The organism is Enterobacter sp. (assembly GCF_977039595.1).
The window spans coordinates 1-57671 of the sequence record NZ_CDRQYH010000021.1; the positions used below are offsets into that span (position 1 = coordinate 1).

Sequence of the window (57671 nt, forward strand, 5' to 3'; positions counted from 1 at the left end):
AACGAACCGCACATTCTGGCCATTGCTCAGGCCATTGCGGAAGAGCGCGCTAAAAACGGCGTTACCGGTCCGTGCTACGTGGGGAAAGATACCCATGCCCTGTCTGAACCGGCGTTCATCTCTGTTGTGGAAGTGCTGGCGGCAAACGGCGTTGATGTGATTGTTCAGGAGAACAACGGCTTCACCCCAACGCCTGCGGTCTCTAACGCCATCCTGGTGCACAACAAAAAAGGTGGTGCGCTGGCTGACGGTATCGTCATCACGCCATCCCACAACCCGCCGGAAGACGGTGGTATCAAATATAACCCGCCTAACGGTGGCCCGGCAGATACCAACGTCACCAAAGTGGTGGAGGATCGCGCGAACGCGCTGCTGGCTGATGACCTGAAAGGCGTGAAGCGTATCTCTCTGGATGCGGCCATGGCGTCCGGTCACGTGAAAGAGCTGGATCTGGTTCAGCCGTTCGTGGAAGGCCTGGCGGATATCGTCGATATGGCGGCCATCCAGAAAGCCGGCCTCAAGCTGGGCGTGGATCCGCTGGGCGGCTCCGGTATCGAATACTGGAAACGTATCGCCGAGCACTACAAGCTGGATCTGACCATCGTGAACGATCACGTCGATCAGACCTTCCGCTTTATGCACCTGGACAAAGACGGCGCGATCCGCATGGACTGCTCCTCCGAGTGCGCGATGGCGGGCCTGCTGGCGCTGCGTGATAAATTTGATCTGGCGTTTGCTAACGACCCGGATTACGACCGCCACGGTATCGTCACCCCTGCCGGGCTGATGAACCCGAACCACTATCTGGCAGTCGCGATTAACTACCTGTTCCAGCACCGTCCGCAGTGGGGCAAAGAGGTGGCCGTCGGTAAAACGCTGGTTTCCTCCGCGATGATCGACCGCGTGGTTGAGGCGCTGGGCCGCAAGCTGGTGGAAGTGCCGGTGGGCTTCAAATGGTTTGTTGACGGTCTGCACGACGGCAGCTTCGGCTTCGGCGGTGAAGAGAGTGCGGGCGCATCTTTCCTGCGTTTCGACGGCACGCCATGGTCAACCGATAAAGACGGCATCATCATGTGCCTGCTGGCGGCGGAAATCACCGCGGTCACCGGTAAGAACCCGCAGGAACATTACAACGAGCTGGCGGCACGCTTTGGTGCACCAAGCTATAACCGTATTCAGGCCAGCGCGACGTCAGCCCAGAAAGCGGCCCTCTCCAAACTCTCACCGGAGATGGTCAGCGCAAGCACCCTGGCGGGCGACCCGATCACCGCACGTCTGACGGCGGCACCGGGTAACGGCGCCTCCATTGGTGGACTGAAAGTGATGACTGAAAACGGCTGGTTCGCCGCTCGCCCATCCGGCACGGAAGATGCGTATAAAATCTATTGCGAAAGCTTCCTCGGCGCTGAGCATCGTCAGCAGATTGAGAAAGAAGCGGTAGAGATTGTCAGCGAAGTGCTGAAAAACGCGTAAGTGCGGTTTGGGTGCGGACTGATGCCCTCATCCTGACCCTCTCCCTTCGGGAGAGGGAGAAAACAATAAAACGGCAACCCTTGGGTTGCCGTTTTGCTTTGACCTAACTGTGCTTGTTCTTCAATTCAAACCGTGGTGATACCAGACCGTACAGCGTCCAGCCCATAAAGGTTACCATTGCCCCGTAGAGCATCGCTTCCTGGCCGGATGAGTAAAGCGCATAGAAGCTGTAAATCGCGCCAATCAGCGCCACGATATTGGCCGCGCGCGCTTTGCGCGGATCCACCTTCGCCACCTTCTGAATGATCACCAGCGCCGCCATCGACAGAATATACGGAATGATGTTCGTCACGACCGCCAGGTTGACCAGCACGTTGAACTGGCTGTTCAGCGACGGGCTAATGGTCATCAGCGACAATCCGCTCTGGAAGATGACAATCGCCAGCATGCCCTGCACCGGCGCATCCGCTTTGGTCACGCGAGAGAAGATTTTTGGGAAATAACCTTCATCAGCCGAAGATTTAAACACCTGTGCGATGGTGAACTGCCAGCCAAGGAGTGAACCGCAGCACGACATGACCATCAAACCCATAATCACTTTCCCGACTTCCGGCGTGAACATCTGCGCGAAGGCCAGTCCGAACGGCGCCGTAGAGTTAGCAAGATCCATGTTTGGCACAATCCCGGCAATCACGTTAGTCGAGACGATATAGATCACCGCCGCGCCCAGCGTACCGCCGAGGACCGCAATCGGCACGTTCTTTTCAGGGTTATCAACCACTTCTGCGTTGGCGCAGGCGGATTCCAGACCGAGGAAGGCCCAGAGCGTCATGGCGATAGAAGAGCCGACTGCGCTGAAGAACGGCACATGGTGCGGGTTCCAGGAGTTGGCGTACAGGGTCGGGCTGAACCAGAACCAGCCGATGATGCACAGGCCGACAACGGGAATAATTACCCCCCAGACGGTGATGCTGGAGAGCTGTCCGGTGATACGCGCCCCGCCAAAGTTAGCCACGGTGCAGATCCACAGCACGCCGATGGTGGCCAGGCCAATCTGTACCGGGCTGAGCGTCGCGCCAAACAGCTCCGTACCGTAGCCCACGGCGGAGATGGCAATCGCCACGTTGGCGATCAGCAGCGACACCCCGTAGGTATAGTTGGCCATAAAGTTGCCAGACTTACCAAAGGCATACTCGGCGTAGCCCCCCATGCCGCCTGACTTGCGGCTGAACATCCCGCACTTGGCAAACGCCCACGCCAGCGCCATTGAGCCTACGGCGGTCACCAGCCAGGAGATAATTGAAATGGTTCCTACTTCGGCAAGCTTGGTGGGCAGCATAATGATCCCGGAGCCCATCATGTTCACCATGGTGAGGATAGTTAGCTGCACCACGCCCATCTTATTGGACTTACTCATAATTTCTCTCCTTTCAGCAGCGCGGGCTGAGCGGCGGGTTGTTTGATGACGTTACAGCGAACCTGTTTGCGGCCCTCGCACTCTTCGACGTACACACCCTGCAGCTCCGGCGCGAAGCCCGGCAGCAGGTTGATGCCTTCTTCCAGCGCGGCGAAGTAGCGCAGCACGGAGCCGCCCCAGACCTCCCCTGGAACCACGCACAATACCCCCGGTGGATAAGGTAGGGCGCCTTCCGCGGCGATGCGGCCTTCCGCGTCGCGCAGGGAGACCAGTTCTACTTCTCCGCGCAGATAGGCGTAGTTCGCGTCCTGCGGGTTCATCATCACGCGCGGGAAGTGAGACTTGCGGAACATCTCTTTCTGCAGCTGCTTCACGTTGTGACGGGCGTACAGGTCATGCATTTCCTGGCAGATCTGGCGCAGGGTGTAATCCGCGTAACGTTCCGGATGCTGTTTGTAGAGAGAAGGCAGGACGTCTTTCAGCGGAACATCGCTCTCGAGCAGTTTTTCGAAACGCACCAGCTGCGCCACCAGCTGCTGCAGTTTGCCCATATCTTCCGCAGGCGTGAGCAGGAACAGGATCGAGTTGAGATCGCATTTTTCCGGCACGATGCCGTTTTCACGCAGGAAGTTAGCGAGGATAGTGGCGGGCACGCCGAAGTCGTCATACTCCCCGGTGCGGGCGTTAATGCCCGGCGTGGTTAGCAGGAGCTTGCACGGGTCGATAAAATACTGATGCTCGGCGTAGCCTTCAAAGGCGTGCCAGTTTTCACCCGGTACGAAGTGGAAGAAGCGCAGATCGGTCGCAATTTCCGCCGTGTCCCAGCTTTCCCACGGACGGCCATCCACCGTCTCCGGCACGAAGGGGCGCAGATACCGGCAGTTCTCCAGGATTAGCTTACGCGCTTCAATACCGTTCACCACGCAGTCCATCCACATGTTGCGGCCGCTCTGGCCTTCATGCATACGGGCGTTGATGTCCAGCGCGGCAAACAGCGGATAAAACGGGCTGGTGGAGGCGTGCATCATAAAGGCATTATTCAGCCGCTTGTGCGGGACATAGCGCTGCTGTCCTTTGATGTGGCTGTCTTTTTTATGGATTTGCGAGGTCTGGGAGAAGCCTGCCTGCTGTTTATGCACGGACTGGGTAACCAAAATCCCCGGGTCGTTTTCGTTCAGCTCCAGCAGCAGCGGAGAGCAGTCGGCCATCATCGGGATAAACTGCTCGTAACCCACCCAGGCGGAGTCAAACAGGATGTAATCACACAGATGCCCAATCTTATCCACCACCTGACGGGCGTTGTAGATGGTGCCATCGTAAGTACCGAGCTGGATCACCGCCAGACGGAACGGACGCGCATCGCGCGCACGGCCCGGTGCAACTTCGGCCACCAGCTCGCGCAGGTACTGTTCTTCAAAACAGTGGGCGTCAATGCCGCCGATAAAGCCGTACGGGTTGCGCGCGGTTTCCAGATAGACTGGCGTTGCGCCTGCCTGGAGTAGGGCACCGTGATGGTTGGATTTGTGGTTGTTGCGGTCGAACAGCACCAGGTCGCCCGGCGTGAGCAGGGCGTTAAGTACCACTTTGTTGGATGACGAGGTGCCGTTCAGCACGAAGTAGGTCTTATCGGCATTAAAGACCTTCGCCGCATGTTGCTGCGCAATGCACGGCGCGCCTTCGTGAATCAGCAGATCGCCCATCGCCACGTCGGCGTTACACAGGTCGGAGCGGAAAAGCGTCTCGCCAAAGAAATCCACAAACTGATTGCCGGCAGGATGGCGGCGGAAGAACTGGCCGCCCTGATGGCCCGGGCAGTCGAACGCACTGTTGCCCTGCTTCACGTAGTCGACCAGGGCGCGGAAAAACGGCGGGCGCAGCTGGGTTTCATACTTTTGGGCTGCCGCTTCCAGCTGGCGTCCATAAAAGTCGTTGCTGGTGTCTGAATACTCAAATACGCCATGAATGCGCGATAAATAGTCTGCCGGAATGAACTCTTCTTTCTGCGTCGCGACAAATACGGGAATGCCAAAACCGGTGGCTTCTATTTCGTCCAGTATCCCGCCGGTAATATCACTGACCGCCAGAACAATAGCGGCGACATCGATATAATCAGAGGCTCTGACATCCACCAGTTCACGCTGGGTGGTAAAGCAATCAGGACAAGCGCGGCTGGCTGCGATTTTTAAACTTTTCATCTTTCTCTCTTTATTTTAGGTAATAAGCGTCCCTCGATTTCTTGCAAGAAAGAAATCGATAATTTTCCGGAAAAAAAGCAAAGGGTGGCCGCTGATTAAAATCAGTACATTGCTTTTTTGAAGATTGAAATTCAGTCCGCCCGGTGCGGATGAGTCTGAATCAAGATGAATGAGCGCACGAGTTCACAGGCAAAGACCTGTAAAATAAGATGTTTCAGGATAACCTGTAAGCGAGTGCGCCAGAAGTCGAAGGACTACCGGGCATTAAAGAGATGAAAGTCAAAGCAGTTTCGGTGGGCAAACATCATGATATGCGTTGTCCGCCTTATATGGGGCATTAAGCGATTGTTGTTTTCCATGTTTCATTTTCCTTTCAGTAATTGAAAGCATGGTCATTTTATCCAGGAAAAAGCGATTAACTGTGAACAAGATCACCGTTAACCGATCAAATCAGAAATAAATATTCGTTTTGGATGAATATCGCAGATCAAAATTCTGATTTGTTGGTGTTGCGTTAACAGGTTGTATTATCAATGTTTTAAATGAGCAAAAATAGCCCGTAAAAATAACGTATGGGTTATTTATGAAATATTGCCTGAGGTATTTCGGTTTTATTTAAAAATAAAATGAATAGTTATTCAAAGCATAAACCGATAACCGATACCGGTTTCAGTTAATAAATGGCGAGGGCGAGCGGGGTCGACTTCGAGTTTCTGACGAAGATGTCCCATATATATGCGTAAATAGTGACTATGCTCCACGGCGTTGGGTCCCCACACCTGACTTAACAGCTGGCGCTGGGTGAGAACCTTGCCGTGGTTGTTGAGCAGCACGGCGAGCAGGCGAAACTCAATGGGCGTAAGATGAATTTCCTCTTCGCCGCGCAAAATGCGCCGCGCGGCCAGGTCAACCCGGATATCCCCAAACGCGTAGGTTGGATCGGCAGGCGTGGTGGCGCTGTGGCGACGCAGCGCCACGCGAAGGCGAGCCTGAAGCTCGCCGATACCAAACGGTTTAATCAGATAGTCATCCGCCCCGGCATCCAGCGCGGCGATTTTATCCGTCTCTTCAGTACGGGCGGAGAGCACGAGGATCGGCATCTGGCTCCACTGGCGGACTTCACGAATAAAATCGATGCCGTCGCCGTCCGGGAGTCCAAGATCGAGGATCACCAGGTCCGGCTTGCGGGTGGCGGCCTCAATTAAACCCCGCTGAAGCGTACCCGCATCATGAACGCGCAGACCGTCTCCTTCCAGCGCAGCGCGCAGAAAACGGTTAATGGCGATCTCATCTTCAACAATCAGAACGTTAATCACAAATCCTCTGGTAATTCATTAAGTTCTGGCGGGGTTTCCAGAGGAAGTGTAACACAAAAACGCGCACCGCCTTCCGGACGATTCTCCGCGGAAATGGAGCCGCCATGCACGTCAATGATCGCCTGGCAAATCGCCAGCCCCAGCCCCACGCCCGGAATGGCCGACTCCTTATTGCCGCGTGCAAATTTCTCGAAAATAGCCAACTCCTGCCCGGCTGGAATGCCGGGGCCGGTATCCCAGACGTTAAGGCGAAGGGTGTTATCTTCCACTGTCGCATCCACCCCAATCTGAGCACTGGCGCCCGCATATTTGGCGGCATTTTCCAGCAGGTTGATCAGCACCCGCTCGAACAAGGGCCCATCAACGTGAATTAACGTCAGGGGCTCGGGCATGTTCAGCGCGATATGTCGCCCGCCCAGACCGGGTTCGAGCATTTTCAGCGCGCTGCCCACCACCTCTTCAAGCGTGAGCCACTCTTTTTTGAGGTTAAAACCGCCCGACTGGATACGCGCCATGTCGAGCAGGTTATTCACCAGACGCGTGGTATTCAGCACGTGCTGGCGGATCTCGCTGGCCTGAAGGGCATGTTTAGAGCCTTCCGCCGCCAGGTCCAGCGTCAGAATTTCTGACTGACCGAACAGGACGGTGAGCGGGGTACGCAGATCGTGAGACAGCGCTGCCAGCAGCGAGTTACGAATGCTTTCACGCTCGCTCGCCAGACGGGCCTGTTCCTCGCTGGCGGTGAGGGCCAGTCGTTCCAGCGCGCTGGCAACCAGCAGCGTAAACGTCTCCAGTAAACGCTGCTGTTCGGGGATCATCAGCTGGCGCAGGTTGGAAGGCTCCACGATGACCAGCCCCTGATTTTTATCGGCACTGCGCAGGGGCAGAATTTGATATGGCACGCCGGGCAGGGTATCTGTCCCTGCGCCCGCCGGTAAGCCTTTGTCAAAGCTCCAGCGCGCGATGGCTTCGTCCCAGGGCGTCATGCCTGAGGCCGACGTCAGCGGGCGCAGCTTGCCGTGTTCGTCCGGAAGTAAAATCAGGTTGCTGGCATGAAACGTCGAGCGGATAAACTGCTCGCTGGTCTGTACGATATCCAGCGGCGTGCGGCCCACCGCCAGCGATTTCGACATCTCATAGAGATGGCGCGTGCGCTGTTCGCGATAGCGGGCGATACGCGCCTGATAGCGCACGCCCGCCGTCAGATTGCCGATCACCAGCCCGACGGTGAGCATCACGGCAAAGGTGAGGATGTACTGCACGTCCGAGACGGCGAGCGTCCCGCGGGGAGCAATAAAGAACAGATCGAAGCTGATGACGTTAATTACCGTCGCCAGGACCGACGGCCAGCGCCCGTAAAAGAGCGCCACCACCACCACGCCGAGAAGGTAGATCATCACCAGGTTGGCGGCATCAAACGCAATCAGCCACTGGCTGGCAATCACGGTAATCAGGGCACAGAGCACGACGGCGACAAGACAGCCGCGAAGCTGAATGCGCCATTTATCGCTGAAGGTGCGGCTGTCTGGCGCACGATTGGGTAAGGGGGTAGGTTTGTCGTCCAGCGCCACGATCACCAGATCCAGATCCGGCGCGCGACGGGCCAGCTTGTCGGCAAAGGATTCGCGGCTAAACCAGCGGCGATGCTGACGACGGCCAATGACGATTTTCCCCAGGTTGTGCTCGCGCGCGTAGCGCAGAATGGCTTTATCTTCCTGAGGATCGGAAAGGGTGGCGGTTTCCGCACCCAGTTCCTGCGCCAGGCGCAGCGAACTCAGGATCGCGCGGCGCTGGTTTTCGGGCAGCGCGTGCAGCTGCGGCGTTTCGACAGACACCGCATGCCAGACGCTGCCAAATTTGGCCGCCAGGCGCGCGGCGGTGCGGACAAGCTTTTCATTGCCGCTGCCGTGACCCACGCACAGCAGGATGGCGTCCCGCGTGTGCCAGACGCGTTCCTGGCCCTGCAGGTCGCGCCAGGCGCGCATCTGATCGTCCACCCGGTCGGCGGTTCGGCGCAGGGCCAGCTCGCGCAGGGCTATCAGGTTGCCTTTACGGAAGAAATGTTCGATGGCGCGCTCGGCCTGGCCGGCGATATAGACTTTGCCTTCGTGCAGGCGCTGGCGCAAATCATCGGGCGGCAGGTCGACCAGCACCACCTCATCTGCGGAATCGAAGAAGGGATCGGGCACCGTTTCGCGCACCTGAATGCCGGTCACGCCGCTGACCACGTCGTTCAGGCTTTCGAGATGCTGAACGTTAACCGTCGTGAACACATCGATACCGGCTTCAAGTAACTCTTCAACATCCTGCCAGCGTTTGGGGTGGCGCGAGCCTGGCGCATTGCTGTGCGCCAGCTCGTCCATCAGGATAAGCGCGGGGCGGCGGGCGAGGGCGGCATCGAGATCGAATTCGGTGACTAACCGACCGCGATGGCTGATGCGGCGGGGCGGCTGAGTTGCCAGCCCCTTCAGCAGTGATGCCGTCTCTTTACGTCCGTGGGTTTCAACCACTCCGATCAGAATATCGAGCCCCTGCGCCCGAAGCCGCTGGGCTTCCGTCAGCATGGCGAAGGTTTTCCCGACGCCCGCGCAGGCGCCGAAGAAAATTTTCAGTTTGCCGCGATGGGCTTCAGCTGTTTGTTCGAGCAGCCTGTCCGGATCCGGGCGCATGGGCTCGTCGGTCATTTAGTTTTTCCTTAGCGCGTCCAGCGCCAGATTCAGCTCAACAATATTTACCACGGGCATGCCGATGAAGCTGACCAGCGGCTTTTGCGTGTGCTCGGCAACCAGCTGGCTCACCTGTTCGACGGTCAGCTGACGGGCGGCGGCGACGCGCGGGATCTGCCATGCCACGGCTGCCGGCGTCAGGCTGTAGTCCAGCCCGCTGGCCGAGGCGGTCACCAGCTCCACGGGAACGTCACGGCTGGCCTGTGGATTCGCGGCACGCAGGGCAGCCACGCGCTCAGTAACGGCTTTATCCAGCTCGGGGTTGCTGCCCGCCAGGTTACTGCCGCCGGATGCCATCGGATTATACGGGCTTTCGGCAGTGGCGGAAGGGCGTCCCTGGAAGTAGCGGGCATCCGTAAAGTTCTGACCAATCAGGCGAGACCCGCGGTTTTCACCGTTTTGCATAATCAGCGAGCCGTTAGCCTGATCCTTAAACCACCACTGGCCCAGCGCGGTGGTCACCAGCGGGTACAGCCCGCCGGTAATGAGAGACAGCAGAATAAACAGAAGTATAGCGAGGCGTAACATCGTCATTTGATTCACCTTTTAAACCAGGCCGAACAGCGTCAACAGCAGGTCGATAACCTTGATACCGACGAAGGGCACCACCAGCCCGCCCAGGCCGTAAATCCACAGGTTGCGGCGCAGCATGGCCGCCGCCGTGAGCGGCTTATAGCTCACGCCCTTCAGCGCCAGCGGGATCAGGAAGACAATAATCAGGGCGTTAAAGATCACTGCGCTCAGAATGGCCGAGGCCGGAGAATGCAGGTGCATTACGTTCAGGGCGTTTAATTGCGGATAGGTCGCAGCAAACGCGGCCGGAATGATGGCGAAATACTTCGCCACGTCGTTAGCGATACTGAACGTGGTCAGCGAGCCGCGCGTCATCAGCATCTGCTTGCCGATGTGCACCACTTCAATCAGCTTGGTCGGGTTAGAGTCGAGGTCGACCATGTTGCCCGCCTCTTTGGCTGCCTGCGTACCGGAGTTCATCGCCACCGCCACGTCGGCCTGCGCGAGGGCAGGGGCATCGTTGGTTCCGTCGCCCGTCATCGCCACCAGACGGCCTTCCGCCTGATACTGACGAATCAGTGCCAGCTTGGCTTCCGGTGTGGCTTCGGAAAGGAAATCATCCACGCCCGCTTCGGCGGCAATCGCCGCGGCGGTAAGACGGTTATCCCCGGTGATCATCACCGTTTTGATCCCCATCTTACGCAGCTGGGCAAAGCGCTCCTTGATGCCGCCTTTGACGATATCCTTCAGCGCAATCACCCCGAGTACGCGCGCGCCTTCGGCCACCACCAGCGGCGTTGCCCCCTGACGGGCCACGCTTTCAACCAGGCTGTCCACTTCCGGTGGGAAGTGACCGTTGTTGGCCTCGATGTGGCGGCGGATCGCGTCAACCGAGCCTTTACGGATCATGCGATCCTGGATGTTGATGCCGCTCATGCGGGTTTGCGCCGTGAAGGGTACGAACGTGGCGTGCAGGCTCTGAACGTCGCGCTGGCGCAGGTTAAAGCGCTGCTTGGCGAGGATCACAATGCTGCGGCCTTCCGGGGTTTCATCAGCAAGCGAGGAGAGCTGCGCGGCATCCGCCAGCGTTTTTTCATCCACGCCCGGGGCGGGTAGGAAATCTGACGCCTGACGGTTACCGAGGGTAATGGTCCCGGTTTTATCCAGCAGCAACACATCCACGTCACCGGCGGCTTCTACAGCACGCCCGCTGGTGGCGATGACGTTGGCACCGAGCATGCGGCTCATGCCGGCCACACCGATGGCCGACAGCAGGCCGCCGATGGTGGTGGGGATCAGACAAACCAGCAGCGCCACCAGCACCGTGACGGTGACCGCGGTACCGCCATAGGCGGAGAACGGCCACAGCGTCGCGGTTGCCAGCAGGAAGACAATGGTCAAGGCCACCAGCAGGATGGTCAGGGCAATTTCGTTTGGCGTTTTACGGCGCTGTGCGCCTTCCACCATGGCGATCATCCTGTCGAGGAAGGTTTCACCCGGGTTAACGCTGCACTGGATCACCAGCCAGTCGGAGAGAATGCGCGTCCCGCCCGTCACGGAGGCGAAATCGCCGCCGGACTCACGGATCACCGGCGCGGATTCCCCGGTGATGGCGCTTTCATCCACCGATGCGCCCCCTTCAATGACTTCGCCGTCGCAAGGGATGATGTCACCGGCTTCAACCAGCACCACATCGCCTTTACGCAGTTCATCTGCCGGAACGTGGTCCATCTGAGCGCCGTATTTCGGTTCCCGTAGCTTGCGCGCGAAGGCGGTTTTTTTCACCCCTTTCAGGCTGTTGGCCTGGGCTTTACTCCGGCCTTCCGCCAGCGCTTCCGCAAAGTTGGCGAACAGCACGGTAAACCACAGCCACAGGCTGATGGCGCCGGTAAACATCGCATTTCCCGGCATATGGCCCGTTCCCATGGCAATCGCCAGGGCGGTGGTCAGGACGCTTCCCGCCCAGACGATAAACATCACCGGGTTGTGCCACTGCACGCGCGGGCTCAGCTTTTTCACCGCATCCATGAGCGCCTGGCGAACTAATGACGGTTCGAACAGGGCCAGTTGTTTACGACTCATGACAATTTCTCCGCAAAATCAGCGTAAAGAGAGGTATTCCGCGACCGGGCCTAACGCGAGGGCGGGGATAAAGGTCAGGGCGCCGACCAGCAACACGGTGCCCGTCAGCAGGCCGATAAACAGCGCGCCGTGGGTCGGTAACGTTCCGGTGGTGGTCGGTTGGATTTTTTTATTCACCAGCGATCCGGCAATCGCCATGACCGGCACAATGATCCCGAAGCGGCCCACAAACATGCAGAACGCCAGCAGGCAGTTCCAGAACGGTGAGTTGGCGCTTAGGCCCGCAAAGGCGCTGCCGTTGTTGTTGGCGGCCGAGGAGACGGCATACAGCACTTCACTAAAACCGTGAATGCCGGGGTTAAAGATGCCGCTGCGTCCGGCCTCGGTCATCAGCGCCAACGCGGTGCCGAGCAGCACGAGAGCCGGGGTGACCAGAATCGCCAGCGCGGTTAATTTCATCTCGCGAACGTCGATTTTTTTACCCAGATATTCCGGCGTGCGGCCAATCATCAGACCGGCAATAAACACCGCCAGCAGCACGAACAGCAGCATGCCGTAAAGACCGGAGCCCACGCCGCCAAACACGACCTCGCCAATCTGCATCAGCCACATCGGGATCATGCCACCCAGCGCCGTAAAGGAATCATGCATGGCATTGACGGCCCCGCACGAAGCTGCCGTGGTGACCACCGCATACAGGCTGCTGGCGAGAATGCCAAAGCGGCTCTCTTTACCTTCCATGTTGATCGCGCTATCGGCACCGAGTGAGAGGAAGTGCGGGTTACCCTGCCATTCGGCCCACATCACCAGCGCAACACAGACCACAAAGATCAGCGACATGGTCCAGAGCACGGTGCGGCCCTGACGGCGATCGTTAACCACGTCACCAAAAGCAAAGCAGAGCGCGGCGGGGATCAGGAAAATCGCCAGCATCTGCACAAAATTAGTCAGGGCGGTCGGGTTTTCAAACGGGTGCGAGGAGTTGGCGTTGAAGAAGCCCCCGCCGTTCGTCCCGAGCATTTTGATGGCTTCCTGCGACGCCACTGGCCCCATAGGCAGGAGCTGTTTTGCGCCTTCCAGCGAGGTATATGGCGCGTAAGGCAGCAGGTTTTGCAGGCTGCCCTGCTGAATGAAGAACAGCGCGATCAGCAGCGCAATCGGCAGCAGGATCCACAGCGTAATGCGCGTCAGGTCTACCCACGCGTTACCCAGCGTACTCACTTTCTGACGCGCAAACGCACGCGTCAGCGCGAAGATCACCGCAATACCGCTGGCGGCAGAGAGGAAGTTCTGCACGGTTAGCCCGACCATCTGGCTGAAGTAGCTGAGTGTGGTTTCACCAGCATAGGACTGCCAGTTGGTGTTAGTGACAAAACTGACTGCCGTGTTAAGCGCGAGATGCCAGGACAAGCCCGGTAACTGTTGCGGATTCAAAGGCAGGATACCTTGCAACATCAGCATGGCAAAAAGCGCAATGAGCCCGACGATGTTCAGCAGCAGAATGGCGATCAAATATTCACGCCAGTTCATCTCCCGATCGTCTATACCCAGTACGCGCCAGATCCCTTTTTCAACGCTTCCCGTTCCGGGCAGGGGAACGTTATTGATTAGCCGTGCCAGCCCAGAGCCCAGTGGCCTTGCCAGAACGAACAACACCACTAAGAAACTGGCAATAAGCAAAAACGCCTGAGCAGCCATCAGAATGCCTCCGCGTTAATCAGGGCATAAACCAGATAACCCAATAACAGGAACACCAGCACGATGCCGGCAATAAGACCTGCACTCACAATCCACCTCCGGGTGACTTTTGTTGTTGTGCTAACGGTAGGATTTATGGCGCAAAGATTTCGCAAAAATGAGAAGGGCGGGTGTAAAAAAAGTATAAAAATGGCAAAGCCCACAATTTAACTATTGATAAGTAAATCGTTAACTTTTTTGTAACTTAATTACGGCGTGAATGTAAATTTTGGCTAAACGGACAAAAATAAGTGGTCGGATGAGTAGTAAAATTACAAACAAAGCGATATTATTTTAGCCAGGTCACAGATTTTGAATTTTCCGGATGACGTTTCCGGCCAACTATAGGGGAGAAAAATATGGACCTTTATAAAGAGTTTCCGGCTCATATCGTGTTCATGCGCCGCGCTTTCGCCGTAGTGGCTGGCGTGCTGGCTCTGCCGGTGATGCTGTTCTGGAAAGATCGTGCACGTTTTTATAGCTATCTGCACCGCGTCTGGGCGAAAACCAGCGAGAAGCCGGTGTGGATGGATCAGGCCGAGAAAGCGACCTGCGACTTTTACTAAGACTACACACAGCAATAAAAAAACCGCCAACAGCAATGTGGCGGTTTTTTTGTCCCTCCGGATTCGCGGTCCGTTGGGTGGTTTTCAAGCCCTCGTCAGAGACTTAAAAGAATATCTCGGGTCCTTGAGTAATCAAACTGCAACTCCCTAAATATATTCTTAAAAACCTTTTCAGTGGATTACGTTTTACGCCAGGGCCAACTACTATGCAGCGTCCCTTTCCGCCATCTCGCACATGGGCACCGGTCCCGGGAAAGGTGTGACCACAACCGTAAGTCAGGCTCTCGTCAGAGCTTGTGTCCACCGACTTATCACCGGTGGTGAACGGTGGAGCGGTTAGCAGCAGGGACCGCATAATGAAACGCTATTTTTGCATCGCGTTCATTGTCGCCAGCGTACTCGTTGTTAAAAGTGATGAACCGATCGGGTTTGTTGCATTTACCACGATAGCGCAGGACAAGTAGCGTTAAGGCCGCCTTGGGCGGCCTTTTTTATTTCATCCGGTCTACACTTCATGGCAAAGTACAGTAAAAGCGCGCCGCTTTTTCCTTTGGTGGCGTGCCCTTACGGACATAATGGATATTTGCCTGGAGTTTTATGCCCACCCATCTGGTTTGGTTTCGCGCGGACCTGCGCGTACATGACAACTTCGCACTCGCGGCAGCCTGCCGTTCCGATGACGCCAGCGTGCTGGCGCTATTTATCGCTACGCCTGAACAGTGGCAGCAGCATGATATGGCCCCGCGTCAGGCCGCTTACCTCAAATCGCATCTGAACGATCTGCAACACTCACTTGCTGAAAAAGGTATCCCCCTGATCTACAAAGAGGTCAGTGACTTTGCCGCGCAGCTTAAGATGTTGCGGGAGGTATGTCAGCAGAACGGCGTCACGCATCTTTTTTATAACTACCAGTACGAGCTGAACGAACGGCTGCGGGATCGCCAACTGGAGAACATTCTGGGCGAGGTGGTTTGTGAAGGATTTGATGACAGCGTAATGCTGGCACCGGGTAGCGTCATGACCGGCGGCCATGAAATGTATAAAGTGTTCACGCCGTTTAAAAATGCTTTTGTTAAACGTCTGAAAGAGGCGCTGCCGGAGTGCGTACCCGCACCCGCAGCCAGAGAGGAAGCCATAACCACGCTGCCTGAATTAACGTTTAACTATCCCCAACAGACATTCGATGAGCTTCTGTTCCCCGCAAACGAGAAGGCAGCAATTGCGAAGCTGCGCCAGTTTTGCAAACAGGGCGCGGGAGAGTACGAGGCGCGCAGGGATTTCCCGGCGATTGAAGGGACAAGCCGCTTATCGGCAAGCCTGGCGCTGGGCGTGCTCTCTCCTCGTCAGTGTCTACACCGTCTTCTGGCCGAGCAGCCGCAGGCGATGGACGGTGGGGCGGGTTCGGTGTGGCTGAACGAACTCATCTGGCGTGAATTTTATCGGCATCTGATGACGTATCATCCCGCTCTCTGTAAGCATCGTCCGTTCATTCCCTGGACCGACAACGTAAAATGGCAGCACGATGAGGCACTTTTACAGGCCTGGCAAAAAGGGGAGACGGGCTATCCGATTGTTGATGCCGCCATGCGCCAACTGAATGAGACGGGGTGGATGCACAACCGCCTGCGAATGATTACCGCCAGCTTTCTGGTGAAGGATCTGCTTATCGACTGGCGTATCGGAGAGCGCTATTTTATCTCTCAGCTGATCGACGGCGATCTCGCTGCGAATAACGGCGGCTGGCAGTGGGCGGCCTCTACCGGCACCGATGCGGCTCCCTATTTCAGGATTTTTAATCCGACCACTCAGGGACAAAAATTTGATGCCAACGGCGACTTTATCCGCCGCTGGTTGCCCGCGCTCAGGAACGTTCCTGCAAAAGCGATCCACGACCCGTGGGCATGGGCGGATAAACAGGGCGTAAAGCTCGATTATCCCCGCCCGATTGTTGACCATAAACAGGCGCGTGCCGCCACGCTGGCGGCGTACGAAGCCGCCAGAAAAGTTTGAGAGCATAAAGATGAAAAACAGCGAACTGGAACGCCTGATTAACGAAAAACTCAATACCGCCTCCTTTAGCGACTACGGTCCTAATGGCCTGCAGGTAGAAGGGCGCGAAACGGTGCAGAAAATTATCACCGGCGTCACGGCAAGCCAGGCGCTGCTGGATGAGGCTGTCCGTCAGGAGGCCGATGCGGTGATTGTCCATCACGGTTACTTCTGGAAAAACGAATCACCGATTATTCGCGGCATGAAGCGCAACCGCCTGAAAACGTTGCTGGCAAATGACATCAACCTGTACGGTTACCACCTGCCGCTGGACGCGCACCCGGAACTGGGCAACAACGTTCAGCTTGCCCGACTGTTGGGGATTACCGTAATGGGCGAAATCGAGCCGCTGGTGCCGTGGGGCGAGCTGGCGATGCCGGTTCCGGGGCTGGAACTGGCTTCCTGGATTGAAGCGCGCCTGGGGCGTCGTCCGCTGTGGAGCGGCGATACCGGTCCGGATACGGTGAAGCGTGTTGCCTGGTGCACCGGAGGCGGGCAGGGCTTTATCGACAGCGCCGCGCGCTTCGGTGTCGATGCCTTTATCACCGGCGAGGTTTCCGAGCAGACCATTCATTCGGCGCGTGAACAGGGGCTGCATTTTTACGCGGCAGGCCATCATGCCACCGAGCGCGGCGGCATTCGCGCCCTCAGCGAGTGGCTGACGGAAAATACCGATCTGGATGTGACCTTTATTGATATTCCTAACCCGGCCTGATGAGAGGTGCCTGAGTGCAGCGAGCGCGTTGTTATCTTCTGGGAGAAACGGCAGTGGTTCTGGAGCTCGAGCCGCCGGTGACCCTTGCCACGCAAAAGCGTATCTGGCGGCTAACCCAGCGTCTGGTCGATCTGCCGGATGTGGTTGAAGCCATTCCGGGGATGAATAACATCACGGTGGTGCTGCGTAGTCCGCATACGCTGGCGCTGGATGCCATCGAACGTTTGCAGCGCTGGTGGGAAGAGAGCGAGGCGCTGGAGCCGGAATCGCGTGCCATTGAGATCCCGGTCGTTTATGGCGGTACGGGGGGACCGGATCTTGGTGTGGTCGCAGACCACTGCGGACTCACAGAAAAGCAGGTTGTTGAGTTGCACAGTTCGGTTGACTACGTCGTCTGGTTCCTGGGATTCCAGCCCGGATTCCCGTATCTGGGGGGATTATCTCCCCGTTTGCATACGCCGCGCCGCGCTGAGCCGCGCCTGAGCGTACCGGCGGGGACGGTGGCTATCGGCGGCGAGCAGACCGGCGTCTATCCGCTAACATCGCCCGGTGGATGGCAGCTTATCGGACATACCGCTATGCCTTTATTTGACCCTGGGCTGGAGACGCCAATACTCCTGCGTCCTGGCGATACCCTTCGCTTTATCCCGCAGAAGGAGGGGGTATGTTAACGCTTATTCGCGCCGGGCTTTATACCTCCGTACAGGATGCCGGCCGCTTTGGTATGCGCCAGTCCGGCGTGAGCTATTGTGGCGCTCTGGACCGTCCAGCGCTGGAGATCGCTAACGTGCTGGTGGGCAACCCCGGCAGCACGGCGGCGCTCGAAATTACGCTCGGCCAGTGTGTCATTGAGTTTGGTCAGGAGACCTGGTTCGCGCTCACCGGCGCAGGCTGTGATGCCACGCTGGACGGCAAAGCGGTGTGGACCGGCTGGCGTCTGCGGGCTAAAGCCGGACAGCGTCTGACCTTAAAGCGCCCTTTACACGGCGTGCGTAGCTATCTTGCGGTGGCTGGCGGCATTGATGTGCCTGACGTGCTGGGCTCATCCAGTACCGATCAGAAAGCCGGGATTGGCGGTCACGAAGGACGTTTGTTGCGCGACGGCGATCGCCTGGCGATTAAGCCCTCTTCGCGTCACTTCTCGACGGCTCAGGGGGTAAAACAACTCCTCTGGGGAAACCAGATCCGCGCCTTACCGGGGCCGGAATATCATGAGTTCGACGAGGCCTCAAAAGAGTCCTTTTGGCGCTCGCCGTGGAAGCTCAGTCCGCAGAGTAACCGTATGGGTTATCGTCTGCAGGGGCAGCCGCTGATCCGGACGACCGACAGAGAACTGCTCTCCCACGGTTTACTGCCAGGGGTTATTCAGGTTCCGGGCAACGGGCAACCGATCGTGTTAATGAACGACGCGCAGACGACGGGGGGCTATCCGCGAATTGCCTGCATCATTGAAGCCGATCGCTACCATCTGGCGCAAATTCCCCTCGGACAGCCGATTCACTTCGTTCAATGTTCGCTGGAGGAGGCGCTAAAGGCGCGGCAGGATCAGCAGCGCTATCTCGAACAGCTGGCGTGGAGGCTCGATGGTAAAGATTGATTTGAATGCCGATCTGGGCGAGGGCGGCAGCGCCGATGCGGCGCTGATGACGCTGGTCTCCTCGGTCAATATCGCCTGCGGCTTTCACGCGGGCGATGCGCAAACCATGCTGGAGAGCGTGCGTAACGCCATCAAAAACGGCGTCGCGATAGGCGCACATCCGAGCTTCCCTGACCGGGAAAACTTTGGCCGCACCGCGATGGACCTGCCGCCTGAAACGGTCTACGCACAGGTGCTCTACCAGATCGGCGCGCTGGAGGCGATGGTGCGCGCTGAGAACGGTGTGCTGCGCCACGTGAAGCCGCACGGCATGCTCTATAACCAGGCGGCAAAAGATCCGGCGCTGGCGGACGCTATAGCCCGTGCGGTGCGGGACTCTAATCCGCAGCTGATTCTGATCGGCCTGGCGGGCAGCGAGCTTATTCGTGCCGGAGAACGGCTGGGGCTGACCACGCGGCAGGAAGTGTTTGCCGATCGGGGATACATGCCTGATGGCAGCCTTGTACCGCGTACGCAGGCCGGTGCGCTGATTACCGACGAAGCTAAAGCGCTGGCCCAGACGCTGGATATGGTGCGCGCCGGGCGGGTGACCGCCGTGGACGGCACGTCGGCAAACGTTCAGGCTGATACCGTATGTTTACACGGCGACGGCGAGCATGCGCTCCAGTTCGCGCGCCGCCTGCGGGCTGCGTTCTCTGAAGAGGGTATTCTTGTCAGCGCAGATTAATCATGAAAGGACAGAAAAATGCCAGAAGGCCCGGAGATCCGCCGCGCGGCGGATAGCCTCGAGGCGGCGATAAAGGGCAAACCGCTGACGGAGGTCTGGTTTGCTTTTCCTCAACTGAAACCGTTTGAATCACAGCTGGTGGGGCAGTCGGTAACGCATATTGAAACGCGCGGCAAAGCGCTTCTCACGCATTTTTCCCATAACCTGACGTTATACAGCCATAACCAGCTTTACGGCGTCTGGCACGTGGTGGAGGCAGGTGAACAGCCGCAAACGACACGCGTGCTGCGCGTCAGGCTGCAAACGGCGGATAAGGCGATCCTGCTCTATAGCGCCTCTGATATCGAAATGTTAACGCCTGAGCAGGTGCTCACGCACCCGTTCTTACAGCGGGTTGGGCCGGACGTGCTGGATATGCGCCTGACGGCGAGCGATGTGAAGGCCCGGCTGTTATCGCCTGCATTCCGCAACCGGCAGTTTTCCGGCCTGTTTCTTGACCAGGCCTTTCTGGCCGGGCTTGGCAACTACCTGCGGGTGGAAATCCTCTGGGACGTCGGGCTGGCGCCGCAGCATAAAGCCTCTCAGCTGAGCGATGAACAGCTAGAGGCGCTGTCCCACGCGCTGCTGGACATCCCGCGGCTGTCGTACAACACGCGTGGCTTAGTGGATGAAAACAAGCATCACGGGGCGCTGTTCCGCTTTAAGGTGTTTCATCGGGCGGGGAAAAAGTGCGAGCGGTGCGGAGGGATTATCGACAGGATTATGCTCTCTTCAAGACCCTTTTACTGGTGCCCGCACTGCCAAAAATAAAAGTAAAACGGTAACCCTTGGGTTACCGTTTTTAATGTTTTCACCCTCTCCCTGTGGGAGAGGGCCGGGGTGAGGGCATCAGGCCGCACCCAACGTCTTTTAGCGCTTCAGGTCAGACTTAAAATCACGCTGCTCGTAGCCGGTATACAGCTGACGAGGACGCGCGATCTTCATGCCTTCGCTGTGCATTTCGTTCCAGTGCGCAATCCAGCCTACGGTACGCGCCATAGCGAAGATCACGGTGAACATGGAAGACGGAATGCCCATCGCTTTCAGAATAATGCCAGAGTAGAAATCGACGTTCGGGTAGAGTTTCTTCTCGATGAAGTACGGGTCGTTCAGCGCGATGTGTTCCAGCTCCATCGCCACTTCCAGCAGATCATCTTTGGTACCCAGCTCTTTCAGCACTTCGTGGCAGGTCTCACGCATCACGGTGGCGCGCGGGTCGTAGTTTTTGTAAACACGGTGACCGAAGCCCATCAGGCGGAAGGAGTCATTCTTGTCTTTCGCGCGACGCACGAACTCAGGAATGTGCTCAACGGTGCTGATCTCTTCCAGCATCTTCAATGCCGCTTCGTTCGCGCCGCCGTGCGCCGGTCCCCACAGGGAGGCGATGCCCGCAGCGATACAGGCGAACGGGTTCGCGCCGGAAGAGCCTGCGGTACGGACGGTTGAGGTAGAGGCGTTCTGTTCGTGGTCAGCGTGCAGGATCAGAATACGGTCCATCGCGCGTTCCAGAACCGGGTTCACTTCGTACTCTTCGCACGGCGTGGAGAACATCATGCGCAGGAAGTTACCCGCGTAGGAGAGGTCGTTGCGCGGATACACAAACGGCTGGCCGATGGAGTATTTGTAGCACATCGCCGCCATGGTAGGCATTTTGGACAGCAGACGGTAAGCGGCGATTTCACGGTGACGCGGGTTATTCACGTCAAGGGAGTCGTGGTAGAACGCTGCAAGCGCACCGGTAATACCGCACATCACCGCCATTGGGTGAGAGTCACGACGGAACGCATGGAACAGACGGGTAATCTGCTCATGGATCATGGTGTGACGGGTCACGGTGGTTTTAAATTCATCGAACTGGGCCTGCGTCGGTTTTTCGCCGTTCAGCAGGATGTAGCACACTTCCAGGTAGTTGGATTCGGTGGCTAACTGATCGATAGGGAAGCCGCGATGGAGCAGGATACCTTCGTCACCGTCAATGAAGGTGATTTTGGATTCGCAAGATGCGGTAGAGGTAAATCCAGGGTCAAAGGTGAACATCCCTTTGGAACCCAGCGTACGGATATCAATAACATCCTGACCGAGCGTGCCTTTTAGCACATCCAGTTCAATAGCAGTGTCACCATTTAGGGTGAGCGTTGCCTTTGTATCAGCCATTTACGGTCTCCTTAGCGCCTTATGCTTAAGACTGCGCTTTACCGGATTTGCTTTCAGCTGTTAATCACCGTTACCAGATTGTTATTTGGCTTACCGCTCAGCTCACGAGGACAAACCAGGGTACAGAGCTATGGCGCCTTGCAGGTAAACGAATGAAATATCAGTGAAACAACAGCAAATCAGCGTTTTTGCAGTCCGAATTATTCAAACCTGTATATCACTAATAACTGTCCTGATAACTTCGGTCAATACCATCACACTGTTACATAACTATTTGTCAGGTGAAAGAGAGACCTCATAACTTTTGCGCATTATATGCCTTTTCTGATGACGTTTGTAACAATATTGTTTAACATTTGTCAAATCAGATGATTAAAAATTAAAAAGATGTTGTTATCGTGACCCTGATCACTGTTCCAGAGAAAACCCGACAAACTGTATGTAGGTTAATTGTAATGATTTTGTGAACGGCCTATACTGCCGCCAGGTCTCCGGAACACCCTGCAATCCCGAGCCACCCAGCGTTGTAACGTGTCGTTTAAGCATCTGGAAGCAGTGTTTTGCATGACGCGCAGTTATAGAAAAGGAACGCTGCTTGACCCGCATCGCAGTCCGGAGGAAGGAAACAATAAGAACAGCATGTGGGCGTTATTCATGATAAGAAATGTGAAAAAACAAAGACCTGTCAATCTGGATCTCAAAACGATCCGGTTCCCCGTAACAGCAATAGCGTCCATTCTGCACCGTGTTTCTGGTGTGATTACGTTTGTGGCGGTCGGTATTCTGCTGTGGTTACTGGGCACCAGCCTCTCTTCCCCTGAAGGATTCCTCCAGGCCTCTGCCATCATGAACAGCTTCTTCGTGAAATTCATCATGTGGGGCATTCTGACCGCGCTGGCGTACCACGTCGTCGTGGGTGTTCGCCATATGCTGATGGACTTTGGCTACCTGGAAGAGACTTTCGAAGCCGGGAAACGCTCCGCTAACATTTCATTTGTGATTACTGTCGTGCTTTCACTTCTCGCAGGAGTTCTCGTATGGTAAGCAACGCCTCCGCATTAGGACGCAACGGCGTACATGACTTCATTCTGGTCCGTGCTACCGCCATCGTTCTCACTCTTTACATCATCTATATGATCGGTTTCTTCGCGACCAGCGGCACGCTGACGTGGGAAATCTGGAGTGGGTTCTTCGGATCCGCCTTCACCAAAGTGTTCACCCTGCTGGCCCTGTTCTCTATCCTTATTCATGCATGGATTGGCATGTGGCAGGTGTTGACCGATTACGTTAAACCGCTGGCGATTCGCCTCCCACTGCAGCTGGCCATTGTGGTTGCACTGGTGGTTTACGTTATTTATGGATTCGTTGTGGTGTGGGGTGTGTAATGAAACTGCCAGTCAGAGAATTTGATGCTGTTGTAATTGGTGCCGGTGGCGCAGGTATGCGTGCCGCACTGCAAATTTCCCAGAGCGGCCAAACCTGTGCGCTGCTCTCTAAAGTCTTCCCGACCCGTTCCCATACTGTGTCCGCGCAGGGCGGTATTACCGTTGCGCTGGGTAACTCCCATGAAGATAACTGGGAATGGCACATGTATGACACGGTAAAAGGTTCCGATTACATCGGCGACCAGGATGCCATCGAATATATGTGTAAAACCGGCCCGGAAGCGATTCTGGAGCTGGACCACATGGGTCTGCCGTTCTCCCGTCTGGAAAATGGCACTATCTATCAGCGTCCGTTTGGCGGCCAGTCGAAAAACTTCGGCGGCGAGCAGGCGGCACGCACCGCGGCGGCGGCTGACCGTACCGGTCACGCGCTGCTGCACACCCTTTATCAGCAGAACCTGAAAAACCACACCACCATCTTCTCCGAATGGTATGCGCTGGATCTGGTGAAAAACGCCGATGGCGCAATTGTTGGCTGTACCGCGCTGTGCATCGAAACCGGTGAAGTGGTTTACTTCAAAGCGCGCGCTACAGTGCTGGCGACCGGCGGTGCAGGCCGTATCTATCAGTCCACCACCAACGCCCACATCAACACCGGTGACGGTGTCGGTATGGCTATCCGCGCGGGCGTGCCGGTGCAGGATATGGAGATGTGGCAGTTCCACCCAACCGGTATCGCCGGTGCAGGCGTTCTGGTAACAGAAGGCTGCCGCGGTGAAGGTGGCTACCTGCTGAACAAACACGGTGAGCGCTTCATGGAGCGTTATGCCCCGAATGCGAAAGACCTGGCGGGTCGTGACGTGGTGGCGCGTTCCATCATGATCGAAATCCGTGAAGGCCGCGGCTGCGACGGCCCATGGGGTCCGCACGCGAAGCTGAAACTCGACCATCTGGGTAAAGAAGTTCTGGAGTCCCGTCTGCCGGGTATCCTGGAACTGTCCCGCACCTTCGCACACGTCGACCCGGTGAAAGAGCCGATTCCGGTTATCCCAACCTGCCACTACATGATGGGCGGTATTCCGACCAAAGTAACCGGTCAGGCGCTGACCGTGAACGAGCAGGGCGAAGACGTGGTCATTCCTGGCCTGTTCGCGGTGGGCGAAATCGCCTGCGTATCCGTACACGGTGCAAACCGTCTGGGCGGCAACTCCCTGCTGGACCTGGTGGTGTTTGGTCGCGCAGTGGGTCTGCATCTGCAGGAATCCATTGCCGAGCAGGGTGCGCTGCGTGACGCAACCGACGACGAAATTGATGCTTCTCTGGAGCGCCTCAACCGCTGGAACGGCAACCGTAACGGCGAAGATCCGGTGGAAATCCGTAAAGCGCTGCAGGAATGTATGCAGCACAACTTCTCGGTATTCCGTGAAGGCGACGCGATGGCCAAAGGTCTTGAGCAGCTGAAAGCGATCCGCGAGCGTCTGAAAAATGCCCGTCTGGACGACACCTCCAGCGAGTTCAACACCCAGCGCGTTGAGTGCCTGGAGCTGGATAACCTGATGGAAACCGCGTTCGCGACCGCGATGTCGGCAAACTTCCGTACCGAAAGCCGTGGCGCCCATAGCCGCTTCGACTTCCCGGAGCGTGATGACGAAAACTGGCTGTGTCATTCCCTGTATCTGCCAGAGTCGGAAACCATGACGCGTCGTAGCGTCAACATGGAACCGAAACTGCGTCCGGCGTTCCCGCCGAAGATTCGTACTTACTAATGCGGAGACAGGATAATGAAACTCGAATTCTCAGTTTATCGTTATAACCCGGATGTTGATGACGCTCCGCGCATGCAGGACTACACCCTGGAAGCGGAAGAAGGTCGCGACATGATGCTGCTGGATGCCTTAATCCAGCTGAAAGAAAAAGATCCAACGCTGTCGTTCCGCCGCTCCTGCCGTGAAGGGGTCTGCGGTTCTGACGGTGTGAACATGAACGGCAAAAATGGCCTGGCCTGCATCACGCCAATATCAGCGTTGCAGCGTCCTGGTCAGAAAATTGTTATCCGTCCTCTGCCAGGCCTGCCGGTCGTGCGTGATTTGGTGGTAGACATGGGGCAATTCTATGCACAATATGAGAAGATTAAGCCTTACTTATTGAATAATGGGCAAAATCCACCGGCTCGTGAGCACTTACAGTCTCCTGAGCAGCGTGAAAAACTCGATGGTCTGTACGAGTGTATTCTCTGCGCATGTTGTTCAACGTCCTGCCCGTCGTTCTGGTGGAACCCGGACAAGTTTATCGGTCCGGCCGGTCTGCTGGCTGCCTATCGCTTCCTGATCGACAGCCGCGACACCGAAACCGACAGCCGTCTGGAAGGACTGAGTGACGCTTTCAGCGTATTCCGCTGCCATAGCATCATGAACTGCGTCAGTGTGTGTCCGAAGGGTCTGAACCCGACGCGCGCCATCGGCCATATTAAGTCGATGCTGCTGCAGCGCAGTGCGTAAGTAGTGAGAGGGGAGCGCTGTTCCCCTCGCCTTACCCCTCTCCCACAGGGAGAGGGCACAGATTGCAGAAACCTTTAAAAACTGCCCTGAAGTCTAGACAGTTTCTAAAGGTTCCTTCGCGGGCCACAAAGAGCTCGCAGGTGAACCCCGGCACGTACACGTGGTGTGCGTGGTAGTTTCTACGGCGAAAGTAAGCATAAAAATGCTTAAGGGATCACGATGCAGAACGGCGCAATGAAAGCCTGGCTGGACTCTTCTTACCTCTCTGGTGCCAACCAGAGCTGGATAGAACAGCTCTATGAAGACTTCTTAACCGATCCTGACTCAGTGGACGCAAACTGGCGTTCCATGTTCCAGCAGTTGCCTGGTACAGGGGTCAAACCGGATCAATTCCATTCCAAAACACGTGATTATTTCCGTCGTCTGGCGAAGGATGCCTCACGTTACTCTTCTGCGATTTCCGACCCTGACACCAATGCGAAGCAGGTTAAAGTCCTGCAGCTTATCAACGCTTATCGCTTCCGTGGTCACCAGCATGCGAATCTCGATCCGCTGGGACTGTGGAAACAAGACCGTGTGGCCGATCTCGATCCGGCGTATCACGATCTGACCGAGGCCGATTTCCAGGAAAGCTTTAACGTAGGTTCCTTTGCCATCGGCAAAGACACGATGAAGCTGGGCGATCTGATTGACGCGCTCAAGCAAACCTACTGCGGCTCCATCGGCGCGGAATACATGCACATTACCTCTACCGAAGAGAAGCGCTGGATCCAGCAGCGCATCGAATCCGTAGCGGGCCACGCGACCTTCTCGGCTGACGAGAAAAAACGCTTCCTCAGCGAACTGACCGCAGCGGAAGGCCTTGAGCGCTATCTGGGCGCGAAGTTCCCGGGCGCAAAACGCTTCTCGCTGGAAGGCGGTGACGCCCTGGTGCCGATGCTGAAAGAGCTGATTCGTCACGCAGGCAAGAGCGGCACCCGTGAAGTGGTGCTGGGCATGGCACACCGTGGTCGTCTGAACGTGCTGGTCAACGTGCTGGGTAAAAAACCGCAGGACCTGTTCGACGAATTCGCGGGCAAACATAAAGAACACCTCGGCACCGGCGACGTGAAGTACCACATGGGCTTCTCGTCTGATATCGAAACCGAAGGCGGTCTGGTTCACCTGGCGCTGGCGTTTAACCCGTCACACCTGGAAATCGTCAGCCCGGTGGTTATCGGTTCCGTGCGCGCGCGTCTGGATCGTCTGGACGAGCCAAGCAGCAATAAAGTTCTGCCAATTACCATCCACGGTGATGCGGCGGTAACAGGGCAGGGCGTGGTGCAGGAAACCCTGAACATGTCGAAAGCGCGTGGTTATGAAGTGGGCGGTACCGTTCGCATCGTGATCAACAACCAGGTGGGCTTCACCACCTCTAACCCGCTGGACGCGCGTTCTACCCCGTACTGCACCGACATCGGTAAGATGGTGCAGGCGCCGATCTTCCACGTTAACGCGGATGACCCGGAAGCCGTTGCTTTCGTTACCCGTCTGGCGCTGGACTTCCGTAATACCTTCAAACGCGATGTGTTCATTGACCTCTTCTGCTACCGCCGTCACGGCCACAACGAAGCGGATGAGCCAAGTGCAACCCAGCCGCTGATGTATCAGAAAATCAAAAAACACCCGACTCCGCGCAAAATCTATGCTGACAAGCTGGAAGGCGACAAAGTGGCGACGCTGGAAGATGCGACCGAAATGGTCAACCTCTACCGCGACGCGCTGGATGCGGGCGAATGCGTAGTGAAAGAACTGCGTCCGATGAACATGCACTCCTTTACCTGGTCGCCGTACCTCAACCACGAGTGGGATGAGAGCTACCCGAATAAGGTTGAGATGAAGCGCCTGCAGGAGCTGGCTAAACGCATCAGCACCGTGCCGGACGCTATCGAGATGCAGTCGCGCGTGGCGAAAATTTATGCTGACCGTCAGTCCATGGCGGCAGGCGAGAAGCTCTTCGACTGGGGCGGTGCGGAAACGCTGGCCTACGCAACGCTGGTTGACGAAGGCATTCCTGTTCGTCTGTCCGGTGAAGATGCGGGCCGTGGAACCTTCTTCCACCGTCACGCGGTTGTTCACAACCAGTCCAACGGTTCAACCTACACCCCGCTGCAGCACGTGCACAACGGTCAGGGCCAGTTCAAGGTCTGGGACTCCGTGCTGTCTGAAGAAGCGGTTCTGGCCTTCGAATACGGTTATGCCACCGCTGAACCACGAACCCTGACCATCTGGGAAGCGCAGTTTGGTGACTTCGCTAACGGTGCGCAGGTGGTTATCGACCAGTTCATCTCCTCCGGCGAGCAGAAGTGGGGCCGTATGTGTGGCCTGGTAATGCTGCTGCCGCACGGTTATGAAGGTCAGGGTCCGGAGCACTCTTCCGCGCGTCTGGAACGTTATCTGCAGCTCTGCGCCGAGCAGAACATGCAGGTCTGTGTACCGTCTACTCCGGCTCAGGTGTACCACATGCTGCGTCGTCAGGCGCTGCGCGGTATGCGTCGTCCGCTGGTGGTGATGTCGCCGAAGTCCCTGCTGCGTCACCCGCTGGCGGTGTCGAGCCTGGATGAGCTGGCAAATGGCACCTTCCTGCCGGCCATCGGTGAAATTGACGAGCTGGATCCGCAGGCCGTGAAGCGTGTGGTGATGTGTTCTGGTAAGGTTTATTACGACCTGCTGGAACAGCGCCGTAAGAACGATCAGAAAGATGTCGCCATCGTGCGTATCGAACAGCTTTATCCGTTCCCGCACCAGGCGGTGCAGGAAGCGCTGAAACCGTACGCTCACGTTCATGATTTTGTCTGGTGCCAGGAAGAGCCGCTTAACCAGGGCGCATGGTACTGCAGCCAGCATCATTTCCGTGAAGTGATTCCATTTGGGTCAGCCCTGCGCTATGCAGGTCGCCCGGCCTCCGCCTCTCCGGCGGTAGGGTATATGTCCGTTCACCAGAAGCAGCAACAAGATCTGGTCAATGACGCGCTGAACGTCGATTAATTAAAGGATACATAATGAGTAGCGTAGATATTCTTGTTCCCGACCTGCCTGAATCCGTAGCAGATGCGACCGTCGCTACCTGGCACAAAAAACCAGGCGATGCCGTTAAGCGCGATGAAGTGCTGGTAGAAATCGAAACTGACAAAGTGGTACTGGAAGTACCGGCTTCGGCGGATGGCGTTCTGGACGCGGTGCTGGAAGATGAAGGTACTACCGTCACGTCTCGTCAGATCCTGGGTCGCCTGCGTGAAGGCAACAGCGCGGGCAAAGAGTCCAGCGCAAAATCTGAAGAGAAAGCCTCTACGCCGGCTCAGCGCCAGCAGGCGTCTCTGGAAGAACAGTCTAACGACGCCCTCAGCCCGACGATCCGTCGCCTGCTGGCGGAACACAGCCTCGACCCGGCAGCCATTAAAGGCACCGGTGTGGGCGGTCGTCTGACCCGTGAAGACATCGACAAGCATCTGGCGAAAGCGCCTGCTCAGGCCGAAGCGAAAGCTCCTGCGGCGGCGCCAGCAGCTCAGCCTGCGCTGGGTGCCCGCAGCGAAAAACGCGTGCCGATGACCCGCCTGCGTAAGCGCGTTGCCGAGCGTCTGCTGGAAGCGAAAAACTCTACCGCGATGCTGACCACCTTCAACGAAGTGAACATGAAGCCAATCATGGACCTGCGCAAGCAGTACGGTGACGCGTTTGAAAAACGTCACGGTATCCGTCTGGGCTTTATGTCCTTCTACGTGAAGGCGGTGGTTGAAGCGCTGAAACGCTATCCGGAAGTGAACGCGTCCATCGATGGCGATGACGTGGTTTACCACAACTATTTCGACGTCAGCATGGCGGTTTCTACTCCACGCGGCCTGGTAACGCCGGTTCTGCGTGATGTGGATACCCTGGGTATGGCTGACATCGAGAAGAACATTAAAGAGCTGGCCGTGAAAGGCCGCGACGGCAAGCTGACCGTAGACGACCTGACCGGCGGTAACTTCACCATTACCAACGGCGGCGTATTCGGCTCGCTGATGTCTACCCCGATCATTAACCCGCCGCAGAGCGCGATCCTGGGTATGCATGCCATCAAAGATCGCCCTATGGCGGTAGACGGTAAAGTTGAGATCCTGCCAATGATGTACCTGGCGCTCTCTTACGATCACCGCCTGATCGACGGCCGCGAGTCCGTGGGCTTCCTGGTTGCGATTAAAGAGCTGCTGGAAGATCCAACCCGTCTGCTGCTGGACGTCTAGTTTTGCAGTCTTGCCCGGCGGCGTATGGCTGCCGGGCCAATAAAAGCACGACCTAACGATTACCTGAAGGATGGATAGAACACATGAACTTACATGAATATCAGGCCAAACAGCTGTTTGCCCGGTATGGCTTACCGGCTCCGGTGGGTTATGCCTGTACTACCCCGCGTGAAGCAGAAGAAGCCGCATCTAAAATCGGTTCCGGCCCTTGGGTAGTTAAGTGTCAGGTTCACGCTGGTGGCCGTGGTAAAGCGGGCGGTGTGAAGGTTGTTAAGAGCAAAGAAGAGATTCGTGCGTTTGCTGAACATTGGCTCGGCAAGCGTCTGGTAACGTACCAGACAGATGCGAACGGCCAGCCGGTTAACCAGATCCTGGTGGAAGCGGCGACCGATATCGCGAAAGAACTTTATCTGGGCGCGGTTGTTGACCGTAGCTCCCGTCGCGTGGTGTTCATGGCGTCTACCGAAGGCGGCGTGGAAATCGAAAAAGTGGCGGAAGAAACCCCGCACCTGATCCACAAAGTGGCTATCGATCCGCTGGCAGGCCCAATGCCTTACCAGGGTCGCGAGCTGGCGTTCAAGCTGGGCCTGGAAGGTAAACTGGTTCAGCAGTTCACCAAGATCTTCATGGGTCTGGCAACTATCTTCCTGGAGCGCGATCTGGCGCTGATCGAGATCAACCCACTGGTGATCACCACCCAGGGCGATCTGATCTGCCTCGACGGCAAGCTGGGCGCTGACGGCAACGCGCTGTTCCGCCAGCCGGATCTGCGCGAAATGCGCGACCAGTCTCAGGAAGACCCGCGTGAAGCACAGGCTGCGCAGTGGGAACTGAACTACGTGGCGCTGGACGGCAACATCGGCTGCATGGTTAACGGTGCGGGCCTGGCAATGGGCACCATGGACATCGTTAAGCTGCACGGCGGTGAGCCAGCAAACTTCCTCGACGTAGGCGGTGGCGCAACCAAAGAGCGCGTAACCGAAGCGTTCAAAATCATTCTCTCTGACGACAACGTGAAGGCCGTTCTGGTTAACATCTTCGGCGGCATCGTACGTTGCGACCTGATCGCCGACGGTATCATCGGTGCGGTAGAAGAAGTGGGTGTTAACGTTCCGGTGGTTGTGCGTCTGGAAGGTAACAACGCTGAACTCGGCGCGAAAAAACTGGCTGACAGCGGCCTGAATATTATTGCAGCGAAAAGTCTGACGGATGCAGCTCAGCAGGTTGTTGCCGCAGTGGAGGGGAAATAATGTCAGTTTTAATTAATAAAGATACCAAGGTTATCTGCCAGGGCTTCACCGGTAGCCAGGGGACTTTCCACTCCGAACAGGCAATTGCCTACGGTACGCAGATGGTTGGCGGTGTTACGCCAGGTAAAGGCGGCACCACCCACCTGGGCCTGCCTGTGTTTAACACCGTGCGTGAAGCCGTAGAAGCGACGGGCGCCACCGCGACCGTGATCTACGTTCCGGCACCGTTCTGCAAAGACTCTATTCTGGAAGCGATCGACGCAGGCATCAAACTGATCATCACCATCACCGAAGGCATCCCGACGCTGGATATGCTGACCGTGAAGGTGAAGCTGGATGAAGCTGGCGTGCGTATGATTGGCCCGAACTGCCCAGGCGTTATCACCCCGGGCGAATGCAAAATCGGCATCATGCCGGGCCACATTCACAAACCGGGTAAAGTGGGCATCGTGTCCCGTTCCGGTACCCTGACCTATGAAGCGGTTAAGCAGACCACCGACTACGGTTTCGGCCAGTCCACCTGCGTGGGCATCGGCGGTGACCCGATCCCGGGCTCTAACTTCATCGACATCCTGAAGCTGTTCCAGGAAGATCCACAGACCGAAGCGATCGTGATGATCGGTGAGATCGGTGGTAGCGCGGAAGAAGAAGCGGCTGCTTACATCAAAGAACACGTGACCAAGCCAGTTGTGGGCTACATCGCGGGTGTGACTGCGCCGAAAGGCAAGCGTATGGGTCACGCAGGCGCGATCATCGCCGGTGGTAAGGGTACGGCTGATGAGAAATTCGCAGCGCTGGAAGCCGCAGGCGTGAAAACCGTTCGCAGCCTGGCGGATATCGGCGAAGCACTGAAATCCATCATTAAGTAAGTCCTCTCTGCTCCCCGAAAGGGGGGCGTTGCAGTATAAAAATGTCCGTTTCGACATGGTTGGCCGCTGTAAAGCGGCCTTTTTTATTGCCTGCCGGGCGTCATGCAATAGTCACAATTGGGTGTTAATTAGAGAGGATGTAAAAGTAAAATAATTGTTATTTATTTGCCTTTAAGAGAGCAGATGGAAAAAAATAAAAAACGCACTAAAATTTATGTCCTGAATAAATCAGTCATTAAGCGTAACTGAGTTAATAAAAATCACTTCTGTTTATATTCATCCGTCGATTCGATAACCTTAATTGTATTTCATATACATATCTTTAACATGGTTTTTACCATGTTCACCACATCAAAACACAATTAACATTAAGAATTGTTTTTGATTTAAATCAATGTTTAATCCTTGGAAAAAGGCGCTGAAAAGCGCTAAATTGTTCCCGATCAAAATGGCCGAAAAGTGGTAATTTTGCTATAAATTGATCGCCGTCGAAAAACGTAAATGTGATTCAATAAAAACCTGTTTATTGTAAGGGTTTTGCAGCGTATTATATTTGCGGGATCAATTTGAGTTTTTTATTAACGTATTTGTAACCTCACGTCATCGTTTTTATCCTCCCTCAGGGTAATAACGACGACAAGGATGCGAATAATTTGTATTGGGGCATGCGTGTGGATCTCTTTCTGACGGGGTCCACTCTCGGAGTCTTCATGCGATGAGCAAGGAGTCATGATGTTAGATATAGTCGAACTGTCGCGCTTACAGTTTGCCTTGACCGCGATGTACCACTTCCTGTTTGTGCCACTGACGCTCGGTATGGCGTTCCTGCTGGCCATTATGGAAACGGTATACGTTCTCTCCGGCAAACAGATTTATAAAGATATGACAAAGTTCTGGGGCAAGTTGTTTGGTATCAACTTCGCACTGGGCGTGGCAACCGGTTTGACCATGGAGTTCCAGTTCGGGACTAACTGGTCTTACTATTCCCACTATGTAGGGGATATCTTCGGTGCGCCGCTGGCCATTGAAGGTCTGATGGCCTTCTTCCTCGAATCCACCTTTGTAGGTCTGTTCTTCTTCGGTTGGGACCGTCTGGGTAAAGTCCAGCATATGGCGGTGACCTGGCTTGTGGCATTAGGTTCGAACCTGTCCGCGCTGTGGATCCTGGTTGCGAACGGCTGGATGCAGAACCCTATCGCGTCTGATTTCAACTTCGAAACCATGCGTATGGAGATGGTCAGCTTTGCCGAGCTGGTCCTGAACCCGGTTGCTCAGGTTAAATTCGTTCACACCGTCGCTTCTGGCTACGTGTGCGGCGCGATGTTTGTGCTGGGCATCAGTTCTTACTATATGCTGCGTGGTCGTGACTTCGCGTTTGCTAAGCGCTCCTTTGCTATCGCTGCAAGCTTCGGTATGGCTGCCATCCTCTCTGTTATCGTTCTGGGTGATGAATCCGGTTACGAAATGGGTGACGTGCAAAAAACCAAACTGGCCGCCATCGAAGCCGAATGGGAAACCCAGCCGGCGCCTGCTGCCTTTACGCTGTTCGGTATTCCCGATCAGGACGCGCAGGAAAACCGCTTTGCCATTCAGATTCCTTACGCGCTGGGTATCATTGCCACTCGTTCTGTTGATAAGCAGGTGACGGGTCTGAAAGAGCTGATGGTTCAGCACGAAGAGCGTATTCGTAACGGTATGAAAGCCTACTCGCTGCTGGAACAGCTGCGTGCTGGCTCTACAGACCAGACCGTCCGCGACCAGTTTAACGACGTGAAGAAAGATCTGGGTTATGGCCTGCTGCTGAAGCGTTATACCCCGAACGTTTCTGATGCGACGGAAGCGCAGATCCAGATGGCAACCAAAGACTCGATTCCACGCGTTGCGCCTCTGTACTTCGCATTCCGTATCATGGTGGGCTGCGGCATCATCATGCTGCTGATCATTGCGGCGTCCTTCTGGTCTGTGATTCGCAACCGCATCGGTGAGAAAAAATGGCTGCTGCGCACCGCGCTTTACGGTATTCCACTGCCGTGGATCGCAATTGAGTCCGGCTGGTTTGTTGCGGAGTATGGCCGTCAGCCATGGGCGATCGGTGAGGTCCTGCCAACGGCGGTGGCGAACTCGTCCCTGACCGCAGGCGACCTGATCTTCTCCATGCTGCTGATTTGTGGTCTGTACACCCTGTTCCTGGTGGCTGAACTGTTCCTGATGTTCAAGTTCGCGCGCCTTGGCCCAAGCAGCCTGAAAACCGGTCGCTATCACTACGAGCAGTCCACTGCGACTACTCAGCCGGCACGCTAAGACAGGAGTCATCAAATGATCGATTATGAAGTATTGCGTTTTATCTGGTGGCTGCTGGTCGGCGTTCTGCTGATCGGTTTCGCCGTCACGGATGGTTTCGACATGGGGGTGGGGATGCTCACCCGTTTCCTCGGTCGTAATGACACCGAGCGTCGAATCATGATCAACTCCATCGCTCCGCACTGGGACGGTAACCAGGTGTGGCTGATCACCGCAGGCGGCGCGCTGTTCGCTGCCTGGCCGATGGTCTACGCGGCTGCGTTCTCCGGTTTCTATGTGGCGATGATTCTGGTGCTGGCCTCTTTATTCTTCCGTCCGGTCGGTTTCGACTACCGTTCGAAGATTGAAGATACCCGCTGGCGCAACATGTGGGACTGGGGCATCTTCATCGGTAGCTTCGTTCCACCGCTGGTGATCGGCGTGGCGTTTGGTAACCTGCTGCAGGGCGTACCGTTCCACCTGGACGAATACATGCGTCTTTACTACACCGGTAACTTCTTCCAGCTGCTGAATCCGTTTGGTCTGCTGGCCGGTGTCGTCAGCGTGGCGATGATCATCACTCAGGGCGCAACCTACCTGCAGATGCGTACTGTAGGCGAGCTGCATCTGCGCTCCCGCGCGACGGCTCAGGTTGCTGCGCTGGTTACGCTGGTCTGCTTCGCGCTGGCCGGTGTGTGGGTGGTGTACGGCATTGATGGCTACGTGGTGACGTCTGCCATTAACCACACCGCACCGTCTAACCCGTTGACCAAAGAAGTGGCGCGTCAGGCGGGGGCATGGCTGGTGAACTTCAACAATACCCCTGTGCTGTGGGCGATCCCGGCGCTGGGCGTGCTGCTGCCGCTGCTGACCATGTTGACGTCTCGTCTGGAAAAAGGTGCGCTGGCGTTCGTGTTCTCTTCACTGACTCTGGCATGCATCATCCTGACGGCGGGTATTGCGATGTTCCCGTTCGTCATGCCATCCAGCACCATGCTGAATGCTAGCCTGACCATGTGGGATGCGACGTCCAGCCACATGACGCTGAACCTGATGACGTATGTTGCTTGCGTGTTCGTTCCGATCGTTCTGGCCTACACCATCTGGTGCTACTGGAAAATGTTCGGTCGCATCACGAAAGAACATATCGAAAGCAACACCCACTCTATGTACTAAGTAAGGAGCTGAATATGTGGTATTTCGCATGGATTTTAGGGACGCTTCTTGCCTGTGCATTTGGTGTCATCACTGCCCTGGCGCTTGAGCACGTTGAAGCGACCAAAGCGGGTGAAGAAAAACACTGATGAATATTATCGCGAAACTTTACGCGGTAATGGATAAGCGCCCGTTACGGGCGCTTTCTTTAGTGATGGCATTACTGCTGGCAGGCTGTATCTTCTGGGACCCTTCGCGCTTTGCAGCGAAAACCAGCGAGCTTGAAATCTGGCACGGCTTCCTTATTATGTGGGCGGTGTGCGCAGGTGTGATCCACGGCGTGGGCTTTCGTCCGAAAGCCGTTCACTGGCAGGGAATTTTCTGCCCGCTGATTGCCGATCTGGTGCTTCTCGCCGGTTTGATTTTCTTCTTCTTCTGAATAAGAAATGTCCGTTAACGTTATGGGCTTACCCGAGCCCATAAAAATTTACTCTCCGTTTACTTTCCCCCATTCCCAACCCTCTTTCCCGCGCGTATAGTAGCGAAGTTTAAAAGCTCTAACTTTTGTTGCATTACCGGGATGTAAAGTGAATACAACGCTGTTTCGATGGCCGGTTCGTGTCTATTACGAAGATACCGATGCCGGTGGTGTGGTTTACCACGCCAGCTACGTTGCTTTTTATGAACGGGCACGCACAGAGATGCTGCGCCATCATCACTTTAGTCAACAGGTTCTGTTGGCTGAGCGAGTTGCCTTCGTGGTACGCAAGATGACGCTTGAGTATTTTGCGCCTGCCAGACTCGACGATATGCTCGAAGTCCAAACTGAAATTACATCAATGCGTGGGACCTCACTGGTTTTCACGCAGCGGATAGTCAACGCAGAGAATACCGTACTGAACTCAGCTGAAGTACTGATTGTTTGTGTTGATCCAACCATAATGAAGCCTCGTGCGCTTCCTAAGTCTATTGTCGCGGAGTTTAAGCAGTGACTGACATGAATATCCTTGATTTGTTCCTGAAGGCAAGCCTTCTGGTTAAACTTATCATGTTGATTTTGATTGGTTTTTCAATCGCATCCTGGGCCATCATCATCCAGAGAACGCGTATCCTCAATGCCGCCGGCCGTGAAGCTGAAGCGTTTGAAGATAAGTTCTGGTCGGGTATTGAGCTTTCTCGTCTGTACCAGGAGAGCCAGGGACGCCGTGAAAACCTGACCGGCTCCGAGCAAATTTTCTACAGCGGTTTCAAAGAGTTTGCTCGTCTGCATCGTGCAAACAATCATGCGCCGGAAGCGGTGGTGGAAGGTGCCTCGCGTGCGATGCGTATCTCTATGAACCGTGAACTGGAAAACCTTGAAACGCACATTCCTTTCCTCGGCACTGTCGGCTCCATCAGCCCGTATATCGGTCTGTTTGGTACCGTGTGGGGGATCATGCACGCCTTTATCGCGCTGGGCGCGGTGAAGCAGGCGACGTTGCAGATGGTTGCACCGGGTATCGCTGAAGCACTGATTGCGACCGCTATCGGTCTGTTTGCGGCAATTCCTGCGGTTATGGCTTACAACCGTCTGAACCAGCGCGTGAACAAACTGGAACTGAACTACGACAACTTTATGGAAGAGTTCACTGCGATTCTGCACCGTCAGGCGTTTACCAGCACCGAGAGCAACAAGGGGTAAACCATGGCCAGATCGCGTGGACGAGGTCGTCGCGAGCTCAAGTCCGAAATCAATATCGTTCCACTGCTGGATGTCCTGCTGGTACTGCTGCTGATCTTCATGGCAACAGCGCCAATCATTACCCAGAGCGTGGAAGTGGATCTGCCGGATGCGACAGAATCACAGGCGGTGAGCACCAATGACGATCCTCCGGTTATCATTGAGGTTTCCGGCGTAGGGCAATACAGCGTCGTAGTAGAGAAAGATCGTATGGATCAGCTGCCGCCTGAGCAGGTTATTGCTGAAGCGCAGCGTCGTCTGGAGTCAAATCCGAAAACGGTCTTCTTAATCGGTGGCGCAAAAGACGTACCCTACGATGAAATTATTAAAGCGCTGAACTTGCTACATAGTGCGGGTGTTAAGTCAGTTGGCTTAATGACCCAACCAATTTGATCATCCGCGTAGTTTTTGGGAACCGATAGTGTCAAAGGCAACCGAACAGAACGACAAGCTTAAGCGAGCGATAATCGTCTCCGCAGTGCTGCACGTGATTCTCTTTGCAGCGCTGATCTGGAGTTCGTTCGACGAGCATATTGATGCATCAGCCGGCGGCGGTGGAGGGTCTTCCATTGACGCCGTGATGGTGGATCCCGGTGCGGTAGTACAGAACTATAATCGCGAACAACAGCAGAAGGCGAGTGCCAAACGGGCTGAAGAGCAGCGTGAAAAACAGGCGCAACAGCAGGCGGAAGAACTGCGTGAAAAGCAGGCCGCAGAGCAGGAGCGTCTGAAGCAGCTTGAGAAGGAACGTTTGCAGGCGCAGGAAGCCGCGAAAGCGCAGGCAGAGCAGCAGAAACAAGCCGAAGAGGCCGCGAAGAAAGCACAGGAACAGCAAAAGCAGGCGGAAGAGGCGGCAGCTAAAGCCGCAGCGGACGCGAAAGCACAGGCTGATGCCCAGGCAAAATTAGCGGCAGAAGCGGCGAAGAAAGCCGCTGCTGATGCTCAGAAGAAAGCTGAAGCGGAAGCCGCGAAGAAAGCCGCTGCTGATGCCCAGAAGAAAGCTGAAGCGGAAGCCGCGAAGAAAGCCGCTGCCGATGCTCAGAAGAAAGCCGAAGCGGAAGCCGCGAAGAAAGCCGCTCAGGAAGCAGAGAAGAAAGCTGCTGCCGAGGCTGCAAAGAAAGCCGCTGCTGCTGAGAAAGCGGCTGCAGAAAAAGCTGCCGCTGCTGAAAAAGCGGCTGCAGATAAAAAAGCTGCAGCTGAGAAGGCCGCTGCCGATAAGAAAGCGGCTGCTGAAAAAGCGGCAGCTAAAAAGGCTGCCGCCGCTGAAAAAGCCGCTGCTGCCGCAGGGGTTGACGATCTGCTGGGCGATTTGAGCTCAGGTAAGAATGCACCGAAAACGGGCGGTGGGGCGAAAGGAAACAACGCAGCGCCGACGGGAAGTGGTAACACTAAGAGTAACGGTGCGACAGGGGCTGAAATCAACGGTTATGCCGCGCAGATTAAATCCGCTATTGAAAGCCGATTCTATGATGCGTCTTCCTATACCGGTAAAACGTGTACGTTGCGTATAAAACTGGCTCCGGACGGCATGCTGCTGGATATCAAGTCTGAAGGTGGCGACCCGGCTTTATGTACTGCGGCCCTGGCTGCAGCGCGTCAGGCGAAGATGCCTAAACCGCCATCTCAGGCTGTTTACGAAGTCTTCAAAAATGCGCCGCTGGACTTCAAACCTTAAGTTACATTTTCCCCGTGCAAACGGGGAAAAATAGACCAGGTTTAGTCACAGGGTTCTGGTAGTTTTGTCTATTTGAGTTTGTTAACATTCTGCTAAATTATCGTGGGTAAGGTTACCCGGATAAGGGAGATATGATGAAGCAGGCATTACGTGTAGCATTTAGTTTTTTAATGCTGTGGGCAGCAGTACTGCACGCAGAAGTACGTATCGAGATCACCCAGGGGGTGGACTCGGCGCGCCCAATCGGTGTTGTTCCGTTCCAGTGGGCAGGTCCTGGCGCTGCGCCTGAAGATGCCGGTGGCATCGTGGCGGCTGACCTGCGTAACAGCGGTAAATTCAACCCGTTAGATCGTTCTCGTCTGCCTCAGCAGCCGGGTAGCGCGCAGGAAGTACAGCCTGCAGCATGGTCTGCGCTGGGTATTGATGCCGTGGTTGTGGGTCAGGTTACGCCTAACCCGGACGGCTCTTACAACGTTGCCTGGCAGCTGGTGGATACCGGCGGTGCACCGGGTACCGTTCTGGCACAGAACTCTTACAAGGTCACTAAGCAATACCTGCGCTATGCTGCACATGCTGCCAGCGATGCGGTATTTGAAAAACTGACCGGCATTAAAGGTGCGTTCCGTACCCGTATCGCGTACGTGGTGCAGACCAACGGTGGTCAGTTCCCGTACGAACTGCGCGTATCTGACTACGACGGCTACAACCAGTTCCTGGTGAAACGTTCTTCACAGCCGCTGATGTCTCCAGCCTGGTCTCCGGACGGTTCTAAACTGGCCTATGTAACCTTCGAAAGCGGCCGCTCAGCGCTGGTTATCCAGACGCTGGCAAACGGTGCTGTTCGTCAGGTAGCGTCGTTCCCACGTCACAACGGTGCGCCTTCGTTCTCTCCGGACGGCTCTAAACTGGCCTTTGCGCTGTCAAAAACCGGTAGCCTGAACCTGTACGTGATGGATATTGGCTCTGGTCAGATCCGTCAGGTTACCGACGGTCGCAGCAACAACACTGAACCTTCATGGTTCCCGGACAGCCAAAACCTGGCGTTTACTTCTGACCAGGCCGGCCGTCCACAAATCTACAAAGTCAACATCAACGGCGGTGCTCCGCAGCGTATTACCTGGGAAGGTTCGCAGAACCAGAACTCAGACGTGAGCAGCGACGGTAAATTTATGGTAATGGTGAGCTCCAACGGTGGGCAGCAGCACATTGCCAAACAAGATCTGGTAGCGGGTGGCGTTCAAGTTCTGTCGTCAACGTTCCTGGATGAAACGCCAAGTCTGGCACCTAACGGCACGATGGTAATCTACAGCTCTTCTCAGGGGATGGGATCTGTGCTGAATCTGGTTTCTACAGATGGGCGTTTCAAAGCGCGTATTCCGGCAACTGATGGACAGGTAAAATCACCTGCCTGGTCGCCGTATCTGTAAATAATAATTAATTGATTACTAAAGGAATCATAGAAATGCAACTGAACAAAGTGCTGAAGGGGCTGATGATCGCTCTGCCTGTAATGGCAATCGCAGCGTGTTCTTCTAACAAGAACGCCAGCAATGACCAGAGCGGCGAAGGCATGATGGGTGCCGGCACCGGTATGGACGCGAACGGCAATGGCAACATGTCTTCTGAAGAGCAAGCGCGTCTTCAGATGCAGCAGCTGCAGCAGAACAACATCGTTTACTTCGATCTGGATAAATACGACATCCGTTCTGACTTCGCTGCGATGCTGGATGCGCACGCTAACTTCCTGCGTAGCAACCCATCTTACAAAGTCACCGTAGAAGGTCACGCGGACGAACGTGGTACCCCAGAGTACAACATCTCCCTGGGTGAACGTCGTGCTAACGCTGTTAAAATGTACCTGCAGGGTAAAGGCGTTTCTGCTGACCAGATCTCCATCGTTTCTTACGGTAAAGAAAAACCTGCAGTACTGGGTCACGACGAAGCGGCTTACTCCAAAAACCGTCGTGCCGTACTGGTTTACTAAGAGAATTGCATGAGCAGTAACTTCAGACATCATCTGTTGAGTCTGTCGTTACTGGTTGGAATAGCGGCCCCCTGGGCCGCTTTTGCTCAGGCACCAATCAGTAGTGTCGGCTCAGGCTCGGTAGAAGACCGGGTCACTCAACTCGAGCGTATTTCTAACGCTCATAGCCAGCTTTTAACCCAACTCCAGCAACAACTTTCCGATAACCAGAATGATATTGACTCTCTCCGCGGTCAGATTCAGGAAAGCCAGTATCAGCTTAACCAGGTTGTGGAACGTCAGAAGCAAATCTTGTTGCAGATAGATAGCCTGAGCAGCGGTGGTGCAGCAGCACAGCCAGCCGCAGGCGATCAGAGCGGTGCTGCGACGTCTGCGCCAGCGCCATCTGCTGATGCTTCAGCCTCAACAGGCGCGCCTGTACAGAGCGGTGACGCGAATACTGACTACAATGCGGCTATTGCCCTGGTGCAGGATCAATCTCGTCAGGATGACGCGATTACTGCGTTTCAGAACTTTGTTAAGAAATACCCTGATTCCACTTATCAGCCAAATGCCAATTACTGGCTCGGTCAGTTGAATTACAACAAGGGTAAAAAGGACGATGCGGCGTTTTATTTTGCCTCCGTGGTAAAAAACTACCCGAAATCGCCAAAAGCGCCTGATGCGATGTACAAAGTGGGCGTCATCATGCAGGACAAAGGCGACACTGCGAAAGCCAAAGCGGTTTATCAGCAGGTGGTCTCTAAATTCCCGGGCACCGAAGGTGCTAAGCAGGCGCAAAAACGTCTGAATTCGATGGGATGATTATCGCATGACCAGAAATCGCGTTATTTCTGGTCGTGCAGCATGATTACTAAGCAGTTAAGTGATCTTCATCGAAATTTTTGTTGCGCAGAATTCTTAAATCAGTAATATATGCCGCCGTTGCCACGGGATATCAAACAACGTGAAAACAGCATAAAAGTGGGTCGTTAGCTCAGTTGGTAGAGCAGTTGACTTTTAATCAATTGGTCGCAGGTTCGAATCCTGCACGACCCACCACTTAACGCAGTTCCGGCAGTACAGAGTGGGTGATTAGCTCAGTTGGTAGAGCATCTCCTTTACACGGAGGGGGTCGGCGGTTCGAGCCCGTCATCACCCACCACTCGGGTCGTTAGCTCAGTTGGTAGAGCAGTTGACTTTTAATCAATTGGTCGCAGGTTCGAATCCTGCACGACCCACCAATGTTATTGGTGCCGAGTGATAATTCAGGCAACACCCGAATGGGTCGTTAGCTCAGTTGGTAGAGCAGTTGACTTTTAATCAATTGGTCGCAGGTTCGAATCCTGCACGACCCACCAGCCTGAATAAATTTGCAGTACATCCCGCAAGGGGTCGTTAGCTCAGTTGGTAGAGCAGTTGACTTTTAATCAATTGGTCGCAGGTTCGAATCCTGCACGACCCACCAGTGTAGAAAGGCGCCCTAAAGGCGCCTTTTTGCTATCTGTCTGTTTTGTTGGTCAGGTAAGGCGAAGCCGCCACCCGACAAATGCTATCCGCACCTATTTCCGGTGACTTTTCACTCCAGATTCGCTATCTTGTTTAGTATACAAAACACAATTGCCACGCGTTTTGCTATGTCAGGCAAATGAAAGGCAATATTGTTAAGCCAGTAAAACGAGAAGCCATAATGAGTGTGATGTTTGATCCTGAAGCCGCAATCTATCCGTTTCCGCCAAAGCCTGTCCCGCTGAGCCAGGACGAAAAGCAGTTCTACCGCGAGAAGATCAAACGTCTTCTCAAAGAGCGCGATGCGGTAATGGTGGCCCATTACTACACCGACCCGGAAATACAGCAGCTGGCTGAAGATACCGGGGGCTGCATTTCTGACTCACTGGAGATGGCGCGCTTCGGTGCACGACATCCCGCTTCAACGCTGCTGGTTGCCGGTGTGCGTTTTATGGGCGAAACGGCAAAGATCCTGAGCCCGGAAAAAACCATTCTGATGCCCACGCTTAACGCGGAGTGTTCCCTGGATCTGGGCTGTCCGATTGACGAATTCACGGCCTTCTGTGACGCCCATCCTGACCGGACTGTGGTGGTCTACGCTAACACCTCTGCGGCCGTAAAAGCGCGTGCAGACTGGGTGGTCACATCGAGTATCGCCGTTGAACTGATTGAACATCTGGATAGCCTGGGCGAGAAAATTATCTGGGCGCCCGATCGCCATCTCGGCAATTATGTCCAGAAGCAGACGGGTGCTGATGTTCTCTGCTGGCAGGGCGCCTGTATCGTTCATGACGAGTTCAAGACCCAGGCGCTGGCGCGCATGAAGGCGCTTTATCCTGACGCAGCCATTCTTGTTCACCCTGAATCTCCGCAGTCGATCGTCGACATGGCGGATGCCGTGGGTTCCACCAGCCAGCTTATCAACGCTGCCAGAACGTTGCCTCACAAGCAGCTTATCGTGGCGACCGATCGCGGTATCTTCTACAAGATGCAGCAGGCCGTACCGGAGAAAGAGCTTCTTGAAGCGCCAACGGCAGGCGAGGGCGCAACGTGTCGCAGCTGTGCACATTGCCCGTGGATGGCGATGAACGGCCTGAAAGCGATTGCCGAGGGGTTAGAAACCGGTGGTGCGGCGCATGAAATCCATGTGGATGCCGCCCTGCGTGAAGGTGCGTTAATTCCGCTTAACCGCATGCTGGATTTTGCGGCTACACTACGTACTTAATTCAAAACTCCCCGGGGAAAAGATGGATTTTTTTAGCACACATAACATTCTGGTTCATATACCGATTGGTGCAGGTGGCTATGACCTTTCATGGATCGAGGCCGTTGGCACGCTGGCGGGATTACTCTGTATCTGGCTGGCAAGCCTGGAGAAGATCAGCAACTACGCGTTCGGGCTGATTAACGTCACGCTGTTTGCGATTATCTTCTTCCAGATCCAGCTGTACGCCAGCCTGCTTTTGCAGCTGTTCTTCTTTGCCGCCAATATTTACGGCTGGTATGCCTGGTCGCGTCAGAACAGCCAGCAGGAGGCCGAGCTGCAGATCCGCTGGCTGCCCCTGCCGAAAGCCATCGCCTGGTTCGTCGCCTGCGTGGTGGCCATTGGCTTAATGACCGTTTACATCAACCCGGTTTTTGCGTTCCTGACCCGCGTTGCCGTTTCGGCCATGTCCGGCATCGGCCTGAACGTGACGATGCCTGAACTCCAGCCGGATGCCTTCCCGTTTTGGGATTCCTGCATGATGGTGCTGTCGATTGCGGCGATGATTCTGATGACCCGTAAATACGTTGAGAACTGGCTGTTGTGGGTCATCATCAACGTGATCAGCGTGGCGATCTTCGCCCTGCAGGGCGTCTATGCGATGTCGCTGGAATATCTGCTGCTGACCTTCATCGCGCTGAACGGCAGCCGGATGTGGATTAACAGCGCGCGCGAGCGAGGCTCTCACGCGCTTTCCGGCTAGTGGTCATGATGATGTGAATGGCCGGACTGCGCCTCGTTAAGGTGGCAGTCCGGTCCGCTACAGGGCTGATACTCCATCTGAACGGTGGCATGGCTAATGTCGTAGTGATGTTCCAGGAAGTGCTGGATGCGATCGAGCAGCGCATCGTGGTCGTGAGGGGGGATCACCTGGACGTGCAGCGTCATGACCGGTTTCTCTCCCACCAGCCAGACGTGAACATGATGAACGTTGCGTACTTCCGGGACTGAACGGCGCAGGTTGCGCTTCAGCTCGTCGATATCCATGGAAGCTGGCGCCCCTTCAAGCAGTTCATTCACGCTCTCCTTCAGCAGCCGCCAGGCGCTGCGCAAGACCAGACACGACACAAGAACGGACAGAATCGGATCGACAGGCGTCCAGCCGGTGTAGAGGATCACCAGCGCGGCGACAATCGCCCCGACTGAGCCGAGCAAATCACCCATAACATGCAGAGCCGCAGCGCGTACGTTCAGGTTCTTCTCCCCGCTGCCGCGGTGCAAAATCCAGAAGGCCAGAATATTCGCCAGCAGCCCTGCTACGGCAATCACCATCATGGTTGCCCCGGCGATCGGCTGCGGGTGTCTGAAGCGCTGTATTGCCTCCCAGACGATAAGAATGGTAATGACCACCAGCGCAATAGCGTTAACAAATGCGGCCAGTGTGGTCAGTCTCAGCCAGCCGAAGGTATGGCGCGCATTTGGAGGACGACGCGCAAACTGCACGGCCATCAGGGCGAAGAGCAGGGCGGCTGCATCGGTCAGCATGTGTCCGGCATCAGCCAGAAGCGCCAGAGAGCCGGAAATCAGGCCGCCAATGACCTCAATAACCATAAACGTTGCCGTGACGCCAAAGGCCAGCATCAGTCGTTTAGCGTTGTCGTTGCCGGATGAGTGCGAGTGTGAATGGGAGTGCGCCATGTCTGCTTTCCTGATGTGTTATTGTTTTTAGTGTAGCGTTTTTAATAGGTTACTTCAAAAAGAAAGGAGAGCCTGAGCTCTCCTTTTTCTGACGGTTCATAACAAATTACTGGGTAGTACCATCGGTTTTGGTATTGGCGTCGTTACCCATTTTGTCGTTAGGGTCCGGGCATTTGCCGTCCTTGCACATTGAGTTCTTATGGACTTCATCTGAACTCATATTGTCATGGTTCATAGTGCCGGAACCGCTACCGTCTGGATGCAGCATGGTGCCGCCGGTGTTGGTGTTGCCGGTATTGATCTGGCTGTTGTCGACATTATTCGGGGCGATATTCTGTTTCGCATCAGGCGCAGGCTGACCTGCTGCCGCAGCCGCATTGGCGTCACCGTTGCTGTCTGAGGTGCCCGTTTCCGCAGCCAGGACGCTGCCGCTGGCCAGAGTGAGTGTAGCGGTCAGGAAGAGAGTTGCCAGTTTTGTCATTTTCATCATGGTGCTCCTGTTCTTGTCGTTACGCTGGATAACATTCTCCAACAGTGCATCTTTTTCAGAGGCGAAAGATCCCGCCTTACGGACTTACGTCAGTAGGGAATCGCGTTTAAGCGTGTAAAAATTGGTTGTTACAGTTAAAAAGCTTAGGTTAGATCTCGTTTTTCGCTATTTTGTGACGATTTTTAGGCGAATTCCAGGAATTATCTGCGTGAAGTGTAAAACCGTGTTTACACTTCCTGGTCGACAAGATAGATTGAAAGGATTGCTTTCATTACTAAAGATATGGCAGAGCTGGAACGAAGATGAATTATCAGAACGACGATTTACGCATTAAAGAGATCAATGAGTTATTACCTCCTGTAGCGCTCCTTGAGAAATTCCCCGCCACTGAAAATGCCGCAAACACGGTTTCTCATGCTCGTAAAGCGATCCATAAGATCCTGAAAGGTAATGACGATCGTCTTCTGGTGGTGATTGGTCCGTGCTCCATTCACGATCCTGCAGCCGCGAAAGAATACGCCGCCCGTCTGCTCACCCTCCGTGAAGAGCTAAAGGATGAGCTGGAAATCGTCATGCGCGTCTATTTTGAAAAACCGCGCACCACCGTTGGCTGGAAAGGATTGATTAACGATCCGCACATGGATAACAGCTTCCAGATCAACGACGGCCTGCGCATTGCGCGCAAGCTGCTACTTGAGATCAACGACAGCGGCCTGCCTGCGGCCGGTGAATTCCTGGACATGATTACGCCACAATACCTTGCAGACCTGATGAGCTGGGGCGCAATTGGTGCGCGCACGACTGAATCTCAGGTCCACCGCGAGCTGGCGTCCGGTCTTTCTTGCCCGGTGGGTTTCAAAAATGGCACTGACGGCACCATTAAGGTGGCTATTGATGCCATCAACGCCGCTGGTGCGCCGCACTGCTTCCTGTCCGTGACAAAATGGGGTCACTCCGCCATCGTTAACACCAGCGGGAACGGTGACTGCCACATCATTCTGCGCGGCGGTAAAGAGCCGAACTACAGCGCGAAACACGTGGCAGAAGTGAAAGTCGGGCTGGAAAAAGCCGGACTGCCGCCGCAGGTGATGATCGATTTCAGCCATGCCAACTCCAGCAAGCAGTTTAAAAAGCAGATGGAAGTGGGTGCAGACGTCTGCCAGCAGATTGCCGGCGGTGAGAAGGCGGTGATTGGGGTGATGATCGAAAGCCATCTGGTTGAAGGTAACCAGAACCTGGAAGGCAGCGAGCCGCTGGTGTACGGCAAAAGCGTGACCGATGCCTGCATCGGCTGGGACGATACCGACGCCATCCTGCGCCAGCTGGCAAATGCGGTAAAAGCGCGCCGCGGCTGAATTCTCAGGCACAAATAAAAAAGCGCGGAAGGCTCCGCGCTTTTTTTATGATCAGCGAAAATTACTTCGCTTTACCCTGGTTCGCAACAGCCGCTGCTTTCGCCGCGATCTCTTCTGCGTTACCCAGATAGTAGTGTTTGATTGGCTTGAAGTTTTCGTCGAACTCATACACCAGCGGTACGCCGGTTGGGATGTTCAGTTCGAGGATTTCGTCTTCACCCATGTTGTCCAGGTATTTCACCAGCGCACGCAGAGAGTTACCGTGAGCCGCGATGATCACGCGCTCGCCGCTCTTCAGGCGTGGCAGAATGGTTTCGTTCCAGTAAGGCACAACGCGGTCGATGGTCAGCGCCAGGCTCTCGGTGGTTGGCAGCTCAGCGTCGGTCAGCTTCGCGTAACGTGGGTCGTGGCCCGGGTAGCGCTCGTCATCTTTGGTCAGCTCTGGCGGGGTGATTGCGAAGCCGCGACGCCACTGTTTAACCTGCTCGTCGCCATATTTCTCAGCGGTTTCCGCTTTGTTCAGGCCCTGCAGCGCACCGTAGTGACGTTCGTTCAATTTCCAGGACTTCTCAACCGGCAGCCAGGCCTGATCCAGTTCGTCCAGCACGTTCCACAGGGTGTGGATGGCACGTTTCAGCACAGAGGTGTAAGCAAAATCAAAGCTGAAGCCTTCTTCCTTCAGCAGTTTACCTGCTGCTTTTGCTTCGCTTACGCCTTTCTCGGACAGATCAACGTCGTACCAACCGGTAAAGCGGTTTTCGTTGTTCCACTGGCTTTCGCCGTGACGCACCAGGACCAGCTTAGTAATAGCCATCTCTTACTCCTCAAGCATTTTTAGAATGATAACAATTCTCATTATATTGCCGTGGCCGTGCCAGCAGCAACGCTTAACCCTAACCATAGCGAAAATAGTCTCTGAGTGTAAGATGCTTGTGAATCCAGGGTTATGATTTTGTCTGCGATCGGCGCTATTTTCAGCAAGGCGTGCAGAAAAAAGCCCTCCGGAGGGAGGGCTGAATATTAATGTGGAATAAAATGGTATTCCGTCACGCTCACGTACTCTTCACCCGGGTGCAGCACGCAGCCTGGCTGCGGCCATTCCGGATGGTTCGGGCTGTCCGGCAGGAACTCGCTCTCCAGCGCCAGGCCTTGCCAGTCGCTGTACTCATCGTGTTCGCGCGCCGTCGTGCCGCCGAGGTAGTTGCCTGAGTAAAACTGCAGGGCAGGGGCAGTGGTATAAACCGTCATCTGCAGCTTGTCATCCGCAGACCAGACTTGCGCGGCAGGCTGCTTCACATCACCTTTGGCCTGCAGCAGGAAAGCGTGATCGTAGCCTTTCACCTTACGCTGATCGTCATCGCTCAGGAAATCCCGGGCGATGGTTTTCGCGCTGCGGAAGTCAAAGCTGGTGCCGCTCACGTCTTTGAGGCCCTGATATGGAATGCCCATCTCGTCAACCGGCAGATACGCATCCGCCAGGATCTGCAGCTTGTGCTCACGCACGTCGCACTGGCTACCATCCAGATTAAAGTACGCGTGATTGGTCAGGTTGACCGGACACGGCCTGTCGACCTTCGCGCGGTATTCAATGGCGATACGGTTGTCATCGGTCAGCGTAAAGCGCGCGGACGCGGTAAGGTTCCCCGGGAAGCCCTGATCGCCATCAGGCGAATCCAGTGAGAACAGCACTTCACCGTCGTTTTGACGAACAATCTTCCAGCGGCGTTTATCAAACCCGTCCGGCCCGCCGTGCAGCTGGTTCTCACCCTGGCTAGGAAGCAGGGTGTACTGCTCGCCGTTGAGTTCAAAACGGCTTTTCGCGATGCGGTTAGCATATCGCCCAACGGACGCGCCCAGATAGGCGGACTGATTGACATACTGCTCAGGCGAGGCGCAGCCGAGCAGGGTTTCGCGCACGCTGCCGTCCGGCATCGGTACGCGGGCAGAAAGAAGGGTAGCACCCCAGTCCATCAGCGTAACGACCATTCCCGCGCTGTTGCGCAGGGTTAACAGGCGATACGGCAGACCATCCGGTGCGAGTGTAGGTGTTTCGTTTAGCACTGTCCGGCTCCTTGTGATGCTTTACAAACATAGAAGGTTTCTTTGATGCCTGTTTTTGCTTCGTACTGCTTCGCCACGGCATCCTGTATGGCAGGGACCAACTCTTCTGGCACCAGCGCAACGATACAGCCGCCAAAACCGCCGCCCGTCATGCGCACGCCGCCTTTGTCGCCAATGGTCGCTTTGATGATTTCCACCAGGGTGTCGATCTGCGGAACGGTGATTTCAAAATCATCGCGCATGGAGGCATGAGATTCCGCCATCAGCTCACCCATGCGTTTCAGGTCACCTTTCGCCAGCGCGGACGCGGCTTCAACCGTACGGGCATTTTCCGTCAGCACGTGACGAACGCGTTTGGCGACAACCGGATCCAGCTCGTGCGCCACTTTGTTAAATTCATTGAGCGTCACGTCGCGCAGGGCTGGCTGCTGGAAGAAACGGGCGCCGGTTTCACATTGTTGGCGGCGGGTGTTGTATTCGCTGCCCACCAGCGTGCGCTTAAAGTTGCTGTTAACGATCACCACGGCCGCGCCTTTTGGCAGGGGAACGGCTTTGGTTCCCAGCGAACGGCAATCAATTAACAGGGCATGCTCTTTTTTCCCGAGCGCGGAAATCAGCTGGTCCATAATGCCGCAGTTACAGCCCACGAACTGGTTTTCTGCTTCCTGACCATTCAGGGCGATTTGCGCGCCATCCAGCGGCAGATGGTAAAGCTGCTGGAATACGGTGCCGACGGCAACTTCCAGAGACGCAGAGGAGCTTAAGCCCGCACCCTGCGGCACGTTGCCGCTGATGACTAAATCCGCACCGCCGAAGTTCTTGTTACGCTTCTGAAGGTGTTTGACGACGCCGCGCACGTAGTTAGACCACTGCTGGCTGTCGTGCGTCACAATCGAGCCATCGAGGGAAAATTCGTCCGTCTCATTACCGTAATCAGCCGCAATCACGCGGACTTTACGGTCGTCGCGTTTCGCACAGCTGATAACGGTCTGGTAATCGATGGCGCACGGCAGCACGAAACCATCGTTATAGTCGGTGTGTTCACCGATCAGGTTAACGCGGCCTGGCGCCTGGATAACGTGGGTGGCAGGGTAGCCAAATTTCTCAGCAAACAGGGATTGTGTTTTATCTTTCAGACTCATTTTTTAGACTCCTGATTCGCGATAGTGGACGTCGCTAACGGCACGCAGACGTTCTGCCGCCTGTTCCGCCGTCAGGTCACGCTGGGTTTCTGCCAGCATTTCGTAGCCCACCATAAATTTACGTACCGTCGCAGAGCGCAGCAGCGGCGGATAGAAATGGGCATGCAATTGCCAGTGCTGATTCTCTTCCCCGTTGAACGGCGCGCCGTGCCAGCCCATGGAGTACGGGAAGGAGCACTGGAACAGATTGTCGTAACGGCTGGTCAGCTTTTTCAGCGCCAGGGCAAGGTCGTCGCGCTGCGCGTCGCTGAGATCGGTTATACGCAGAACATGTGCTTTCGGCAGCAGCAGCGTCTCAAACGGCCACGCGGCCCAGTAAGGCACGACGGCCAGCCAGTGTTCGGTTTCCACCAGGGTACGGCTGCCGTTGGCCTGTTCACGCTGCGCGTAATCCACCAGCATCGGCGAGCCGTTTTCCGCGTAATACGCTTTCTGCAGACGGTCTTCACGCTCGGCTTCGTTAGGCAGGAAGCTGTTCGCCCAGACCTGGCCGTGCGGATGGGGGTTCGAGCAGCCCATGGCCGCGCCTTTGTTTTCGAACACCTGCACCCACGGATAGCTCTGCCCCAGCTCTGCGGTTTGTGCCTGCCAGGTGCTGACGACCTCTTTCAGCGCGTCCACGCTCAGCTCCGGCAGCGTCTTGCTGTGATCGGGAGAGAAGCAGATCACGCGGCTGGTTCCGCGCGCGCTTTCGCAGCGCATCAGCGGATCGTGGCTTTCAGGCGCGTCCGGCGTGTCGGTCATCAGGGCGGCAAAATCGTTTGTGAACACGAAGGTGCCTTTGTAGTCCGGGTTTTTATCCCCGGTAACGCGCGTGTTGCCCGGACAGAGGAAGCAGTCCGGGTCGTGCTGCGGCAGGGTCTGTTTTGCAGGCGTCTCCTGCGCCCCCTGCCAGGGGCGCTTAGCGCGATGCGGAGAAACTAAAATCCATTGCCCGCTTAACGGGTTAAAACGACGATGCGGATGATCGACGGGATTAAATTGCGTCATGACGGATCCTTAGTCCGGATAGCCTTGCGGGTGGCGTGACTGCCAGTGCCAGGTATCCTGTGCCATTTCATCAAGCGTGCGCGTCACACGCCAGTTAAGCTCTTTGTCGGCTTTGGTGGCATCGGCCCAGTAAGCAGGCAGATCGCCCTCGCGACGCGGTGCGAAGTGGTAGTTCACCGGCTTGCCGCAGGCTTTGCTGAAGGCGTTAACCACGTCCAGCACGCTGCTGCCGACTCCGGCGCCGAGGTTGTAAATATGCACGCCCGGTTTGTCAGCCAGCTGCTGCATGGCCGCAACGTGACCGTCGGCCAGATCCATTACGTGGATGTAGTCGCGCACGCCGGTGCCGTCTTCGGTCGGATAGTCATTGCCAAAAATCGCCAGCGAGTCGCGACGGCCAACGGCAACCTGGGCGATATACGGCATCAGGTTGTTTGGGATGCCCTGGGGATCTTCACCCATATCGCCAGACGGATGCGCGCCGACCGGGTTGAAGTAGCGCAGCAGCGCGATGCTCCACTCCGGCTGGGCTTTTTGCAGGTCGGTCAGGATCTGCTCCACCATCAGCTTGCTTTTGCCGTACGGGCTTTGCGGGGTACCGGTCGGGAAGCTTTCAACGTAAGGAATTTTCGGTTGATCGCCGTAGACGGTGGCGGAGGAGCTAAAGATGAAGTTTTTGACGTTCGCCGCGCGCATGGCGGAGATGAGACGCAGAGTGCCGTTGACGTTGTTGTCGTAATACTCGAGCGGCTTCGCAACGGATTCACCGACCGCTTTCAGACCCGCGAAGTGGATCACCGCTTCTATGGCGTGGTCGTGAAGGATCTCGGTCATCAGCGCTTCGTTGCGGATGTCGCCTTCCACAAAAGTCGGTTGTTTACCGCCAAGACGTTCAATCACAGGCAGCACGCTGCGCTTACTGTTGCACAGGTTGTCGAGAATGATGACGTCATGGCCGTTTTGCAGCAGTTGCACGCAGGTATGACTACCTATGTAACCGCTACCACCTGTTACCAGAACTCGCATATTTCGCTCCATTGGGCTTATGGTATGTAATAACCATAGCATAACAGAGACGCGAAAAGTGTGACATGGGATAAAATAGTGGAATCGTTTACACTCGTTTTCACACTCACTTTTTTCATGACTGAGAGCATTCTAGATCAAAGAGATAGCGATGTATTGATGCAAGTTATCTGAAAAAGAGGAGGGCAGAGCCCTCCACGGTTAATCAACGTTGCTGAGAAGGTAGCGATAACCCTCACCGTCCGGAACAAACTCCAGGCGATGCGTGATGCAGGCGGGGGCATCTTCGGCATGATGTGAAACGAAAAGCAGCTGCGTTTCACCTTCGCTAATCAGGACATCCACAAAGCGGCGGATAAGCTGGCGGTTCAACGGGTCGAGTCCCTGCAGCGGTTCGTCGAGGATCAGCAGCGTAGGGTGTTTCACCAGCGCGCGAACGATCAGGGCCAGACGCTGCTGCCCCCACGACAGACTATGAAACGGCGCGTCAGCAACCCGGTTGTCCATGCCCAGAATGTCCAGCCACTGCTGGGCGAGCTTATGTTGTTTATCCGACACCGCCTGATAAATACCGATGGAATCAAAATACCCGGAGAGGATCACGTTGCGTACCGTGGTACTGACCCGGTAATCCAGATGCAGGCTGCTGCTGACGTAGCCGATGTGTTTTTTGATATCCCAGATGGTTTCGCCGCTGCCGCGACGCCGACCAAACAGCGTGAGGTCGTTGCTGTAGCCCTGCGGATGATCGCCGGTGATCAGGCTCAGCAGCGTCGATTTTCCCGCGCCGTTGGGGCCGACAATCTGCCAGTGCTCGCCTGGATTGACCGTCCAGTTGAGGTGATTAAGGATCGGGCGATCGTCATAAGAGACCACACCATCCCGCAGCACGATGCGCGGCTGGTGGGGATCAAGCGCGTGGCGCGCCGACGGGGCGTCGGGTTCCGGAAGGGTAATACCGTCGAGCTGTTCGCTGTGCGCGAGTTGGGCAATCAGCGCCTGCTTAAGCAGCGCGGTTTTTTCGCCGGTCTCGGTCAGGTTACAGTCGGCCAGGACGCCCGCGTGCTGGATAAATTCCGGAATTTCATCGAAGCGGTTAAGCACCAGCACGAGGGTATATCCCTGCTGATTAAGCGACGCCAGCAGAGACGTCAGCTGCGCCCGGGACTGCACGTCAAGACCGTCGAACGGTTCGTCCAGAATAAGCAGTTCAGGTTCGCTCATCAGCGCCTGACAAAGCAGCGTTTTTCGCGTCTCGCCGGTCGAAAGGTATTTAAAGCGCCGGTTCAGTAGAGGGGTGATACCGAACTGTTCTGCCAGGCGCTGGCAGCGGGCGGGATCCTTCACTTCATCCTGAATAATTTCCGCCGTCGTACGGCCGGTATCGTCTTCGCCAGGGCTGAGTAAATCGGTGTTGTTGCGCTGCCACTCGTCGCTGACCAGCTTTTGCAGTTGTTCAAACGACAGGCGCGTCAGGCGCGTAAAGTCGCTCTGGTATTCGCCTTTGAGGAGGTTGAGCTCTCCCGCCAGCGCGCGGGCCAGCGCGGATTTACCGCTGCCGTTAGTGCCGACAAACGCCCAGCTTTCACCCGCGCGAATCGTCAAATCAGCAATCGTTAGCGTTCGGGTATCGCTAAGACGAAACGTGCCTTGCGAAATATGCAATGATGACATGATTTATCCCTGTTTTTGCAGCACCAGATATCAGGGATACGCACTGTCGGTTCGATTGTCAATGTGCTCAGCACAAAGTGGCGATAATCACCCGGTCCGCGTTGAAATAAGCGGTGACGACAGCACCTTCTTCTAAGTCGTCCGACTCGCTGAGCGGTATGGTCGCACAGAGCGGTTGCCCATCTGCCAGGGTCATAAGCACTTCGCATTGCGCCTGGCCGCGTTCGATATGGCTGATTGTGCCCGGCAGCTGGTTATCTGCTGCCTTTGCCGCGTCGGGATCGCGCGTGATAGTGACCCACGGCGCTTTCAGCAGCACCAGCACCTCTTTACCTTCATCAAGCTCAAGACGCTCTGCGCTCTGCGCCGTTATGGCGGCTTTCAGACGGGTGGTGCCATCGGCAAGCAGGATCTCAATATGCTGCTGTACCTGGAGATCGTCGCGCGCCGTCACCGTACCAAACCACTGGTTGCGGGCGCTGGTTTGTAAAGAGAAGCGGGAAATGGCGGCCAGCAGACTGTCCAGCGGAACGTTATCGTCATCGCTCAACACATCAAACGCTTTTTGCTGGATCTGCGCCAGCAGATCGTAAAGCTGAATAAGGCGCTGGCCATAACGCGTCACGATCGCACCGCCGCCGCCTTTGCCGCCCGTGGCTCTGTCCACCAGCGGGTGTTCGCTCAGGGTGTTCATCTCGTTGATGGCGTCCCAGGCGCTTTTATAGCTGATTCCCGCGTTTTTCGCCCCCTGGCTAATCGAGCCCGTTTGTTCTATTTGTTTAAGCAGGGCGATACGTCGCGGATCGGCGAAAAGCTTTTGCTGAAGTCGTAGAGTGAGGAGAATTTCGGCCTGCATAACAGTGTCCTAGCAAAAAGAGTATTGTGACCCAAATGGTGCAGGGCGCAAAGGGTACCGCACAAAAGGGGATGTTTTTCTCACTATTCAGGGTAGAATGAGTCATTCACAATATCTGGAGAAAACCATGTTAGAGTTGTTGAAAAGTCTGGTATTCGCCGTGATCATGGTACCAGTAGTGATGGCCATCATCCTCGGTGCCATCTACGGCCTGGGTGAAGTGTTCAACGTCTTTTCGAACATTGGTCACAGAGACCAGGCTAAAAAGCAGCATTGATTCCCCTCAAAACGCCCGGCTTGTCCGGGCGTTTTGCTCTCAAGATTTTCCCGTTTTCGCCGATATAATTTAACGCATCACACCGGTTTACCCATTCAGCGGTACGATTAAACGCTGGGATCTCCCTGACGTTATCGTTATATTAATTTGTATATAACGCTACTCGCAGGAGTTACAGATGGCACGTTCATGGGTACGCCTTTTTGCAGGGGCAACATTGACGCTTTCCCTTACCGGACACGCGCTGGCGGACGAGGGTAAAATCACGGTCTTTGCGGCGGCGTCGTTGACTAACGCGCTGCAGGATATTGCGGCGGCGTATAAAAAAGAGAAAAACGTCGAGGTGGTCTCCTCTTTTGCCTCTTCCTCGACGCTGGCTCGCCAGATAGAAGCGGGCGCACCGGCGGATCTGTTCATCTCGGCGGATCAGAAGTGGATGGATTACGCGGCGGAGAAGAAATCAATTGATGCGACAACCCGCGAAACGCTGCTGGGGAATAGCCTGGTTGTCGTGGCGCCAAAAGGCAGCGCGCAGGCGGACATCACTATCAACAAACAGACCAACTGGACGAGCCTGCTGAACGGTGGCCGTCTGGCGGTGGGCGACCCGGCGCACGTTCCGGCCGGGATTTATGCCAAAGAAGCGCTGCAAAAGCTGGGCGCATGGGAGACGTTGTCGCCGAAGCTGGCCCCGGCCGAAGACGTGCGCGGCGCGCTGGCGCTGGTGGAACGCAACGAAGCCCCGCTGGGCATTGTGTATGGCTCTGATGCCGTAGCCAGTAAGGGGGTGAAAGTGGTGGCAACGTTCCCGGAAGACTCCCACAAGAAAGTGGAATATCCTGTTGCGATTGTTGATGGACATAAAAATGCGACCGTGACGGCTTTCCGCGATTATCTGAAGGGGCCTGAAGCGTCCGCTATCTTTAAACGTTACGGATTTACGACTCACTGATGATATTGACCGATCCTGAATGGCAGGCTGTTCTGCTGAGCCTTAAAGTCTCTTCCCTGGCGGTTGCGCTGAGTTTGCCCTTTGGGATCTTCTTTGCCTGGCTACTGGTTCGCTGTCAGTTTCCCGGCAAAACGCTGCTCGACAGCGTGCTTCATCTTCCGCTCGTGTTGCCGCCCGTAGTGGTCGGTTACCTGCTGCTGATTTCGATGGGGCGACGCGGTTTTATCGGCGAGAAGCTCTACGACTGGTTTGGGCTGACGTTCGCTTTTAGCTGGCGCGGTGCGGTACTGGCTGCGGCGGTGATGTCATTCCCACTGATGGTGCGGGCGATACGTCTCGCGCTGGAAGGGGTGGACATGAAGCTTGAACAGGCGGCCCGCACGCTGGGCGCCGGGCGCTGGCGCGTCTTTTTCACCATCACGCTGCCCCTGACGTTACCCGGCATTATTGTCGGGACGGTGCTGGCCTTCGCCCGCTCGCTCGGCGAGTTTGGCGCGACGATCACGTTTGTGTCGAACATACCCGGTGAGACGCGGACGATTCCGTCGGCCATGTATACGCTGATTCAAACGCCGGGCGGTGAAGGCGCGGCGGCGCGGCTGTGTATCATTTCAATTGTGCTGGCGCTGGTGTCGCTAATGGTGTCTGAATGGCTGGCGCGGCTCAGCCGCGAGCGGATGGGGAAATAAGCATGCTGGAACTCCATTTCACCCAGACGCTGGGAAACCATACCCTGACGCTTAATGAAACGCTGCCGGCAAGCGGAATCACCGCCATCTTTGGCGTGTCGGGGGCGGGAAAAACGTCGCTGATTAATGCCATCAGCGGCCTGACGCGTCCGCAGTCTGGCCGTATTGTCCTGAATGACCGGGTCCTGAATGACGTGGAGAATAAGGTTTACCTCTCGCCGGATAAACGCCGCATCGGCTATGTTTTCCAGGATGCACGCCTGTTCCCGCACTACAGCGTGCGCGGCAACCTGCGTTACGGCATGGCGAAAAGCATGGCCGGGCAGTTTGATAAGCTGGTGACGCTTTTAGGTATTGAGCCATTGCTCGACAGGCTGCCATCCTCGCTCTCCGGTGGAGAAAAACAGCGCGTGGCCATTGGCCGCGCGTTGCTGACCGCACCCGAACTGCTGCTGCTCGACGAACCGCTGGCCTCGCTGGATATTCCGCGTAAACGCGAACTTCTGCCTTATCTACAGCGCCTGACGCGGGAAATTAATATTCCGATGCTCTACGTCAGCCATTCGCTGGATGAGATCCTCCATCTGGCCGACAAAGTGCTGGTGCTGGAAGAGGGCAGCGTCAAGGCCTTCGGCAACCTGGAAGAGGTGTGGGGCAGCAGCGTGATGCACCCCTGGTTGCCCCGGGAACAGCAGAGCAGCATTCTGAAAGTAAGCGTCCAGGAACATCATCCGCACTACGCGATGACGGCGCTGGCGCTGGGCGATCAGCACCTGTGGGTCAATAAGATCGACAAGCCGTTACAGTCCGCGCTGCGTATTCGCATCCAGGCGTCGGACGTCTCGCTGGTGCTGCAGCCCCCGCTGCAAACCAGTATTCGAAATATCCTGCGCGCCAAAGTGGCGGAATGTTTTGATGATAACGGGCAAGTGGAAGTGAAGCTCGAGGTCGGCAGCAGGACGCTCTGGGCGCGCATCAGCCCGTGGGCCAGGGATGAGTTAGGGATCAAACCCGGACTGTGGCTTTACGCGCAAATTAAGAGCGTCTCGATCACCGCCTGATTACAGCAGGTGAGTGTAAATGTACTGCGCGATGCTGTCGGTGGTGTTGTCGCCAATCACCACGTTGGCGTGCGCTTTTACCGCGTCGTCGGCATTGCCCATCGCCACGCCGGTACCGGCGGCTTCCAGCATGCTTATGTCGTTGTAGTTGTCGCCGAAGGCGATCGCGTCCTGCATCGACCAGCCTTTTGATTCCACATACTGCGTCAGGCGTTTGCCTTTGCTGTTGCCTTTGCGGGCAATATCCACCTGATCGTGCCAGGA

Annotated in this window: 53 protein-coding genes, 5 tRNA genes and 1 pseudogene (1 of these 59 running past the window's edge); 39 read left to right on the forward strand and 20 right to left on the reverse strand. The window is 55.8% G+C overall.

Going from position 1 to position 57671, the window contains the following annotated elements; translation table 11 throughout:
• The coding region (pgm, locus tag ACWYRJ_RS08820) for a phosphoglucomutase (alpha-D-glucose-1,6-bisphosphate-dependent) (RefSeq protein WP_455507750.1) at positions 1–1473 on the forward strand (1473 nt) is incomplete at its 5' end.
• A gap of 103 nt (positions 1474–1576) precedes the next feature.
• Here the strand turns inward: pgm and potE are convergent.
• The 9 genes from potE to kdpF form a co-directional block, all read right to left on the reverse strand.
• Positions 1577–2890, reverse strand: coding sequence for a putrescine-ornithine antiporter (gene potE / locus ACWYRJ_RS08825; RefSeq protein WP_008501072.1), 1314 nt, complete (start codon positions 2888–2890; stop codon positions 1577–1579).
• Positions 2887–5085, reverse strand: coding sequence for an ornithine decarboxylase SpeF (gene speF / locus ACWYRJ_RS08830; RefSeq protein WP_149366025.1), 2199 nt, complete (start codon positions 5083–5085; stop codon positions 2887–2889). The genes potE and speF overlap by 4 nt, the downstream gene beginning before the upstream one ends.
• Positions 5086–5339: 254 nt before the next feature.
• Positions 5340–5444 (reverse strand): leader peptide SpeFL, encoded by a 105-nt coding sequence (gene speFL, locus ACWYRJ_RS08835; RefSeq protein ID WP_003858645.1) that lies wholly within the window; start codon positions 5442–5444, stop codon positions 5340–5342.
• 279 nt (positions 5445–5723) lie between these two features.
• A complete protein-coding gene (gene kdpE, locus ACWYRJ_RS08840) occupies positions 5724–6401 on the reverse strand; it encodes a two-component system response regulator KdpE (protein ID WP_149366024.1) in 678 nt (225 codons plus the stop codon).
• Positions 6398–9085: a two-component system sensor histidine kinase KdpD gene (kdpD, locus tag ACWYRJ_RS08845; protein WP_455507751.1), complete on the reverse strand. Its 2688-nt coding sequence runs from the start codon at positions 9083–9085 to the stop codon at positions 6398–6400. The genes kdpE and kdpD overlap by 4 nt, the downstream gene beginning before the upstream one ends.
• Positions 9086–9661: a potassium-transporting ATPase subunit KdpC gene (kdpC, locus tag ACWYRJ_RS08850; RefSeq protein ID WP_455507752.1), complete on the reverse strand. Its 576-nt coding sequence runs from the start codon at positions 9659–9661 to the stop codon at positions 9086–9088.
• Between the two features lie 12 nt (positions 9662–9673).
• Positions 9674–11722 carry a potassium-transporting ATPase subunit KdpB gene (gene kdpB / locus ACWYRJ_RS08855; RefSeq protein ID WP_008501077.1) on the reverse strand — a complete coding sequence of 683 codons (2049 nt, stop codon included), beginning with the start codon at positions 11720–11722 and terminating at the stop codon, positions 9674–9676.
• An 18-nt stretch (positions 11723–11740) separates the two neighbouring features.
• On the reverse strand, positions 11741–13420 hold the full coding sequence (gene kdpA, locus ACWYRJ_RS08860; protein WP_223581604.1) for a potassium-transporting ATPase subunit KdpA: 1680 nt from the start codon (positions 13418–13420) through the stop codon (positions 11741–11743).
• Positions 13420–13509 carry a K(+)-transporting ATPase subunit F gene (gene kdpF / locus ACWYRJ_RS08865; RefSeq protein ID WP_014069365.1) on the reverse strand — a complete coding sequence of 30 codons (90 nt, stop codon included), beginning with the start codon at positions 13507–13509 and terminating at the stop codon, positions 13420–13422. Before kdpF ends, kdpA begins: the two co-directional genes overlap by 1 nt.
• A 309-nt stretch (positions 13510–13818) precedes the next feature.
• Here kdpF and ACWYRJ_RS08870 point away from each other — a divergent pair, with 309 nt between their 5' ends.
• The 7 genes from ACWYRJ_RS08870 (at position 13819) to nei (ending at position 19923) form a co-directional block, all read left to right on the forward strand.
• A complete protein-coding gene (locus tag ACWYRJ_RS08870; RefSeq protein ID WP_008501079.1) occupies positions 13819–14025 on the forward strand; it encodes a YbfA family protein in 207 nt (68 codons plus the stop codon).
• A gap of 597 nt (positions 14026–14622) precedes the next feature.
• A complete protein-coding gene (phrB, locus tag ACWYRJ_RS08875) occupies positions 14623–16035 on the forward strand; it encodes a deoxyribodipyrimidine photo-lyase (protein WP_455507753.1) in 1413 nt (470 codons plus the stop codon).
• A gap of 10 nt (positions 16036–16045) precedes the next feature.
• Positions 16046–16789, forward strand: a complete 744-nt coding sequence (locus ACWYRJ_RS08880; RefSeq protein WP_045909572.1) for a type 2 GTP cyclohydrolase I — start codon at positions 16046–16048, stop codon at positions 16787–16789.
• 14 nt (positions 16790–16803) lie between these two features.
• Complete coding sequence (gene pxpB / locus ACWYRJ_RS08885; protein ID WP_111964372.1) at positions 16804–17460, forward strand: 5-oxoprolinase subunit PxpB; 657 nt, start codon at positions 16804–16806, stop codon at positions 17458–17460.
• Positions 17454–18386, forward strand: coding sequence for a 5-oxoprolinase subunit PxpC (gene pxpC / locus ACWYRJ_RS08890; protein ID WP_111964371.1), 933 nt, complete (start codon positions 17454–17456; stop codon positions 18384–18386). The genes pxpB and pxpC overlap by 7 nt, the downstream gene beginning before the upstream one ends.
• Entirely contained in the window at positions 18373–19113 is a 741-nt protein-coding gene (gene pxpA, locus ACWYRJ_RS08895) for a 5-oxoprolinase subunit PxpA (protein ID WP_111964370.1), read from the forward strand. Before pxpC ends, pxpA begins: the two co-directional genes overlap by 14 nt.
• An 18-nt stretch (positions 19114–19131) precedes the next feature.
• Positions 19132–19923 (forward strand): endonuclease VIII, encoded by a 792-nt coding sequence (gene nei, locus ACWYRJ_RS08900; protein ID WP_455507754.1) that lies wholly within the window; start codon positions 19132–19134, stop codon positions 19921–19923.
• Positions 19924–20022: 99 nt separating this feature from the next.
• Here nei and ACWYRJ_RS08905 read toward each other — a convergent pair whose 3' ends face one another.
• On the reverse strand, positions 20023–21306 hold the full coding sequence (locus ACWYRJ_RS08905) for a citrate synthase (protein ID WP_045909567.1): 1284 nt from the start codon (positions 21304–21306) through the stop codon (positions 20023–20025).
• A gap of 639 nt (positions 21307–21945) precedes the next feature.
• On the opposite strand from ACWYRJ_RS08905, the gene sdhC reads away from it, so the two are divergent.
• The 26 genes from sdhC (at position 21946) to pnuC (ending at position 43839) form a co-directional block, all read left to right on the forward strand.
• Positions 21946–22350 carry a succinate dehydrogenase cytochrome b556 subunit gene (gene sdhC / locus ACWYRJ_RS08910; RefSeq protein WP_020684965.1) on the forward strand — a complete coding sequence of 135 codons (405 nt, stop codon included), beginning with the start codon at positions 21946–21948 and terminating at the stop codon, positions 22348–22350.
• Positions 22344–22691: a succinate dehydrogenase membrane anchor subunit gene (sdhD, locus tag ACWYRJ_RS08915; RefSeq protein ID WP_008501088.1), complete on the forward strand. Its 348-nt coding sequence runs from the start codon at positions 22344–22346 to the stop codon at positions 22689–22691. The genes sdhC and sdhD overlap by 7 nt, the downstream gene beginning before the upstream one ends.
• The gene (sdhA, locus tag ACWYRJ_RS08920) at positions 22691–24457 is read left to right on the forward strand and encodes a succinate dehydrogenase flavoprotein subunit (protein WP_024908800.1); all 1767 of its coding nucleotides are present in this window, start codon (positions 22691–22693) and stop codon (positions 24455–24457) included. Before sdhD ends, sdhA begins: the two co-directional genes overlap by 1 nt.
• A gap of 15 nt (positions 24458–24472) precedes the next feature.
• The gene (gene sdhB / locus ACWYRJ_RS08925) at positions 24473–25189 is read left to right on the forward strand and encodes a succinate dehydrogenase iron-sulfur subunit SdhB (RefSeq protein WP_008501090.1); all 717 of its coding nucleotides are present in this window, start codon (positions 24473–24475) and stop codon (positions 25187–25189) included.
• Between the two features lie 219 nt (positions 25190–25408).
• A complete protein-coding gene (gene sucA / locus ACWYRJ_RS08930; RefSeq protein ID WP_115874512.1) occupies positions 25409–28216 on the forward strand; it encodes a 2-oxoglutarate dehydrogenase E1 component in 2808 nt (935 codons plus the stop codon).
• A gap of 14 nt (positions 28217–28230) precedes the next feature.
• Positions 28231–29451, forward strand: coding sequence for a 2-oxoglutarate dehydrogenase complex dihydrolipoyllysine-residue succinyltransferase (gene odhB, locus ACWYRJ_RS08935; protein WP_455507755.1), 1221 nt, complete (start codon positions 28231–28233; stop codon positions 29449–29451).
• Between the two features lie 83 nt (positions 29452–29534).
• Positions 29535–30701: an ADP-forming succinate--CoA ligase subunit beta gene (sucC, locus tag ACWYRJ_RS08940; protein ID WP_006809579.1), complete on the forward strand. Its 1167-nt coding sequence runs from the start codon at positions 29535–29537 to the stop codon at positions 30699–30701.
• Positions 30701–31570 carry a succinate--CoA ligase subunit alpha gene (gene sucD, locus ACWYRJ_RS08945; RefSeq protein WP_008501094.1) on the forward strand — a complete coding sequence of 290 codons (870 nt, stop codon included), beginning with the start codon at positions 30701–30703 and terminating at the stop codon, positions 31568–31570. The genes sucC and sucD overlap by 1 nt, the downstream gene beginning before the upstream one ends.
• Before the next feature lie 732 nt (positions 31571–32302).
• The gene (cydA, locus tag ACWYRJ_RS08950) at positions 32303–33871 is read left to right on the forward strand and encodes a cytochrome ubiquinol oxidase subunit I (RefSeq protein ID WP_032638923.1); all 1569 of its coding nucleotides are present in this window, start codon (positions 32303–32305) and stop codon (positions 33869–33871) included.
• Between the two features lie 15 nt (positions 33872–33886).
• The gene (gene cydB, locus ACWYRJ_RS08955) at positions 33887–35026 is read left to right on the forward strand and encodes a cytochrome d ubiquinol oxidase subunit II (RefSeq protein ID WP_023293006.1); all 1140 of its coding nucleotides are present in this window, start codon (positions 33887–33889) and stop codon (positions 35024–35026) included.
• A gap of 14 nt (positions 35027–35040) precedes the next feature.
• A complete protein-coding gene (cydX, locus tag ACWYRJ_RS08960) occupies positions 35041–35154 on the forward strand; it encodes a cytochrome bd-I oxidase subunit CydX (RefSeq protein WP_003858598.1) in 114 nt (37 codons plus the stop codon).
• Positions 35154–35444 (forward strand): cyd operon protein YbgE, encoded by a 291-nt coding sequence (ybgE, locus tag ACWYRJ_RS08965; RefSeq protein ID WP_008501100.1) that lies wholly within the window; start codon positions 35154–35156, stop codon positions 35442–35444. The genes cydX and ybgE overlap by 1 nt, the downstream gene beginning before the upstream one ends.
• A 148-nt stretch (positions 35445–35592) precedes the next feature.
• Positions 35593–35997, forward strand: a complete 405-nt coding sequence (ybgC, locus tag ACWYRJ_RS08970; RefSeq protein WP_003858593.1) for a tol-pal system-associated acyl-CoA thioesterase — start codon at positions 35593–35595, stop codon at positions 35995–35997.
• Complete coding sequence (tolQ, locus tag ACWYRJ_RS08975) at positions 35994–36686, forward strand: Tol-Pal system protein TolQ (protein ID WP_008501101.1); 693 nt, start codon at positions 35994–35996, stop codon at positions 36684–36686. Before ybgC ends, tolQ begins: the two co-directional genes overlap by 4 nt.
• A 3-nt stretch (positions 36687–36689) precedes the next feature.
• Positions 36690–37118, forward strand: a complete 429-nt coding sequence (gene tolR / locus ACWYRJ_RS08980; protein WP_003858589.1) for a colicin uptake protein TolR — start codon at positions 36690–36692, stop codon at positions 37116–37118.
• A gap of 28 nt (positions 37119–37146) precedes the next feature.
• Positions 37147–38400 (forward strand): cell envelope integrity protein TolA, encoded by a 1254-nt coding sequence (gene tolA, locus ACWYRJ_RS08985; protein WP_116343915.1) that lies wholly within the window; start codon positions 37147–37149, stop codon positions 38398–38400.
• A 134-nt stretch (positions 38401–38534) separates the two neighbouring features.
• Positions 38535–39827 (forward strand): Tol-Pal system beta propeller repeat protein TolB, encoded by a 1293-nt coding sequence (tolB, locus tag ACWYRJ_RS08990; RefSeq protein ID WP_008501103.1) that lies wholly within the window; start codon positions 38535–38537, stop codon positions 39825–39827.
• A gap of 35 nt (positions 39828–39862) precedes the next feature.
• Positions 39863–40384, forward strand: coding sequence for a peptidoglycan-associated lipoprotein Pal (pal, locus tag ACWYRJ_RS08995; protein ID WP_003858578.1), 522 nt, complete (start codon positions 39863–39865; stop codon positions 40382–40384).
• Between the two features lie 9 nt (positions 40385–40393).
• Positions 40394–41188 carry a cell division protein CpoB gene (gene cpoB / locus ACWYRJ_RS09000; RefSeq protein WP_111964366.1) on the forward strand — a complete coding sequence of 265 codons (795 nt, stop codon included), beginning with the start codon at positions 40394–40396 and terminating at the stop codon, positions 41186–41188.
• Positions 41189–41349: 161 nt separating this feature from the next.
• Positions 41350–41425, forward strand: a tRNA-Lys gene (locus ACWYRJ_RS09005).
• Between the two features lie 27 nt (positions 41426–41452).
• Positions 41453–41528: transfer RNA gene (locus ACWYRJ_RS09010), tRNA-Val, on the forward strand.
• Positions 41529–41531: 3 nt separating this feature from the next.
• A tRNA-Lys gene (locus ACWYRJ_RS09015) sits at positions 41532–41607 on the forward strand.
• Positions 41608–41648: 41 nt separating this feature from the next.
• A tRNA-Lys gene (locus ACWYRJ_RS09020) sits at positions 41649–41724 on the forward strand.
• Positions 41725–41755: 31 nt separating this feature from the next.
• Positions 41756–41831, forward strand: a tRNA-Lys gene (locus ACWYRJ_RS09025).
• A gap of 222 nt (positions 41832–42053) precedes the next feature.
• A complete protein-coding gene (nadA, locus tag ACWYRJ_RS09030) occupies positions 42054–43097 on the forward strand; it encodes a quinolinate synthase NadA (RefSeq protein ID WP_249575693.1) in 1044 nt (347 codons plus the stop codon).
• Between the two features lie 22 nt (positions 43098–43119).
• Entirely contained in the window at positions 43120–43839 is a 720-nt protein-coding gene (gene pnuC, locus ACWYRJ_RS09035) for a nicotinamide riboside transporter PnuC (protein ID WP_111963794.1), read from the forward strand.
• Here pnuC and zitB read toward each other — a convergent pair.
• Both zitB and ACWYRJ_RS09045 read right to left on the reverse strand, forming a co-directional pair.
• Complete coding sequence (zitB, locus tag ACWYRJ_RS09040; RefSeq protein ID WP_149366180.1) at positions 43836–44774, reverse strand: CDF family zinc transporter ZitB; 939 nt, start codon at positions 44772–44774, stop codon at positions 43836–43838. The two genes, pnuC and zitB, sit on opposite strands and share 4 nt — an antisense overlap.
• A gap of 106 nt (positions 44775–44880) precedes the next feature.
• Positions 44881–45261, reverse strand: coding sequence for a protein YbgS (locus ACWYRJ_RS09045; protein ID WP_111963796.1), 381 nt, complete (start codon positions 45259–45261; stop codon positions 44881–44883).
• A gap of 305 nt (positions 45262–45566) precedes the next feature.
• Between ACWYRJ_RS09045 and aroG the strand changes: the two genes are divergently transcribed.
• Positions 45567–46619, forward strand: a complete 1053-nt coding sequence (aroG, locus tag ACWYRJ_RS09050; protein WP_008501110.1) for a 3-deoxy-7-phosphoheptulonate synthase AroG — start codon at positions 45567–45569, stop codon at positions 46617–46619.
• A 61-nt stretch (positions 46620–46680) separates the two neighbouring features.
• Here the strand turns inward: aroG and gpmA are convergent, their stop codons facing one another.
• The 7 genes from gpmA to modE all read right to left on the reverse strand — a co-directional run bounded on the left by gpmA (position 46681) and on the right by modE (position 54428).
• Complete coding sequence (gene gpmA, locus ACWYRJ_RS09055) at positions 46681–47433, reverse strand: 2,3-diphosphoglycerate-dependent phosphoglycerate mutase (protein WP_023310804.1); 753 nt, start codon at positions 47431–47433, stop codon at positions 46681–46683.
• A 206-nt stretch (positions 47434–47639) separates the two neighbouring features.
• Positions 47640–48680, reverse strand: a complete 1041-nt coding sequence (galM, locus tag ACWYRJ_RS09060) for a galactose-1-epimerase (RefSeq protein ID WP_223581635.1) — start codon at positions 48678–48680, stop codon at positions 47640–47642.
• Positions 48674–49822 (reverse strand): galactokinase, encoded by a 1149-nt coding sequence (galK, locus tag ACWYRJ_RS09065; RefSeq protein WP_249575689.1) that lies wholly within the window; start codon positions 49820–49822, stop codon positions 48674–48676. The genes galM and galK overlap by 7 nt, the downstream gene beginning before the upstream one ends.
• A 3-nt stretch (positions 49823–49825) precedes the next feature.
• Positions 49826–50872 (reverse strand): galactose-1-phosphate uridylyltransferase, encoded by a 1047-nt coding sequence (gene galT / locus ACWYRJ_RS09070; RefSeq protein ID WP_455507756.1) that lies wholly within the window; start codon positions 50870–50872, stop codon positions 49826–49828.
• 9 nt (positions 50873–50881) lie between these two features.
• Positions 50882–51898, reverse strand: a complete 1017-nt coding sequence (gene galE, locus ACWYRJ_RS09075) for a UDP-glucose 4-epimerase GalE (RefSeq protein WP_048026980.1) — start codon at positions 51896–51898, stop codon at positions 50882–50884.
• 201 nt (positions 51899–52099) lie between these two features.
• Positions 52100–53572 carry a molybdate ABC transporter ATP-binding protein ModF gene (gene modF / locus ACWYRJ_RS09080; protein ID WP_149366184.1) on the reverse strand — a complete coding sequence of 491 codons (1473 nt, stop codon included), beginning with the start codon at positions 53570–53572 and terminating at the stop codon, positions 52100–52102.
• Between the two features lie 67 nt (positions 53573–53639).
• The gene (modE, locus tag ACWYRJ_RS09085) at positions 53640–54428 is read right to left on the reverse strand and encodes a molybdenum-dependent transcriptional regulator (protein ID WP_149366185.1); all 789 of its coding nucleotides are present in this window, start codon (positions 54426–54428) and stop codon (positions 53640–53642) included.
• Positions 54429–54555: 127 nt separating this feature from the next.
• Between modE and ACWYRJ_RS09090 the strand changes: the two genes are divergently transcribed.
• The 4 genes from ACWYRJ_RS09090 to modC all read left to right on the forward strand — a co-directional run bounded on the left by ACWYRJ_RS09090 (position 54556) and on the right by modC (position 57407).
• On the forward strand, positions 54556–54705 hold the full coding sequence (locus ACWYRJ_RS09090) for an AcrZ family multidrug efflux pump-associated protein (RefSeq protein WP_008501118.1): 150 nt from the start codon (positions 54556–54558) through the stop codon (positions 54703–54705).
• Between the two features lie 178 nt (positions 54706–54883).
• Positions 54884–55657, forward strand: coding sequence for a molybdate ABC transporter substrate-binding protein (modA, locus tag ACWYRJ_RS09095; RefSeq protein WP_111963802.1), 774 nt, complete (start codon positions 54884–54886; stop codon positions 55655–55657).
• Positions 55657–56346 (forward strand): molybdate ABC transporter permease subunit, encoded by a 690-nt coding sequence (gene modB, locus ACWYRJ_RS09100; RefSeq protein ID WP_033144966.1) that lies wholly within the window; start codon positions 55657–55659, stop codon positions 56344–56346. Before modA ends, modB begins: the two co-directional genes overlap by 1 nt.
• A 2-nt stretch (positions 56347–56348) precedes the next feature.
• On the forward strand, positions 56349–57407 hold the full coding sequence (modC, locus tag ACWYRJ_RS09105; protein WP_455507757.1) for a molybdenum ABC transporter ATP-binding protein ModC: 1059 nt from the start codon (positions 56349–56351) through the stop codon (positions 57405–57407).
• Here modC and ACWYRJ_RS09110 read toward each other — a convergent pair.
• Positions 57408–57671: pseudogene (locus ACWYRJ_RS09110) on the reverse strand (pyridoxal phosphatase) (its annotated part continues 354 nt past the right edge of the window); the annotation flags it as partial.

What these genes read in the sequence shown, in the direction of transcription:
- sucD (WP_008501094.1), top strand. Translation starts at nt 30,701, where the DNA reads ATGTCAGTTTTAATTAATAAAGATACCAAGGTTATCTGCCAGGGCTTC.
- zitB (WP_149366180.1), bottom strand. Translation starts at nt 44,774, where the DNA reads ATGGCGCACTCCCATTCACACTCGCACTCATCCGGCAACGACAACGCT.
- sdhC (WP_020684965.1), top strand. Translation starts at nt 21,946, where the DNA reads ATGTGGGCGTTATTCATGATAAGAAATGTGAAAAAACAAAGACCTGTC.
- sdhB (WP_008501090.1), top strand. Translation starts at nt 24,473, where the DNA reads ATGAAACTCGAATTCTCAGTTTATCGTTATAACCCGGATGTTGATGAC.
- cydB (WP_023293006.1), top strand. Translation starts at nt 33,887, where the DNA reads ATGATCGATTATGAAGTATTGCGTTTTATCTGGTGGCTGCTGGTCGGC.
- modA (WP_111963802.1), top strand. Translation starts at nt 54,884, where the DNA reads ATGGCACGTTCATGGGTACGCCTTTTTGCAGGGGCAACATTGACGCTT.
- cpoB (WP_111964366.1), top strand. Translation starts at nt 40,394, where the DNA reads ATGAGCAGTAACTTCAGACATCATCTGTTGAGTCTGTCGTTACTGGTT.
- gpmA (WP_023310804.1), bottom strand. Translation starts at nt 47,433, where the DNA reads ATGGCTATTACTAAGCTGGTCCTGGTGCGTCACGGCGAAAGCCAGTGG.
- nadA (WP_249575693.1), top strand. Translation starts at nt 42,054, where the DNA reads ATGAGTGTGATGTTTGATCCTGAAGCCGCAATCTATCCGTTTCCGCCA.
- galE (WP_048026980.1), bottom strand. Translation starts at nt 51,898, where the DNA reads ATGCGAGTTCTGGTAACAGGTGGTAGCGGTTACATAGGTAGTCATACC.
- sucA (WP_115874512.1), top strand. Translation starts at nt 25,409, where the DNA reads ATGCAGAACGGCGCAATGAAAGCCTGGCTGGACTCTTCTTACCTCTCT.
- cydA (WP_032638923.1), top strand. Translation starts at nt 32,303, where the DNA reads ATGTTAGATATAGTCGAACTGTCGCGCTTACAGTTTGCCTTGACCGCG.
- galT (WP_455507756.1), bottom strand. Translation starts at nt 50,872, where the DNA reads ATGACGCAATTTAATCCCGTCGATCATCCGCATCGTCGTTTTAACCCG.
- odhB (WP_455507755.1), top strand. Translation starts at nt 28,231, where the DNA reads ATGAGTAGCGTAGATATTCTTGTTCCCGACCTGCCTGAATCCGTAGCA.
- modC (WP_455507757.1), top strand. Translation starts at nt 56,349, where the DNA reads ATGCTGGAACTCCATTTCACCCAGACGCTGGGAAACCATACCCTGACG.
- cydX (WP_003858598.1), top strand. Translation starts at nt 35,041, where the DNA reads ATGTGGTATTTCGCATGGATTTTAGGGACGCTTCTTGCCTGTGCATTT.
- speF (WP_149366025.1), bottom strand. Translation starts at nt 5,085, where the DNA reads ATGAAAAGTTTAAAAATCGCAGCCAGCCGCGCTTGTCCTGATTGCTTT.
- pal (WP_003858578.1), top strand. Translation starts at nt 39,863, where the DNA reads ATGCAACTGAACAAAGTGCTGAAGGGGCTGATGATCGCTCTGCCTGTA.
- modB (WP_033144966.1), top strand. Translation starts at nt 55,657, where the DNA reads ATGATATTGACCGATCCTGAATGGCAGGCTGTTCTGCTGAGCCTTAAA.
- tolB (WP_008501103.1), top strand. Translation starts at nt 38,535, where the DNA reads ATGAAGCAGGCATTACGTGTAGCATTTAGTTTTTTAATGCTGTGGGCA.
- galK (WP_249575689.1), bottom strand. Translation starts at nt 49,822, where the DNA reads ATGAGTCTGAAAGATAAAACACAATCCCTGTTTGCTGAGAAATTTGGC.
- phrB (WP_455507753.1), top strand. Translation starts at nt 14,623, where the DNA reads ATGCCCACCCATCTGGTTTGGTTTCGCGCGGACCTGCGCGTACATGAC.
- modE (WP_149366185.1), bottom strand. Translation starts at nt 54,428, where the DNA reads ATGCAGGCCGAAATTCTCCTCACTCTACGACTTCAGCAAAAGCTTTTC.
- nei (WP_455507754.1), top strand. Translation starts at nt 19,132, where the DNA reads ATGCCAGAAGGCCCGGAGATCCGCCGCGCGGCGGATAGCCTCGAGGCG.
- ACWYRJ_RS09090 (WP_008501118.1), top strand. Translation starts at nt 54,556, where the DNA reads ATGTTAGAGTTGTTGAAAAGTCTGGTATTCGCCGTGATCATGGTACCA.
- kdpD (WP_455507751.1), bottom strand. Translation starts at nt 9,085, where the DNA reads ATGACCGACGAGCCCATGCGCCCGGATCCGGACAGGCTGCTCGAACAA.
- sdhD (WP_008501088.1), top strand. Translation starts at nt 22,344, where the DNA reads ATGGTAAGCAACGCCTCCGCATTAGGACGCAACGGCGTACATGACTTC.
- potE (WP_008501072.1), bottom strand. Translation starts at nt 2,890, where the DNA reads ATGAGTAAGTCCAATAAGATGGGCGTGGTGCAGCTAACTATCCTCACC.
- speFL (WP_003858645.1), bottom strand. Translation starts at nt 5,444, where the DNA reads ATGGAAAACAACAATCGCTTAATGCCCCATATAAGGCGGACAACGCAT.
- ACWYRJ_RS08905 (WP_045909567.1), bottom strand. Translation starts at nt 21,306, where the DNA reads ATGGCTGATACAAAGGCAACGCTCACCCTAAATGGTGACACTGCTATT.
- pnuC (WP_111963794.1), top strand. Translation starts at nt 43,120, where the DNA reads ATGGATTTTTTTAGCACACATAACATTCTGGTTCATATACCGATTGGT.
- ACWYRJ_RS08870 (WP_008501079.1), top strand. Translation starts at nt 13,819, where the DNA reads ATGGACCTTTATAAAGAGTTTCCGGCTCATATCGTGTTCATGCGCCGC.
- sucC (WP_006809579.1), top strand. Translation starts at nt 29,535, where the DNA reads ATGAACTTACATGAATATCAGGCCAAACAGCTGTTTGCCCGGTATGGC.
- pxpA (WP_111964370.1), top strand. Translation starts at nt 18,373, where the DNA reads ATGGTAAAGATTGATTTGAATGCCGATCTGGGCGAGGGCGGCAGCGCC.
- tolR (WP_003858589.1), top strand. Translation starts at nt 36,690, where the DNA reads ATGGCCAGATCGCGTGGACGAGGTCGTCGCGAGCTCAAGTCCGAAATC.
- kdpB (WP_008501077.1), bottom strand. Translation starts at nt 11,722, where the DNA reads ATGAGTCGTAAACAACTGGCCCTGTTCGAACCGTCATTAGTTCGCCAG.
- ybgE (WP_008501100.1), top strand. Translation starts at nt 35,154, where the DNA reads ATGAATATTATCGCGAAACTTTACGCGGTAATGGATAAGCGCCCGTTA.
- modF (WP_149366184.1), bottom strand. Translation starts at nt 53,572, where the DNA reads ATGTCATCATTGCATATTTCGCAAGGCACGTTTCGTCTTAGCGATACC.
- ACWYRJ_RS08880 (WP_045909572.1), top strand. Translation starts at nt 16,046, where the DNA reads ATGAAAAACAGCGAACTGGAACGCCTGATTAACGAAAAACTCAATACC.
- pxpC (WP_111964371.1), top strand. Translation starts at nt 17,454, where the DNA reads ATGTTAACGCTTATTCGCGCCGGGCTTTATACCTCCGTACAGGATGCC.
- ACWYRJ_RS09045 (WP_111963796.1), bottom strand. Translation starts at nt 45,261, where the DNA reads ATGAAAATGACAAAACTGGCAACTCTCTTCCTGACCGCTACACTCACT.
- kdpC (WP_455507752.1), bottom strand. Translation starts at nt 9,661, where the DNA reads ATGACGATGTTACGCCTCGCTATACTTCTGTTTATTCTGCTGTCTCTC.
- sdhA (WP_024908800.1), top strand. Translation starts at nt 22,691, where the DNA reads ATGAAACTGCCAGTCAGAGAATTTGATGCTGTTGTAATTGGTGCCGGT.
- kdpA (WP_223581604.1), bottom strand. Translation starts at nt 13,420, where the DNA reads ATGGCTGCTCAGGCGTTTTTGCTTATTGCCAGTTTCTTAGTGGTGTTG.
- aroG (WP_008501110.1), top strand. Translation starts at nt 45,567, where the DNA reads ATGAATTATCAGAACGACGATTTACGCATTAAAGAGATCAATGAGTTA.